At 63.2% G+C, this 57,671-nt stretch carries 47 protein-coding genes and 4 pseudogenes (1 of these 51 cut by a window edge); 24 read left to right on the top strand and 27 right to left on the bottom strand.

Annotated elements, in window-relative coordinates:
* From MLGJGCBP_RS47775 to MLGJGCBP_RS47750, 6 genes are all read left to right on the top strand, one after another.
* Positions 1 to 572, top strand: the 3' portion of a protein-coding gene (locus MLGJGCBP_RS47775) for an enoyl-CoA hydratase/isomerase family protein (RefSeq protein ID WP_160099172.1). 223 nt of this gene lie to the left of the window's left edge; 572 of the gene's 795 nt are visible here — the last part of the coding sequence; the start codon falls outside the window, past its left edge; the stop codon is at positions 570 to 572.
* Positions 572 to 1,744: an acyl-CoA dehydrogenase family protein gene (locus tag MLGJGCBP_RS47770; RefSeq protein ID WP_160099174.1), complete on the top strand. Its 1,173-nt coding sequence runs from the start codon at positions 572 to 574 to the stop codon at positions 1,742 to 1,744. The genes MLGJGCBP_RS47775 and MLGJGCBP_RS47770 overlap by 1 nt, the downstream gene beginning before the upstream one ends.
* Before the next feature lie 74 nt (positions 1,745 to 1,818).
* A complete protein-coding gene (locus MLGJGCBP_RS47765; protein ID WP_160099176.1) occupies positions 1,819 to 3,234 on the top strand; it encodes an MFS transporter in 1,416 nt (471 codons plus the stop codon).
* Positions 3,235 to 3,273: 39 nt separating this feature from the next.
* Positions 3,274 to 4,443 carry a thiolase family protein gene (locus tag MLGJGCBP_RS47760; RefSeq protein ID WP_160099178.1) on the top strand — a complete coding sequence of 390 codons (1,170 nt, stop codon included), beginning with the start codon at positions 3,274 to 3,276 and terminating at the stop codon, positions 4,441 to 4,443.
* A complete protein-coding gene (locus MLGJGCBP_RS47755) occupies positions 4,443 to 4,871 on the top strand; it encodes a Zn-ribbon domain-containing OB-fold protein (protein ID WP_160099180.1) in 429 nt (142 codons plus the stop codon). Before MLGJGCBP_RS47760 ends, MLGJGCBP_RS47755 begins: the two co-directional genes overlap by 1 nt.
* An 11-nt stretch (positions 4,872 to 4,882) precedes the next feature.
* Entirely contained in the window at positions 4,883 to 5,512 is a 630-nt protein-coding gene (locus MLGJGCBP_RS47750; RefSeq protein WP_160099182.1) for a PaaI family thioesterase, read from the top strand.
* 242 nt (positions 5,513 to 5,754) lie between these two features.
* Here the strand turns inward: MLGJGCBP_RS47750 and MLGJGCBP_RS54575 are convergent.
* The 12 genes and pseudogenes from MLGJGCBP_RS54575 to MLGJGCBP_RS47690 form a co-directional block, all read right to left on the bottom strand.
* Positions 5,755 to 6,183: pseudogene (locus MLGJGCBP_RS54575) on the bottom strand (hypothetical protein); the annotation flags it as partial.
* A gap of 321 nt (positions 6,184 to 6,504) precedes the next feature.
* Positions 6,505 to 7,374, bottom strand: coding sequence for a PDR/VanB family oxidoreductase (locus tag MLGJGCBP_RS47740; RefSeq protein ID WP_236581388.1), 870 nt, complete (start codon positions 7,372 to 7,374; stop codon positions 6,505 to 6,507).
* A gap of 201 nt (positions 7,375 to 7,575) precedes the next feature.
* On the bottom strand, positions 7,576 to 8,469 hold the full coding sequence (locus tag MLGJGCBP_RS47735) for an NADP-dependent oxidoreductase (RefSeq protein WP_160099186.1): 894 nt from the start codon (positions 8,467 to 8,469) through the stop codon (positions 7,576 to 7,578).
* 212 nt (positions 8,470 to 8,681) lie between these two features.
* Entirely contained in the window at positions 8,682 to 8,948 is a 267-nt protein-coding gene (locus tag MLGJGCBP_RS47730; RefSeq protein ID WP_160099188.1) for a hypothetical protein, read from the bottom strand.
* 138 nt (positions 8,949 to 9,086) lie between these two features.
* Entirely contained in the window at positions 9,087 to 10,436 is a 1,350-nt protein-coding gene (locus MLGJGCBP_RS47725) for an FAD-dependent oxidoreductase (protein WP_160099190.1), read from the bottom strand.
* A gap of 20 nt (positions 10,437 to 10,456) precedes the next feature.
* Positions 10,457 to 10,810, bottom strand: coding sequence for a ferredoxin (gene fdxA, locus MLGJGCBP_RS47720; RefSeq protein WP_160099192.1), 354 nt, complete (start codon positions 10,808 to 10,810; stop codon positions 10,457 to 10,459).
* Positions 10,811 to 10,969: 159 nt separating this feature from the next.
* The gene (locus MLGJGCBP_RS47715; RefSeq protein ID WP_160099194.1) at positions 10,970 to 12,082 is read right to left on the bottom strand and encodes a Zn-dependent alcohol dehydrogenase; all 1,113 of its coding nucleotides are present in this window, start codon (positions 12,080 to 12,082) and stop codon (positions 10,970 to 10,972) included.
* 53 nt (positions 12,083 to 12,135) lie between these two features.
* Positions 12,136 to 13,689, bottom strand: coding sequence for an aldehyde dehydrogenase family protein (locus tag MLGJGCBP_RS47710; protein WP_201453203.1), 1,554 nt, complete (start codon positions 13,687 to 13,689; stop codon positions 12,136 to 12,138).
* 46 nt (positions 13,690 to 13,735) lie between these two features.
* A complete protein-coding gene (locus MLGJGCBP_RS47705; protein WP_236581390.1) occupies positions 13,736 to 14,956 on the bottom strand; it encodes a cytochrome P450 in 1,221 nt (406 codons plus the stop codon).
* A 446-nt stretch (positions 14,957 to 15,402) separates the two neighbouring features.
* Complete coding sequence (locus MLGJGCBP_RS47700; protein WP_236581391.1) at positions 15,403 to 17,742, bottom strand: ATP-binding protein; 2,340 nt, start codon at positions 17,740 to 17,742, stop codon at positions 15,403 to 15,405.
* Between the two features lie 302 nt (positions 17,743 to 18,044).
* Positions 18,045 to 18,994, bottom strand: a pseudogene (locus MLGJGCBP_RS47695) (enoyl-CoA hydratase-related protein).
* 352 nt (positions 18,995 to 19,346) lie between these two features.
* A complete protein-coding gene (locus MLGJGCBP_RS47690) occupies positions 19,347 to 20,633 on the bottom strand; it encodes an MFS transporter (RefSeq protein ID WP_160099196.1) in 1,287 nt (428 codons plus the stop codon).
* A gap of 611 nt (positions 20,634 to 21,244) precedes the next feature.
* Here MLGJGCBP_RS47690 and MLGJGCBP_RS47685 point away from each other — a divergent pair.
* Positions 21,245 to 22,330: an IS110 family transposase gene (locus tag MLGJGCBP_RS47685; protein ID WP_442972124.1), complete on the top strand. Its 1,086-nt coding sequence runs from the start codon at positions 21,245 to 21,247 to the stop codon at positions 22,328 to 22,330.
* A 379-nt stretch (positions 22,331 to 22,709) separates the two neighbouring features.
* Here the strand turns inward: MLGJGCBP_RS47685 and MLGJGCBP_RS52820 are convergent, their stop codons facing one another.
* The 10 genes from MLGJGCBP_RS52820 to MLGJGCBP_RS47630 all read right to left on the bottom strand — a co-directional run bounded on the left by MLGJGCBP_RS52820 (position 22,710) and on the right by MLGJGCBP_RS47630 (position 32,907).
* Positions 22,710 to 23,024, bottom strand: coding sequence for a Mu transposase domain-containing protein (locus tag MLGJGCBP_RS52820; protein WP_442972127.1), 315 nt, complete (start codon positions 23,022 to 23,024; stop codon positions 22,710 to 22,712).
* A gap of 319 nt (positions 23,025 to 23,343) precedes the next feature.
* Complete coding sequence (locus MLGJGCBP_RS47675) at positions 23,344 to 23,664, bottom strand: hypothetical protein (RefSeq protein WP_160099202.1); 321 nt, start codon at positions 23,662 to 23,664, stop codon at positions 23,344 to 23,346.
* A 156-nt stretch (positions 23,665 to 23,820) separates the two neighbouring features.
* On the bottom strand, positions 23,821 to 23,979 hold the full coding sequence (locus MLGJGCBP_RS47670) for a hypothetical protein (protein WP_160099204.1): 159 nt from the start codon (positions 23,977 to 23,979) through the stop codon (positions 23,821 to 23,823).
* A 638-nt stretch (positions 23,980 to 24,617) separates the two neighbouring features.
* Positions 24,618 to 24,935 (bottom strand): ferredoxin, encoded by a 318-nt coding sequence (gene fdxA / locus MLGJGCBP_RS47665; protein WP_160099206.1) that lies wholly within the window; start codon positions 24,933 to 24,935, stop codon positions 24,618 to 24,620.
* 258 nt (positions 24,936 to 25,193) lie between these two features.
* The gene (locus tag MLGJGCBP_RS47660; RefSeq protein WP_201453212.1) at positions 25,194 to 26,576 is read right to left on the bottom strand and encodes an FAD-dependent oxidoreductase; all 1,383 of its coding nucleotides are present in this window, start codon (positions 26,574 to 26,576) and stop codon (positions 25,194 to 25,196) included.
* Positions 26,577 to 27,250: 674 nt separating this feature from the next.
* Positions 27,251 to 27,457, bottom strand: coding sequence for a ferredoxin (locus MLGJGCBP_RS47655; RefSeq protein ID WP_160099208.1), 207 nt, complete (start codon positions 27,455 to 27,457; stop codon positions 27,251 to 27,253).
* Positions 27,454 to 28,686, bottom strand: a complete 1,233-nt coding sequence (locus MLGJGCBP_RS47650) for a cytochrome P450 (protein ID WP_160099210.1) — start codon at positions 28,684 to 28,686, stop codon at positions 27,454 to 27,456. The genes MLGJGCBP_RS47655 and MLGJGCBP_RS47650 overlap by 4 nt, the downstream gene beginning before the upstream one ends.
* A 118-nt stretch (positions 28,687 to 28,804) precedes the next feature.
* Positions 28,805 to 29,302 carry an ester cyclase gene (locus MLGJGCBP_RS47645; RefSeq protein ID WP_160099212.1) on the bottom strand — a complete coding sequence of 166 codons (498 nt, stop codon included), beginning with the start codon at positions 29,300 to 29,302 and terminating at the stop codon, positions 28,805 to 28,807.
* Between the two features lie 1,156 nt (positions 29,303 to 30,458).
* On the bottom strand, positions 30,459 to 31,445 hold the full coding sequence (locus tag MLGJGCBP_RS47635; RefSeq protein WP_160099214.1) for an AraC family transcriptional regulator: 987 nt from the start codon (positions 31,443 to 31,445) through the stop codon (positions 30,459 to 30,461).
* A gap of 217 nt (positions 31,446 to 31,662) precedes the next feature.
* Positions 31,663 to 32,907, bottom strand: coding sequence for an acyl-CoA dehydrogenase family protein (locus tag MLGJGCBP_RS47630; RefSeq protein WP_442972125.1), 1,245 nt, complete (start codon positions 32,905 to 32,907; stop codon positions 31,663 to 31,665).
* Positions 32,908 to 33,523: 616 nt separating this feature from the next.
* Here MLGJGCBP_RS47630 and MLGJGCBP_RS47625 point away from each other — a divergent pair.
* The gene (locus tag MLGJGCBP_RS47625) at positions 33,524 to 34,354 is read left to right on the top strand and encodes an IclR family transcriptional regulator (RefSeq protein ID WP_160099218.1); all 831 of its coding nucleotides are present in this window, start codon (positions 33,524 to 33,526) and stop codon (positions 34,352 to 34,354) included.
* Positions 34,351 to 35,523 (top strand): CaiB/BaiF CoA transferase family protein, encoded by a 1,173-nt coding sequence (locus tag MLGJGCBP_RS47620; protein WP_160099220.1) that lies wholly within the window; start codon positions 34,351 to 34,353, stop codon positions 35,521 to 35,523. The genes MLGJGCBP_RS47625 and MLGJGCBP_RS47620 overlap by 4 nt, the downstream gene beginning before the upstream one ends.
* Positions 35,524 to 35,650: 127 nt before the next feature.
* Here MLGJGCBP_RS47620 and MLGJGCBP_RS54570 read toward each other — a convergent pair.
* The 3 genes and pseudogenes from MLGJGCBP_RS54570 to MLGJGCBP_RS47605 form a co-directional block, all read right to left on the bottom strand.
* Positions 35,651 to 37,365 (bottom strand): annotated as a pseudogene (locus MLGJGCBP_RS54570) (IS1634 family transposase); the annotation flags it as partial.
* A 139-nt stretch (positions 37,366 to 37,504) separates the two neighbouring features.
* Positions 37,505 to 38,674 carry a CaiB/BaiF CoA transferase family protein gene (locus MLGJGCBP_RS47610; RefSeq protein WP_160099222.1) on the bottom strand — a complete coding sequence of 390 codons (1,170 nt, stop codon included), beginning with the start codon at positions 38,672 to 38,674 and terminating at the stop codon, positions 37,505 to 37,507.
* Between the two features lie 124 nt (positions 38,675 to 38,798).
* Complete coding sequence (locus MLGJGCBP_RS47605; protein ID WP_160099224.1) at positions 38,799 to 39,008, bottom strand: hypothetical protein; 210 nt, start codon at positions 39,006 to 39,008, stop codon at positions 38,799 to 38,801.
* Between the two features lie 117 nt (positions 39,009 to 39,125).
* On the opposite strand from MLGJGCBP_RS47605, the gene MLGJGCBP_RS47600 reads away from it, so the two are divergent.
* From MLGJGCBP_RS47600 to MLGJGCBP_RS47555, 10 genes are all read left to right on the top strand, one after another.
* Positions 39,126 to 40,457, top strand: coding sequence for a flavin-containing monooxygenase (locus MLGJGCBP_RS47600; protein WP_236581394.1), 1,332 nt, complete (start codon positions 39,126 to 39,128; stop codon positions 40,455 to 40,457).
* 11 nt (positions 40,458 to 40,468) lie between these two features.
* Entirely contained in the window at positions 40,469 to 41,620 is a 1,152-nt protein-coding gene (locus MLGJGCBP_RS47595) for a thiolase family protein (RefSeq protein WP_160099228.1), read from the top strand.
* A 1-nt stretch (position 41,621) separates the two neighbouring features.
* Positions 41,622 to 41,996 (top strand): Zn-ribbon domain-containing OB-fold protein, encoded by a 375-nt coding sequence (locus tag MLGJGCBP_RS47590; RefSeq protein ID WP_160099230.1) that lies wholly within the window; start codon positions 41,622 to 41,624, stop codon positions 41,994 to 41,996.
* Between the two features lie 22 nt (positions 41,997 to 42,018).
* On the top strand, positions 42,019 to 42,783 hold the full coding sequence (locus tag MLGJGCBP_RS47585; protein ID WP_160099232.1) for a crotonase/enoyl-CoA hydratase family protein: 765 nt from the start codon (positions 42,019 to 42,021) through the stop codon (positions 42,781 to 42,783).
* Positions 42,784 to 42,948: 165 nt separating this feature from the next.
* Positions 42,949 to 44,628 carry a class I adenylate-forming enzyme family protein gene (locus tag MLGJGCBP_RS47580; RefSeq protein WP_201453210.1) on the top strand — a complete coding sequence of 560 codons (1,680 nt, stop codon included), beginning with the start codon at positions 42,949 to 42,951 and terminating at the stop codon, positions 44,626 to 44,628.
* Positions 44,625 to 45,500 carry a cyclase family protein gene (locus MLGJGCBP_RS47575; RefSeq protein WP_160099236.1) on the top strand — a complete coding sequence of 292 codons (876 nt, stop codon included), beginning with the start codon at positions 44,625 to 44,627 and terminating at the stop codon, positions 45,498 to 45,500. The genes MLGJGCBP_RS47580 and MLGJGCBP_RS47575 overlap by 4 nt, the downstream gene beginning before the upstream one ends.
* On the top strand, positions 45,500 to 46,702 hold the full coding sequence (locus MLGJGCBP_RS47570) for an acetyl-CoA hydrolase/transferase family protein (RefSeq protein WP_160099238.1): 1,203 nt from the start codon (positions 45,500 to 45,502) through the stop codon (positions 46,700 to 46,702). Before MLGJGCBP_RS47575 ends, MLGJGCBP_RS47570 begins: the two co-directional genes overlap by 1 nt.
* Entirely contained in the window at positions 46,699 to 47,706 is a 1,008-nt protein-coding gene (locus MLGJGCBP_RS47565; RefSeq protein WP_160099240.1) for a phosphotransferase family protein, read from the top strand. The genes MLGJGCBP_RS47570 and MLGJGCBP_RS47565 overlap by 4 nt, the downstream gene beginning before the upstream one ends.
* The gene (locus MLGJGCBP_RS47560) at positions 47,703 to 48,059 is read left to right on the top strand and encodes a hypothetical protein (RefSeq protein ID WP_160099242.1); all 357 of its coding nucleotides are present in this window, start codon (positions 47,703 to 47,705) and stop codon (positions 48,057 to 48,059) included. Before MLGJGCBP_RS47565 ends, MLGJGCBP_RS47560 begins: the two co-directional genes overlap by 4 nt.
* 16 nt (positions 48,060 to 48,075) lie before the next feature.
* Positions 48,076 to 49,215, top strand: a complete 1,140-nt coding sequence (locus tag MLGJGCBP_RS47555) for a hypothetical protein (RefSeq protein WP_160099244.1) — start codon at positions 48,076 to 48,078, stop codon at positions 49,213 to 49,215.
* Between the two features lie 65 nt (positions 49,216 to 49,280).
* Here the strand turns inward: MLGJGCBP_RS47555 and MLGJGCBP_RS47550 are convergent, their stop codons facing one another.
* Complete coding sequence (locus MLGJGCBP_RS47550; protein WP_160099246.1) at positions 49,281 to 49,973, bottom strand: alpha/beta fold hydrolase; 693 nt, start codon at positions 49,971 to 49,973, stop codon at positions 49,281 to 49,283.
* Positions 49,974 to 51,193: 1,220 nt separating this feature from the next.
* Here MLGJGCBP_RS47550 and MLGJGCBP_RS47545 point away from each other — a divergent pair.
* From MLGJGCBP_RS47545 to MLGJGCBP_RS47525, 5 genes and pseudogenes are all read left to right on the top strand, one after another.
* A pseudogene (locus tag MLGJGCBP_RS47545) lies at positions 51,194 to 51,510 on the top strand (IS1634 family transposase); the annotation flags it as partial.
* Between the two features lie 530 nt (positions 51,511 to 52,040).
* Positions 52,041 to 53,186, top strand: coding sequence for an amino acid ABC transporter substrate-binding protein (locus MLGJGCBP_RS47540; protein WP_160099248.1), 1,146 nt, complete (start codon positions 52,041 to 52,043; stop codon positions 53,184 to 53,186).
* 40 nt (positions 53,187 to 53,226) lie between these two features.
* Positions 53,227 to 54,096, top strand: a complete 870-nt coding sequence (locus MLGJGCBP_RS47535; RefSeq protein ID WP_160099250.1) for a branched-chain amino acid ABC transporter permease — start codon at positions 53,227 to 53,229, stop codon at positions 54,094 to 54,096.
* Entirely contained in the window at positions 54,093 to 55,961 is a 1,869-nt protein-coding gene (locus MLGJGCBP_RS47530; RefSeq protein ID WP_160099252.1) for a branched-chain amino acid ABC transporter ATP-binding protein/permease, read from the top strand. Before MLGJGCBP_RS47535 ends, MLGJGCBP_RS47530 begins: the two co-directional genes overlap by 4 nt.
* Positions 55,958 to 56,713, top strand: coding sequence for an ABC transporter ATP-binding protein (locus MLGJGCBP_RS47525; protein WP_160099254.1), 756 nt, complete (start codon positions 55,958 to 55,960; stop codon positions 56,711 to 56,713). Before MLGJGCBP_RS47530 ends, MLGJGCBP_RS47525 begins: the two co-directional genes overlap by 4 nt.
* Before the next feature lie 284 nt (positions 56,714 to 56,997).
* Here MLGJGCBP_RS47525 and MLGJGCBP_RS47520 read toward each other — a convergent pair.
* Positions 56,998 to 57,671: IS630 family transposase (locus tag MLGJGCBP_RS47520; RefSeq protein WP_442972126.1), on the bottom strand; the 674-nt coding region annotated here is incomplete at its 5' end.

The following is a 57,671-nucleotide window of genomic DNA, read 5'->3' as shown; positions in this document are numbered from 1 at the left end:
AAGCCGTCGATGATCCGGAGTCGTTCGAGCAGACAGTCAGCGAGGCGAAGCGCATCATCTTCTCCCTGCTCGATCTGGAGAAGCCGATCATCGCGAAGGTGAACGGTCACGCTGTCGGCCTCGGTGCGACCCTCGCTCTGTTCTGCGACGTCATCTTCGCCGCCGAGTCCGCGAAAATCGGCGATCCGCACGTCTCGGTCGGCTTCGTCGCCGGCGACGGCGGCGCAGTGATCTGGCCGCAGCTGATCGGATACGCCCGTGCCAAAGAGTACCTGCTGACCGGAGACTTGATCCCTGCCCGCGTTGCCGCGGACATCGGACTGATCAACCACGCCGTGCCCAGTGAAGCCTTGGATGAACGAGTCACTGAATTCGCCGGTCGGCTGCGCAACGGCGCCACCAAAGCCATTCGCTGGAGCAAGGTTTCGGCCAACATCGGTCTGAAGCAGCTGGCCCATTCGATCATGGACACGTCCATGGCCTACGAAAGTCTGTCCAACCGCACGGCCGACCACGCCGAAGCCGTGGCAGCCTTCCGTGAAGGACGGACACCGAAGTTCCAGGGCAAGTGATGGCCGGCGATACGCAACGCGCCCTGTCGGACGACGCCGTCGAACTCCGGAGCGTCGTGCGTCGATTCGTCGCCGAACAGATGCCCCGGTCTGTCGTCGCCGAATGGGACAAGAACAACACCTTTCCCCGTGAGGTGTTCGATCGCCTGGCCACGTTGGGCGTGATGGGCCTGGCGATCCCCGAAGAGTACGGCGGATCGGGTGCAGACATACCGGCGACCCTGATGACGATCGAAGAACTCTCCAAGCGAAGCCTGGCAGTCGCAGTCCCCTACATCATGGCGAGCTGCTACGCGGGGATGACCGTCGTCGAGTGCGGCACCGAGGAACAGAAGAAGCGCTGGCTCCCCGAAATCGCCGAAGGGCGGATGATCTTTGCGTACGGATGGACCGAACCCGATGTCGGTGCCGACCTCGCGAGCGTGAAGACCACCGTCCGTCGCGAAGGTGATGAACTCGTGGTCAACGGTTCCAAGCGGTTCTGTACGGGTGCTGGGCTGAGCGACTACATCTATACACTCGCAAAGTCCGATCCAGAAGGCGCCAAATACCACAATCTCTCGACGCTCGTCATCCCGTCGAACGCCGAGGGCGTGGCAATCACCCAGATCGACACGATGGGGCTGAAGGGAACGCACACAACCGACGTCTCCTTCACGGACGTGCGGATCCCTGTCGACAACCTCATGGGTGGTGAGGAGGCGTGGAACCGCGGCTGGGAACTCATCACGGGCAGCGGCCTCGATATCGAGAAACTCGAGGTGGCCGCCATGTCGCTGGGAATCGCCACCGCCGCCTACGAGGATGCGCTCGCCTACAGTGAGGAGCGTGAGCAGTTCGGAGTTCCGATCAGCAAGCACCAGTCGATCGCCCACACGCTTGCCGACATGCAAGTTCAGCTCCACGCGTCCCGACTCGTTCTGGACGATGCGGCTGTGCTTGCCGGTCGCGGCGTCCAATGTGGCGTCGAAACCTCGATGGCCAAATTATTCGTCACCGAGGCGTCGAAAACGGTGGTCCTGAACGCCCAGACAATCATGGGCGCATACGGATACGTCAAGGACTTCGACTGCGAACGCTATGTCCGCGATGTCCTCGTCATGCCGATCATCGGCGGCTCGTCCGCCATCCAACGCAACAACATCCACAAGTGGTCCCGGACCCGCAAGTGAGCCCAGCGGTACCAGGCCGGTCAAACCGCGCGGACAACCACTGGTATCGACCACGGTCGAAACCGAGCGCGCGAGTGTCGGTCGCGGTCGCGTGTGCCGCCCAGCTGATGAACGCGATCAATATCGGTGCCTGCCCCCTGCTGGTTCCGGATGTCGCGGGCACCCTGGGTGGCGGCGCATCGAGCCTGTCATGGGTGGTGTCGGCCTACGCCATCGTCTTCGGCGCACTGGTCCTGTGGGGAGGACGCCTGACGGATGCGGTGGGAAGCCGCCGGATCCTCGTCGCAGGCTTCGCCATTTCCACCGCCGGGGCCGCGCTGGCGGCCGTGGCTCCAACCGCGTGGATGCTGATCGTCGGCCGGATCGTCCAAGGCATCGGTGCGGCATTGGCAGTCCCAGGCGGGCTGGCGTGGCTGGCGGTCTCGACTAGCGATCCACGCCGTCGATCGCGCCAGTTGGCTGCCTTCGCAGCCTCGGGCGCGATTGGCTTCGGAGCCGGCGCGCTCGCCGGTGGCATCCTGTCCGACGCGTTGGGTTGGCGGTCGGTGTTCGTCTTCGAGTTTGTTGTCGTTCTGACCCTTACCTTCCTTGCCTGGCGGCTACCGTCAGTAGCAGCGCCGAACAAACCCGCCCCGAGCTATTGGGGGGCCGTACTCATCTCGGCGGCGCTCTTGCTTTTAGCATCGTGGTTGACGCTGGGGTCGAAAACCGGGTGGGGAGAGGTAACCGTCTTGACGACGATGGCCCTCGCAGGGGTTTTGTGGGTAGGTGCTGCAGTCCACGAACGTCGCAGTACGCGCCCTATGATCCCGCACCGCTTGTGGCGCGTCCCGGGACTTGTCGGCGTGCTGATCGCGACGGGCCTGCTCTACGCGGCATGGGCAGGCAGTTACTACTTCGGTGCGCTCGCACTCCAAAACCTTGTCGGATTGAGCATGACCTCCGCAGCGCTGTGGCTGGCACCACTGGCCGTCGGAGCGCTTCTGGGATCCCGAGTCGCCGCCAGAGCCCTTTCGCGCGGACAGTCGCGAGACAGCATCATCATCACCGGGGGAGCAGTATGCGCTCTCGGACCCATCGCGGCCTCCTACCTCTCCGAGCGATCACACGCGGTCCTGTATCTCGCTGCCCTATTCTTGGCGATCGTCGGCCAGGTCATCGCCTTCATCGCGCAAAGCGACCTGGTCGTCACTCTCGTCGGTCTCGACTCCGCTGGGATCGGGGGTGCGATGTTCAACTCGGCCGGACAGATCGGTGGCGGTCTGGGGCTTGCGGGGCTTGCGGTGGTCTTCGATGCCTCTACCGACGGCGCGTTCGGCCGGTTCGGGCTCGGGAGCTATCAGGGTGCCTTCCGAGTCTCGGCCTTGCTCGCGCTCCTCTCGACGACCGCGATCGTCGTGGTTCGCTTCCAGCTCCGACGCCACGAGGCTTTGTCACACGCATCAAAATCCAAACGGCATCCGAACCCGATGACGGACTCGGACGCCTGACGCCGGAAGCGTTGTCTTCCAGCAAGGGAGGTGGGAAACATGAAAACCAACGAAACAGACGCAACCCCGACCTACATCTCGGGTGTGTCACAGCAGATCGTCGGCCGCGGCCGACCAGCACCGTCGTACATGAAACTTCTCGTCGATGCGGCCCTGGGTGCACTGGCTGACGCCCAAGTCGATCTGAAGGAAGTCGACGGTGTGGTGCTGTCCTCGTCGATTCCGCAACCCTTCGAGTGCAATCCGGCAGAACTCGCGGAATACCTCGGAATCACACCGACATACACCACGATGGCACCATACGGCGGCAGACCCGCAATCGACGTCATCCACATTGCCGAGGCAGCCATCGAATTGGGGCTCGCGTCCAACGTCCTGGTACTGTCCGCCGACAACTTCGCGACCACCCTGGGAATCGACGGTGCGATCGACCTCTATATGAAGAGCTTCGACAAAACCTTCGAACGCCCCTTCGGTCCTATCATCCCGACCGCCTTCGCCTTGATGGCCACTCGCCACATGCACGACTACGGGACGACCCTCGAACAGATGGCGGCCTTGGCCGTGACCATCCGCGAGCACGGACTGCGGAACCCGCACACGGAAGTCAAGGGCGAGCTCACCGTCGAGTCCGTACTGAGCGATACCGTCACCAGCAGCCCCCTGACCCGCTCCATGCTGGCATTGATCTCCACCGGCGGAGGACAGGGGTTCCTGGTCACGAAACGACCACGCAACGACCGCGCGGTCCAGATACGTGGGTACGGCGAAGCGGCCGCGTTCATGAGCTTGAGCCAGGCACCGAACGTCGCCAAGTTCGACCACATCGGTGTAGCTACGCGGCAAGCTCTCGCCCGGGCGGATGTGACCTTGGCGGACATCGATTTCCTCGAGGTCTACGATCCCGCCGCGATCGTACCGTTGATCCTTCTCGAAGACATGGGCTTCTGCGACAAGGGTGACGCCGGAGCCTTCGTAGAAGACGGCGGAATCAAACTGGGCGGTCCGCTCCCGATGAACACCCACGGCGGGACCCTGGCCTTCCGGCACCCCGGCATGGGTGCTGCTCTCGACTCCGTCGTCGAAGCGGTGACACAGCTTCGAGGCGAGGCCGGCGAGCGCCAAGTCGCCGACGCCGAACTCGGAATGGTACACGGCCAGGGAAGCTGGCTGGCCAACAACGGATTCCTGATCCTGGGGAGGGCCTGATGGCACCGAAAGAAACATACGAGGCAGTCGATTCTCACGAGGATCCGGCGGCGACGTTCTGGAATGCCTGTGAACGCGACGAACTACTCATCCAGTACTGCCGCACCTGCGAGCAATGGCAGTTCTATCCACGATTTCTCTGCAGCCACTGCGCATCCTTGGATGTGGTCTGGCGCACGGCGAGCGGTGCGGGAACATTGGAGACCTTCAGTGTGGTCCGCCGCGCCGCCGGTGAATTCGAAGCATTGACCCCCTACACGGTCGCGTTGGTGCGCCTCGCGGAAGGCCCCACCATGATGTCGAACGTGGTCGGCTGCGCCCAGACCGACCTCGCGATCGGCATGGCCCTGCAGGTGCGCTTCGAGAACCGAAACCACACCCGCATACCGGTGTTCGAGCCCTCTCTCACCGATCCCCAGCAGCCATGAAGCACGACGCGATGCAGCAGCTCGATGAGGACCTCACCCGGGACCGGGCCCACATTTCCGATCTCCCGGCCCAGTGGCTGCAGAAGCACCGTGACCTGGTGGCATCCGTGCGCCGGCTGATGTATGCGGCGGCCACGACAGGCGTTGGCAACGAAGACCTGCGGCGGTCAGCGGATCTGGTCGCCCAGGCCTCGGAACTTGTGGAACAAGAGCTCAGACCCGGCGTGCTCCTCGGAGAGTTCGCCAGCCCCGAGACAACCGCGGCCACTCGAACACGGTGGATCGGCCGTCACAATCCATCCTGTATCCCGTTGGAGATCTCCTCCGATGGGACCACGGCGTCGGCGACTGTGACAGCGGATGCCCTCGCCGAAGGTCCTCGAGATTGCCTACACGGTGGTTTAGGGGCATGGCTGATGGACTGCATGCTCGGGCTGTTGATCGAGTCGGCAGGCCGAACGTGTGTCACCGCCCAGCTCGAACTCAAGTATCTGGCACCCACCCCCCTGAATCGTCCGCTCAACCTGTACGCGACCGCCGATTCGGCCTCGGGCCGCAAAGTATGGGTGAACTCGTGGATCGAGTGTGAGGGCACTCGCACAGTGGAGGCCAGAGGTCTGTTCATCGAACCACGACGCTGAGTCGGGCTCCGCCGCGACAGACCGATCCGCCGGGTGTGGTGAAACCCCACCGCTGCAGTGCGTCTGCGTGGGGTCGGCGGCACCCCGATATCGAGTTGGAAACGGCGCCCTGGCTTTTCGCGACCACGCCTCGCCGAGCCAGCCGCTGGCTCAGGTCTCGGCGAGCCGCAGGGACCGTTGTCTGTGACCGCCAGTGGCGCGGGTGGTCGAGTCGCCGGACATCGAGGCCGGCGCCGAGGTTTTCACAGCTGAAGTCGGCCCTCGACGGTCCGCGTGAGCGTGGCAAAGTATGACGCTCGACGAGAACTCAGCTGCGAAGTGGTCGCAGCGGCCGGACATGAGAGCAACTGCGCGGCCGTGTTGGGCGGAAAACCCTTGTGTGACGCCGACTGTCGGCGGAGGCTACTGTCGGTTTCGACTTTCCCGCAACCCGCTGCGTCAAGGCGGTCGATCCGGAGCAGGCGTTCCGGGCGGTCAGACGGGTGGCCGCCGGCCGTGCGTGCGGCGGATGGGGAAGCAAGTGGTAGGCACTTGATTCGTTGCCGACAGCGGGTGCTTTGCGGTCGGCTTCGGCCATGCCGCCCCCATCCGGACTGTTCCCCTGTTGTCAAGGCATGGTTGCCGCACGGCACAAGGAGCGGGCAGCCCTGACAAACTCTGCGTGCCTGGTCCTTCCGGCGGGCACGGTCGCGGCTGCGTTCCCCTCAGGGCCGAAGGACACCGACGGGTCACTCCGTCGGCACACAGGGCGCATCCTCCAATCGCCGGGTGCGGCGATGACTGCTGTGCTTTGCCGGAACGATTGCGAGAATCTCATTTCGGCAACCTCCTCGGATGCGCCGGGTCGTAGGGTCTGTGTATTCGACGTCAGAGTGGGACGCGTGTCTCGACACGCCAGAAGATGCGTGGCATTTGTCGGGGCACACGTCGGAAGTCAGTCCGGGTCGTTGTCAGGTGCAACGCCGGTGCGAGACTAGTGGACGCATCAGTCCTCACAGGTCGAGTTTGAGCCGGGTGCCGGCTTTCGACCGGGACACACAGATGAACATCGACGAGGCGGACGCCTTCTCGCCATCGGTCATGACCGCGTCGCGGTGGTCCGCGTCACCCTCCAACACGGCGGTCTGGCATGTACCGCAGACCCCTTCCTCGCACGACGACAGCGTCGGCAACCCGAGATCATTCGCCACATCCAGGATCGACCTATCCGGTGGAATCATCGCCGTGACAGCGCTCGCCGCGAACTCGACTTCGAATTCGACGTCACCGGCAGCATCGATATCCTGGGCGACGAATCGCTCCACGTGCAGGCTCCCGGTCGGCCAGTGGTCGGATGCTCGAGCGAGGACATCGAGTAACGGGGTCGGACCGCAGGCGTAGATCAAAGTGTCATCGTGCACGTGCCGAAGATGTTTCGCGAAGTCGACCCGACCCTTGGTGTCCTCCGGGACGATCGTGACGCGGTCACCATAGCGTGTGAGGTCATCGACGAAAGCCATCGTGTCCAGGGATCGACCGCCGTAGACCAAGGACCACTCGGCGCCTCGCCTCGCTGCTGCGCCGATCATGGGCAGGATCGGCGTGATGCCGATTCCGCCGGCAACGAAGATGTACTTCTGCGCGGGTAACAACGGAAAGCGGTTCCTGGGGGCGCTGACAACCAGCTCCGTCCCTGCGTGCACCGCGTCATGGATCGCTCGGGAACCCCCGCGGCTCGCGGGTTCCCGCAGCACCGCGATGCGCCAGGAGTTCGGGTCGGGTTCGGCGTCGCTCAGCGAGTACTGGCGGGTCACCCCGGCGACCTCGATGTCGATGTGCGCACCCGGCTCCCACGTTGGTAACTGTTCGCCGGCTGGGTGCACTAACCGCAGCGAGACGACGCCTGAAGCTTCGATATTGCGTTCCGAAACCCGCAGCGGTACATGGTCTGCGGAGACAGGCGCGGGGCTGTGGTCTTGTACGAGTGACGGGTTCATTGCTTGGCCTTCTGCGAGATTGGTTTGGGAGGCTCGGCGAGGTGTACGCGCTGGGCAGGGTTCCCGGGCGAGCGAGTGCGGTGCCGGTCAGACGACGAGCGTGATGCGGCGTCCGAGCTGGCGCTCGTACTCGCGGTGAGCAGCCTCGATTTCCGAGAACTTGAACGTTGTCGAGTCGGGAAGAGTGAGATCACCGGCAGTGAGGAGTTCGGCGAGTGTGTGCAACATCGCGCCCGACTCGTGAGCGATTACCAGCGTCGCGCTGTCCTTTGACACGCTGTGGGGCGGGCTTCCCGGGACGACGGTGACGTAGTGTCCCCCAGGCCGTAACGCGGCGGACAGGTCGATTCCGGCAGCATCGATCACTGCGTCGACGCGGGAGGTCGGGGGGGAGCCGATATACACTTCCTCGGCTACACCGGTCGGCAACAGTTCTGCCTGCTCGGCCCGTCGGACCAACGCGTGCGTGCGGTGTCCGCGGAGGTGGAGTAGCTGCAGTGCGATACGTCCGACCGCACCGGCGGCTCCGGAGACAAGCACCTCAGACCTCTGAGGCAACTGTAGAGCGTCGACGGCCTGCATTGCGGTCAAGCCGGGGAGGGGCAATTGGGCCAAGATGGCCGGGTCGACGTCTTCGGGGGCACCGGCAAGGGATGTTTCCCGCAGGCAGACGAACTCCGACCATGTGCCGGTTCCGGTGACGGCCAATGTCGAGACGCCAATTACCCGAGCACCGGGCAGAAACCGGCCGGCCGTCGGGCCCGTCTGCCTGACGGTGCCCACCAGGTCGTATCCGAGCGTGAACGGCGCATTTCCCTGACGAGGTGTGATCATCCCGCTACGGATTTTTACGTCCGCGGGATTGATCGCCGATGCCTCGAGGGCGATGAGTATTTCGCCCTCGCCCGGACTGGGGACTGGAATATCTCGCAACTGGAGCACATCGATGTCCCCAGGAGAGTCGAACTGAACAGCGAACATGGTTCGTACCTTTTCGTGTGTGAGATCGACGACGATCTCGGGAGGTGACGGAGCAATCCGCATGCGATCGAACTTGACGCCCGGCCGCAATCGAGGCGGTATCCCATACCAGAACCGGCTGACCGTCGTGTCTGTCTACGCGGAAGTTGCGACTTCGGGCTCGCCACGCAGCAATTCGAGACAGGTCGCGATGTCCCTCCCGCCACCGGGGGTCATTCGCACAGGAGTTCTTTCACCAGGCCGGGATCGCCGCGCCACTTCGCGACCGGGACCAGGACCACGAGCTGGCAGACCCGCTGCACGGCTTCTTCGACGACGTCGCGTTCCTCATTGGTCAAGGCCAACCGGCGATACAACCGGGAGAGTTCGCAGCGTACGACTTGGTCAACCTGTGATTCGAGTACTGGCAGGCCGTGCGCATGCGCTCGGTGCGGCAGCTCGATTTCGGGAGCCAGCTCTTCTTCGACAGTGACAGACACGGTCGGCCTCCTTCACATGCGCGAACACAGTTGCTTCACGTCAGATAGGGCAGTGACTTTCATATCCCGTGATGATCTACGCACGTACATCGACCGAGGGTTCTGTCCGCTGAGCGGTCGAGTAGGCGACGATCGCGCTCACCCTGAGGTGAGCACCTCGTGCCCGAGCCGTCGCAGAGTGTCCCAATCGGGGATCTTCGTTCGATCCTTACCCGCAACCCGACCCCGCTCGATCTCGTCACCGTTGATTCGTAGCCAGCCGTCGTAACCGATGACCTTGACTCCGCGCGTCCGCAGTGCCGCGTCTACGGCATCAGCAGACACACTGGTACCGGGTTCGGGACTGGACACGAGGTCCTCCATCACACTGGCGACGGTTTCGACCGAGTCGACGCGGTTGGTTCCGATCACCCCCGAGGGTCCACGCTTGAGCCATCCGGTGACGTACTGCGCCGGGACGACATGCCCGTCACCATCGACAACCCTGCCGAGCTGGTTGGGAATGGTGCCTCGGACAGAGTCGAACGGCAGGCCGTCGAGGGGAACACTGCGGTAGCCGACCGATCGGAGGATGAGCTGGGCGGGAAGGGTGTCGAACTCGCCGGTGCCATGCACGGTGCCGTCCGGTGAGAGTTCGGTGCGCTCGATGCGAAGGCCGTCGACGTGCTCGTAGCCGAGGATCTCGACCGGATTTCGCCAGAAGTGAAAGTGAATTCGGTGAGTTCGGTCGGTGCGCGGCCGGGACGCGAACTCCTCGAGGACTGCGAGGTTGGCGAGGGTGGCTTTGTCGAGGCCTTCGCGTGGTGCGCCGATGAGCTCGGCGGGATCGATGATGATGTCTGCGTCGGTGAGGTTGCGGAGTTCGCGGAGCTCTTTCGTGGTGAACTTGGCGAATTCCGGCCCGCGGCGGCAGATCACGTGGATGTCGCGGACGCGGCTGTCGCGCAGCGTGTCCAGGACATGCGGCGGCATGTCGGTACTGTCGAGCTCTGCGGCAGTTTTCGCGAGGATTCTCGCTACGTCGAGGGCGACATTTCCGGCGCCGATCACAGCCACGGTGTCCTCGCGCAGGTGAAAATCATTCGGGCTGTCGGGGTGACCGCCGTACCAGGACACGAAGGCGGTCGCGGAGCGGCTGCCGAGTAGGTCTTCTCCTGTGATTCCCATCGCTCGGTCGCGCGAGGCACCGGTTGCGTAGATCGTCGCGTTGTAATGCGCGTCGAGGAACGGGCGATCGACATCGGTGCCGAATTCGACATTTCCGAGGAATCGGACCTTGGGATTTTCCAGGATGCGTTGCAGGCTTCCGATGACGGCCTTGATCCGGGGGTGATCTGGTGCAACACCGTAGCGGACGAGCCCGTATGGGGCGGGAACACGGTCGATGATGTCGACCTCGACGTCGACGTCGTGTTGCCGGACCAGCTCGTCGGCGGCGAACAGGCCGGCGGGGCCGGAGCCGATTACTGCTATGCGGGCATTTCTCATGGGAAGGTCCTCGGAGCGAGTCACAGCTGGTTCGACGGGCAAGGCGGCTGGCTGGCCACCAGCGGCGTGTCGACACCGACCGGACCGTAATCTCGGGCGCTGCCGATCAGTCCGAGTTCGGTATCACGCCCTGGCAGGACGGAGTAGAAGAAGTCCCGATTGTCGGCGACGTGCTGCTCCTGATCCGGGGGTACTTCGGTTTCGTATGTGATTGCCTCGACCGGGCAATTCGGTTCACATGCCCCGCAGTCGATGCATTCGTCGGGATGGATGTACAGCTTGCGGGCACCTTCGTAGATGCAATGAACCGGGCACACTTCCATGCAACTCTTGTCCATGATGTCGGTGCACGGGCCCGAGATGACGTAGGCCATTTTCTTTCTCCTTGATGTCGCGCGGTCCTCCACGCGGATAGGTGCCCGGCTGAGGGGATCGGCGCCCAGGGTCGATCTTGGTGACTTCGAGCCCTGGGCGTCGTCGGCCTCATGCAGGTCGGTCCGTCGATGACACGTCCGGCCTAGCGGGGAGTCGGTTCAGTGTTCATGAACGATGACGCCGCGGATGTTCTGGTGTTGTTCGAGATCTTCGTAGCCCTGGTTGACCTGTTCGAGCGAGTAGGTCTGAGTGATGAGCTCATCGAGCTTCACATGGCCGCTCTGGTACAAGCTCAACAACTTCGGGATGTCGTAGACGGGGTTGCAACCACCGTAAAGTGAGCCCTGAATACGCTTGCCCCACAGAGCGAGCTGCACCCCCGACAGTTGAATCGTGTCCTCCTCGTACTGGCCCATCGAGGTGATGACGATGGTGCCGCCCTTCGAGGTCGCCTCGGCGGCGTCCGAGACCGACTGGGCGGTCAGCTGATCGATGGTGATGATGGTGCTGTCAGCACCCACACCCCACGTCAGTTCCTGTACCAGGGCGAGCGCCTCCTCGGCGGACTCCGCGGTGTGGGTGGCCCCGAAACGCTTGGCGCTCTCCCGCTTGAACGGAACCGGATCAACCGCGATCAGGTGCTGGGCGCCCGCATACGCGGCTCCCTGCACGGCGTTGATGCCGATGCCGCCGATGCCGTAGACCACGACAGTATCTCCCGCCCGCACATTCGCCGAGTTGACCGCAGATCCCCAACCGGTGGGGACGCCGCAACCGACCAGGGCGGCCTTGTCCAGAGGAATCCAATCGTGGATCGGGATCACCGAATTCTCGTGCACGGTCGCATACTGGCTGAACGTGCCGACGGTCATCATGGACCCGTAATCACCGTTCTTGCCCTTGAACGGGAATCGGCCACCGGGCAGGAAGCCTTCGAGTCCGTTGGCACCCATGTCGCACAGCCGGGAGTTGCCGGTCGCGCACCACCTGCACCGTCCGCAGACCGGAAAAAATGATGCGACGAAATGATCGCCGGGCTTGACATTCGTGACCTTGGATCCGACTTCGAGAACTTCTCCGGCGGCTTCGTGACCGAACACCATAGGTGCCCGGAAGGGCAGGTGCCCCTTGACCATATGCAGGTCGGAGTGACAGAGCCCCGAGTAGTCGTACCGGACGAGAACTTCGTTCTCATCCGGGGCGACGACGTCGAGTTCTTCGATCTCGAAGGGCTTGCCCGCTTCGTAGAGCACTGCGGCTTTGGTTTTCATGCTTTCTCCGTTTCATTGAACAGCGTCAGGCGCACGGCGCCGAGGAACTCACATCAGTCGGACGGCGGAACCGACAGGACCAGGCCGTATGCCCGGTTCTCGAGCTTCGGCTCCAGGCAGATCTGGATCGATTTCTGCTCGGTGTACTCGTCGAGGGCGTGCGCGCTGAGTTCCCGGCCGACCCCGCTCTGCTTGTATCCGCCGAACGGGTATTCCTGATTGCCCATGTGCCAGTCGTTGATCCACACCGAGCCGGCCTCGAGCTGGCGGGCCACGGCGAGTGCCTGGTTGAGATCCTGGCTCCACACACCGGCCGACAACCCGTACTCGGTGTCGTTGGCGATCTTGACTGCTTCCTCGATGGAGTCGTAGCGGATCACCGCCAGGACGGGACCGAACACTTCCTCGCGGGCCACCGTCATGTCGTTGGTGACGTCGGTGAGGATGGTGGGCTCGACCCAGAAGCCTTGCCGGTACTGTTCGCCCGCGGGGACGCCGCCGCCATACGCGACCGTGGCGCCTTCGTTCTTCGCCGATTCGATGTAGCCGAGCACCCTGTCGCGCTGTGCTGCATTGATGAGCGGTCCGATGTCGGTGTCCGGCTCGAGCGGGTTGCCGATCTTCTGGGTCCGCAGGCGGGTGATCATCCGGTCCACGAACTCGTCGTGAAGGGAGGACGGGACCAGCAGTCGAGTTCCCGATTCACAGGCCTGGCCGGCGTGCATCAAGAAAGCCCAGATCGATCCGTCGACAGCGGTCCGCAAGTCGGCATCGCCGAGGATGATGTTGGCGCCCTTGCCACCGAGTTCGAGGGTCACCTTCTTGAGGTTTCCGGCACCGGCGCGGACGATCTCCTTGCCAATCGCGGTGGATCCGGTGAACGACACCTTGCGAACGTCCGGATGGGCGGCGAGGTGAGCGCCCACTACCTCACCGTCACCGGTGACCACGTTGAATACCCCGTCGGGGACACCAGCAGCTTTCAACTCTTTCGCGAGCTCGAGTGCTCCGATGGGCGTCTTCTCGTCCGCCTTGAGCACGACCGAGTTGCCCGCGGCCAGGGCCGGCATCACCTTCCACACGGCCAGAGCCGTGGGGAAGTTCCAGGGCACGATTGCCACACAGACTCCGATCGGCTCGCGCCGAATCAGTCCACCGGACAGGACAGGCCCGACCAGAGGACCCGGTCGCTCGAAATCCTGCCTGCGGAGGACGTCGGCGAAGTACCGGGTGTTGCTCACCGGCATGCCCACACTGAATGCGTTCGACAGGTTGAAGGGGGCGCCACCCTCGCGGGTGCCGAGGATGGTCAGCTCCTCGGCTCGGGCCTCCAACGCGTCGGCAGCGCGGTCGAGGATCTCGGCCCGCCCACCGGGAGCGATGTTTCGCCAGATCCCCGACTCGAATGTGCGTTTCGCGGCCTGCACCGCGGCGTCAGCGTGCTGTGTTGCCCCCTTGGCCGCGGTGGCGAATACCTCTTCAGTGGCCGGCTCGGTCAGGTTGTACTTTTCATCGCTGTCGACCCATTCGCCGTCGATGAACATCTGATAGTGAGTCGCGGCGATGGTGGAGTTGTCGAGGGTGCTTGGTTGCGCCGTGGTTGTCATCGGTTTGTCCGCCTCCGTGTGTTGTTCGCCTGATCCATCGACTCGCTCAGCGCTCCGGACCGAGTTCGAGAAGAAGCTTTTCCGGGCCACGAGTGAACAAACCGACGTCCACGGGTTCGAAGCCGTCTGCGAACCGCAGGTTGGGGTACTTCGCGAACAGCTGGGTGAGGGCGGTTTCCGCTTCGCGCTTCGCGAGCAGGGAACCGACACAGAAATGCCGGCCGAGTGCGAATGCGATGTGATCGGCCGCGCCGGCGAAGGCGCGATCCATCGCGATGTCTTCGCGGAAGATGTCGAACTTGTCCGGATCCTCGTACCTGCGCTCGTCCCGGTTCGCGGCACCATTGACACAGGCGACGACGCTATTGGCCGGAATGATTCCACCTGCAACCTCGACGTCCGCAGTTGCTGTGCGAAGAATGATCTGGACGGGAGGGTGGTAGCGCAGGTTCTCCACGAGCGCATTGGTAGCCAGCGCCGGGTTCGCACGCACCGCTTCCAGCTGGTCGGGATGCTGCAGCAGGTGCTTGATCGTGCTGGCGATCGCCTTGTCGGTCGTTTCACCGCCAGCGATGAGAAGGAGACCGATCAAGGCCTTGATCTGTTCATCGGAGAGCTGTTCACCTTCCAGCTCAGCCTGGCAGAGCCGGGAGATCAGATCATTTCCGGGATTGCGGCGCCGCTCGGCGATGAGCGGCAAGATGTACGCCGGATACTCCTGCTGGGTCCGCATGCCCCACGCGTGAATCTCGGGATCCTGGGTGAGGTTGGCCAGGAACGCCATCAGCGAGGAGTACCACTCGTGAAACTTGGACAGATCCTCCTTGGGCAGGTCCAGCATCTTGACGATGACATTGATCGGGAACCACTTCGTGAAGTTCTCGATGACATCGACCGCCCCCGACTCGGGCAGGGCCGCGATCATGTCGGTCGCGAGCTGATCGACCTGCGGAAGCAGGTCATCGAGATAGCTGCCACGCAGAGCCGGAGTGATCAACTGCCGGTTGATGGTGTGCTCGCGGCCGGACATCTGGATGACGGTCCGCCCGATGACGGGCTCCATCTGGAAGGCGTAGTTCTCGTTGCTGAAGGCATCCGAGTCGCGGTACACCCGCGCCACGTCGTCGAACCGGCTGACGAAGTAGTAACCGCTGGCTTCGTGGTGGAGCAGGGGGTAGTGGTCGCGCATGATCTTGTAGTACTTGTGCGGGTCCCGGGCGAATTCATCCGACAGGATGTCCGGCATCACGGGGATACTTGTGGTCACCACATTCTCGCTTCTCTTCGTAGGGGGTAAGAGGCGGTCGAAGACCGAGCGGTGCGTACTTCGCTATCGACGAGTCGTCATGCTCTACAGCTGACGTAAGTCCGAGCCACCGCCCCATCCAGTGATGAGGATCTCAATTATGGGTCGGGTGTGATGGGCGAGATATACCTGCTTCGCTACCTGTATTCCCTACGCAGGTATGCCCGCGGAGCGCCGGAGTCACCCCCTGCGCGCGCCAGCCGGCCGAACCTGGGCCAGGGGGCACCCAGGAGTGATGATCGGCAACCGTGGACCCACCGCAGGACCAAACCGATCTGTGCAGGCAGGCGCAGTGCAGCGCTATGGTCACCGGGATAAGGCACCGCAGCACCGGGACTCTCGTCACCAGCAGGTGTTACGGCAGGAGGGTCGACCGAATCGGGAACGCGGACGGCAGATTCCCGGGTCTACTCGACGCTCTCGTCGCGGGCGATCCAGGCGGCCAGCTGCGAGCGGGACCTATGGCCGGTCTTGGCGAGGATGCGGTCCACGTGTCCCTCGACGGTACGGCGCGAGATGACTAATCTCTCCGCGATCTCCTTGTTCGTCAGCCCCTCCGCTACCAGCTTCGCGACGTCCTTCTCGCGCGGTGTGAGTTTCACCGCCGCCGAAGGAGGTGCGGGCGTACCCGGCTCCGATGTGCGCTTCTGTAATGCGAATTCGATCGCCTCGTGGTGTTCGAGCCCTTCACCAGCCCGGGATTCTCTCTCGAACGCAGGACCCCCAAGCAACTGACGGGTGCGCTTCTCGTACCGGTTCCGTGTCCGGACCAACGCGTCGCTTCCGAAGAGTGGCGAGCTCCCCATTTCGCCGCACAGCGTCCGCCCGATCCCCAACAGGCGTGCGCTTCGAACAGGGTTTCCTTCCTCGATCGCGATCCACGCGAGAATCTCAGTGCATACGGATACGCCCAACCAGTCGCTCAATGACTGCTTCAGTTCGATCGCTTCTTTCAACGAGTCCGATGCGTCCGGGAACTCGCGCCGGGTCCACAGGGCAAGTCCGCGCGACCACATCGCCCACGACGTGGCGAAACACTCCCGTAGCGACTTTCCCAGAGCGATGGTGTCCTCCGCCGAAGCGATGGATTGGTCCAGGTTTCCGGACAAGCAGTGCACGAAAGCTAGTTGAGCACCGCCCAGCAGTGTCAGTGAATTGACGTCCCCGGACGCGGCGTGATGTTTCATGGCGGAATTGAGGAGCTCCAGTGCTCCGTCGAGATTTCCGTCGATCTGCTCCACGGTGCCCCGGAACTGGAGCGCAAACGCCTGAGCGGTTCGATCACCGATCGATTCCGCAACGGCGCTGCTCTCCAGCAAGTATCGCTTGGCCGTGGCGTTGTCGCCTTGAATCATTGCGTACCAACCGATTACCCAGAGCGCTTTCGCTCTCTCCTGGCTCGGTTGCCGGTCGGTCTCCAGGGCGCGGGTCAGCCAGTACCGTCCGTCCTGCAGCAGGCCACTCGCATTCCAGAAGAACCACAGCGAACTCGCCATCCGGAGACCGGTGCGGGCCTCGCCGGGGGTGGACAGGCTGTACTCCAGCGCTGACCGCAGATTCGCCCGCTCGGGCTGGAGTCGACGATTCCACTCCAGCTGTCCTGATCCCAGTGACCGGCTCTCGCTGAGTTCGGACAAACGCAGGAAATAATCCCGGTGATTCCGATGCCAGGTTTCCCCGTCGCCCTGCTCGGCAAGTTTCTCGGCCGCGTAATCCTTGATGCTTTCCAGTAATTTATATCGAACTGTAGGTCCGGAGTGAGCGGTGACAATGATCGATTTTTCGGCAAGGCTGGAGATGACTTCGAAGGCGTCCGGAACAATTTCCGGATCAGTGCACACGCTTTCGACTGCATCGAAATCAAAACCACCCGCAAATACCGACAGCCGCGCCCACAGGGTCTGTTCGTCCGGCGAGCACAGATTGAAGCTCCAATCGATGGCGCCCCGCAGCGTTTGATGCCGCACCGGGCCGCCACGGTTCCCTTGAGTCAGAAGATCGAAAAGTGGACCTTCCCGTGACAGGACGCGATCGAGGGGAAGGGACCTGATCCGGACGGCGGCGAGTTCGATAGCCAGAGGGATGCCGTCCAGCCGCTGGCAGAGACGGGCAACCGCCACGCGGCTCTCGTCATCGATGGTGTATCCCGGGATGACGGATGCAGCGCGTTGCTCGAAAAGATCGACCGCCTCGCTATGGAAGCTCTTACCTTCTCGTCCCTCGGCCAACTGCGCGTCGTCCAGAACCGACATGGGCGGGACCTCGAACACGGTTTCACCCAGCACACCGAGAGGCTCCCGACTGGTTGCCAAAATCTGCACCCCGGGTGACCGTCGAACAATCTCGGCGGCGACCGTTCCGCAGGCCTCGATCAAGTGCTCGCAGTTGTCCAAAACGATGAGCGCATGTCTTCCACTGAGGAATTCGGAGAGAGTGTGAATATGGCCTGGACTCGGCCCTTCCCGAATGTCGAGTGCTTCGGCGATTGTGGTAGTGACAAGTTCAGGATTGGAGATCGAGGCGAGGTCCACAAACCAGATGCCGTCGGTGTAGCTCCGGCGTACTTCCGAAGCGACGCGGCAAGCCAGCCGGGTTTTTCCTACCCCACCGAATCCGGTGAGCGTCAGTATCCGAGAGCCCGACAGGCGCGTCTTGACCGCGGCGACCTCATTTCGGCGTCCGACGAAACTCGTGACTTCGCACGAAAACCCGCGGACGGTTGGAACGAGTTGGTTATCCGCCGCCATTACATTCTCCTTGGAGTATGGTCGTCGGTATCTTCGGAGCAGCGCTCCGCAATATCGAACAATTCATGCGTGATGATCGCTCTGGTCAAGTTGCTGTGGGGCGCGCAAAATGAAGAAGTAGAAGACATGATGTGGCGCTCTGTTGTTCCGGTGTCACGACAGTCAGGGAAGCCTGGCCGGTGGCGGTAACGAATTTCGAGTCCAGGAGTTCCAGGGTGGCCGTCATGCTCGGACCGAATATGCTCCGCACATTTTCCTCTCGACCCTCGGAGATACAACAATCGCTCCATATGTAACAAGTATCACATCATCTGTAACCTGCAGTTGCCGGGCATGGAGGCTTCCATCGCACGCCATGGAGGTTGCGGTGCGGTTCGCACATCGTCGCTACTCGCCTCGATCCACTCTTGGTAGAACGGGGGGCATCTCCGACGCCCGCCCCCGCAAGAGTGGGTCGCGCTTCTCGAGAAAGGCGTGTACGCCCGTCGGTGCCATCGCCATGCTCGTGTAGAGCATGGCGAGCGACCCGACCCGGTGGGCCTCGTCGGGGTGCGGCGCAGCAGAGTTCCGGTAGAGCAGCTGACGCATGAGGTGCGACGGACACGGGGGGATCGGTCCCGGGTCCAAGAGTTCGCCAGCGCCCGCGCCTCGGTGAGGAATGAGTCCGGCTCGTGTACGGCCTGTGCGAGACCGGTCTCCCAGGTGGTGTTCGGATCGAGGATGCCGGCCCGATACACCGGTCCAACGCGCTGGGCAGACCGACGAACCGGGGAAGGAATCAGGTCGAACACGCCTCCGGGACGCCGAGCCTTCCGAACTCCAAACCCGAAATCGAGCCCGGATCGACATGAGGCGCGCGTCCATGGCCAGCGTCATCGTCACGCCTATTCCGACGGCTGTGCCATTGATCGCGGCGATCACGGGCTTGCGGCAGGCGTAAATTGCGAGTGTCACCCGGCCGCCCGTGTCACGGATGCGACGCAGCTCGGGCTCGCCGAGGTCGGCCATGTCGTCCAGTGATGGGCGCCTTCGACCCGTCGAGCCCGAACGCATTGCCCGCACTCGACAGGTCCATGCCGGCGCAGAATGCGCGATCCGCACCGGTAACGATTACCGCCCGCACGGAGTCGTCGTCATTGACGGCCACAAAGGTGCGTTCGAGAGCATCGGCCATTTCGACGGTGAAGGCATTGAGTTTCTCCGACCGATCAAGGACGACAGTGAAGATTCCGCCCTCGATTTCATGTTGCATGTCCGCTCCCAGTGCTCTTGGACGGCCGCCGGGGTTCTCGCTCAGCCTGCGGATGGCCGACCCGACGCCACAAAAGGCGTCCGAAGTAATTGTCGTGCACGGAAACCCTTCTTAGCTTAGGTGTTTTTCCCGGCCGCCGACGATAGGTCACCTGTCCGACGCCGTTCTGCGGTGTCGATAACCGATGTCGCCCGGTCCTCGCTGGAATGCGAGGGCCGGGCGGATCGGTCATCCTCTGGCTCGGCCGATCAGTCCGGATAGTGGTGGCATTGGCGATGCCCCCGTGCCACACATCGTGTGCGATACGTACCTTCATCCCGCACGGGTACGTCGAATCGCTTTGTGGAGCAGTTCATCGACTGGTCTGCAGACTATGCACTTCGCTGGATTGTTTGGTCTTCCGGGAAAGACTGAGCAGAGAAGCGGCAGCGAGAAGGGCGAGGACCAGAAGCGCGACGACCGAGAAGTACAGGCTACGGATCGATACGAACGACAAAGCATAGCCGGCGAGGATCGGTGCGAGGATCGCACCGACTCGTGCCACGCCGATCATCGTGCCCATGCCGCGTGTTCGCGCAAGCACCGGATAAACCAGAGTGCTCGTCACAGTTGCCGCCATCGCTCCATACACGGTGATCCCCATTACTGCGGCCATCATGAGCGCGAATCCCCCATTGAGCGTGGACGCGAATCCGATCAACGCCACCACTGCGGCGACCGACCCGGCCACGACGTACCGAGGTGGTGAGACTTTATGTCCGACGGTCGCGTACAACGCGGCTCCGGCCAAAGTGCCGAACGAGATCATGAGACCGGCAAGTGCTCCTTCTGCCTTGTCGGACGTTGCATCCGTAATCAGCTTGGGCGTCCATGAACTGATGAAGTAGAAGGACGCGGACAACGCGGTGTAGGTGGTCCAGAACAGCAATGTCAAAGTGCGGAGTTCGCGTCCGAGCAACCGGACGGTCGCGGGACTCTTGCGGATCTCGTCTTCGTCGGCTTGACGCGCAGGCGCGTCGTCTTCCAATCCGAGACGACTCTGTGTGGCGGCCGCCTTCCGCAACGATTCTGGATCGCCCTTACCAATGAGGAAAGCGGTCGATTCCGGCATGAACGCGACCGTGGCGATCAGCGCGAAGACGCACAGGACCAGCCCCACCCAGAACATGCCCTGCCAGGACCCTCCGACCGCAGCAAGGAGCGCGGCACCGGCGAAGCCGGCGATGGTGCTCCCGAGCGGATATCCGCACATCACGGTGCCTACCGCAAAGCTTCGCCAGGCCCGGGGGACCACCTCGGGCGCGAGGACCACGACGACGGTCGCGATCGTTCCGACCGCAATTCCCGTAATGGCGCGTGAGCCGAGGAGAACCCAATAGCTCGGCGCCAGAGCAGAGACGGTCAGACCCACGGCATTGAGGGTGAGCCCCGCCACCAGGACGAGGCGACGACCGTATCGGTCGGCCAGCGGCGCGAAAGCAATGGACCCGATGCCCATTCCCGCCAACGCGGCACTGATCAGGTAACCCTGCATGGAGCTGGAGGCGAAATCATCCGGAAAGTACGGGATCGCGAAGCCCATGATGAAGATGTCGTAACCGTCCAGCGCGTTGAGCAGCGCGCACAGCAGGACGATCATCACCTGGAACCTGTGCAGTGGCGGTCGTTTAATTTGTGGTTCGGCAGCCATAGCGACCCTTTCGTAGGTGCTGACGGACAGTGATCGAGGCATCGGCGGGCACGTGACGCAATGAGTCCGCGGCCGAGTCGGCGCTAGCACTGGCCCATGTGAGCCTCGACAGTGCTGAGACTCGCGTGAGCCGACGCAATAGGGCGCAGTTCGCTTCCCTCCTCGGCGAGGGTCGTCGAGGAGGGAAGGCATCGTGGACCTGTATTGAATCGATCATCCGATTCAATAATCGGAAGTGTAAGTTCGTGGGGAACGTGAGTCAAGACACATTCTGCGATTATGTGGACGGCGGCAGCGGTGAGGCGACGAGTACCAAATCACCGCTCTCACCTGCGAAGTTGCCCTAACAGTCGTCGTAATTTGTTCGCCGCGGCGACCGCCTCAAGTCCGGGTGAGATCCGTTCCTTTTGGCGGTGCGGGCGACCACCGGCTCCGGCGGTCGTCATGGCGAGTTGTTCTAGACGGTATGGGGGTGGCTGGGGCCTCGCTCACATGTGAACGTGGGTTACCGACAGGAATGTGGTCCCGGCCGGTAGAGCCACAAGATGTGGGAGGCCCCAGTGATGAGTCAGCGTACGAGTGTCGGGTTGGACGTGCACGCGCGGTCGGTGGTCGCGTGTGGTCTCGATGGTGAGACCGGTGAGATGTTCGAGCGTCGGTTGACGCCGGATCATCATGAGATCCTCGTGTGGATCCGTTCGTTACCGGGGCGGGCGGCGGTGACTTACGAGGCGGGTCCGACAGGGTTTGGTCTGGCCAGGTTCCTGCTCGCGGCCGGGATCGTGTGTCTCGTGGCGGCGCCGTCGAAGTTGCAACGCCCGTCGGGCGATCGGGTCAAGACCGATACCCGCGATGCCCGGCACCTGGCCCGACTTTTGCATCTGAGTGAAATTGTGCCGGTGACGATCCCGAGCGTGGAGCAGGAAGCTGCCCGCGATCTGGTCCGGGCACGAGAGGATGTGCGCGGGGACTTGATGGCAGCCCGGCACCGCATCTCGAAGCTGCTTCTCCGGCAGGGAATCGTCTACTCCGGCGGAAAGGCGTGGACGGGTAAACATCAGGTGTGGCTACGGACGCACACGTTCACCGTCCCGGGACTGCAATTGGCATACGACACCGCGTTCGACACCATGCTTGCCACCGTCGATCGCCGAGACCGCCTGGATGCGGCGATCGCGGAGATGGCCGCGGACAGCGTATACACACTGGTGGTGAGCAGGCTCGGGTGTCTGCGCGGAATCTCGACGTTGACCGCGTTCGGGTTGGCCGTTGAGATCGGAGACTGGCAGCGACTCACCGGACGGTCGATCGGCGCCTACCTTGGCCTGGTGCCCACCGAGTCGTCCTCGGGCGCGTCACGCTCGCAGGGGTCGATTACTAAGACCGGCAACGCTCACGCCCGCCGACTGCTGATAGAGGCCGCCTGGCATCACCGCCAGCCCTACCACCATCCCGGTGTGGATCTGCGGCGGCGGTGGGACCGGGCCACCCCGTCGGCGCGGGCACGCGGACAGCAAGGCAACCGCCGCCTGTACGGTCGGTGGCAGAGCTTCGATCAGCGACGCAAGCGACCAGTGGTCGCCAACACCGCCATCGCCCGTGAGCTCGCCGGCTGGTGCTGGTCGCTGGCGATACTCGACGGCTGACCGCCGCTCCACAAGTGTCCGGATGACCCACCAGGGTGGTGACGGCCAGCGCCTGGGAGTGACCCGCGAACGCCCTATGAGCAATCCCTAACTCCGCGTTGGGATCACGCTCGATCTCTAGACCCGCGAACCACTCCAGCCGAACAGTCCGTCCTGCGGTAACCAACCCGCGCATATCAGACTGACAAACGCGTCGATGCCGACACGCTCGCCACCACCTAGGGGGCCTTTTCGGTCAAAAGGAACGGCGTCCACGACGACGGTCGTGGACGCCGCTTCACTCTGCCCTCTTGACAAACCTGATTCCATATCAGGGCGTGCACGTGATCGTGATCGCGGACATGGACCCCGGCACCGTCCGGGGCGAGTCGGTGCCGGGCTATCGTGATCTGCGACGCGGTGACGATGTCGATACCTCCGACCCCAGCACGCGGGTGACGGTGACCTGGGCGGACACCAGTTCCGGCGGTACCGAGTACCGGTTGCCGCGGAAGACACCAGTAGCGTCTGCCGGGACAGGGTCGGCTTCGGTGCGGATCGCCGGATACGGCGCCGCCGGAAGCACTGTCAAAGGTTCGGCGGCCGCCACCGACGCCACCGATGACTTGCCGTTGGGAGGCACGCCGCCGGGTATCGTCGCGAACCCGGCAGAACTCGTCCAACATCTGTTGTGCTTGTTCGACCGTGACGTCATCTGGCAAGGTGCGCCACCACCGCCCAAGGCAGTGTGGTTGGCTTTCTCCACCACGACTCCTTTGCGGTTCCCGGCTTTGGGTCCGGAACTCGCTGGCGGTTGACCTTGAACAGCTCGAACTTCGCAGTCATCGCCCCTCACGAGTCCACGGCGGTCGCGGATAAAGCCCCGACCGTGCAACCCCTCGATGGCAAATACGCACGATCCCCCTGCGTCTGCTCGACGGAGCCTTCCCGGTTTGTACTCAGGCCGTCGTACAAGGCGAGCCGACGGCCGCCGTTCACATGCGACGTCGGAGACTCCCGGGAACGCGTAGGTGTCAGACCACCGCGTCGTAGTCGTACCTAAAGGTCCAGTCCCGGTAGGACCTGTGGGGAACGAGCCGCTTACCGGACTGAGTCTTCCGCAGGAACTCGCCGACCTTCACAACATCGTCCGCGGGAAGACCAGCTGCCTGGCACTGAGCTTCGAACAACTCGGGCGATACACGAGCGCGGGACCATCGGGCCCGCTCGTTCGTGAGGCTCGCCTTGAGCTTGGCTTCCTCATTCCACTTCATCGATCCGCCGGACATCTTCGCGCTGCGGGCAAGGTACCCCGCGATCTTCGCGATGTCCTCAGGAACCTCCGTCGTGTCCATGTAATCGATTCTCCCAGCTTCGATCACCGCATTGACAAGAGGTGTCGCCTGTTACCGCTACCCTGTCCGGCCCGGGTTCGCCGCTCGGTTTCGAACCGGTCGCGACACCAGCACCTTTGTCCGGCTGTGGAACTGCCCGTTTCATCCGCTCGCCGATCAGGCCCCGATCTGGTCTGCGGCATCAACCACGCCTTCGTGACCGGGGTCCTCACCGGGCTCGGTTCCCACGGCGTCGAAGATGAGAACGATTCCGTGCCGGGATGTGGCCTCGCGGAGCGCTTCGAGGAATCCGGGCCTCGCGACGAGCTCATACATCGCGGTCCTCGTCCCCTGGACAGGGCGCTGCTGCGCCGAACTCCGCACACCCGAAGCAGGTACGGCGACCACCGAAATGTAGTCGCTTATCCCCGCGCCGAGTCCGGTTCTGTCGCTATCGGGCCGCGGTGTCCCTTTGTGCATCGCCGCGTCGGCGACCGCTTTCGCGAGTTCTTCGTCGATAACGCCACCGGTACGGGCGATAACGTGGTGCGGGTGGTGGCAACCCGGTTGCTCGTGCGGATGTGATCAGGTTGGTCGTCACGATGATGTCCGTGCCAGCCATCTGCCGGAACGATTCGAGGGAGACATCGCAGTTGAGGCGGTCTTCTGTCCAATCGTGTCTATGGTTTGTCCAATCCTCGCAGGCTGAACGCCTCATGGCAGCGTGCCGACCAGTTCGAGCGCTGTCATCGGTGTAGGTCCGCCCCTTCATTCTTAGAACGACGATGGGTTTCGGGCGGGCCTCCGCGGTGGACAACATCAACGGCACGACACGCGAAAGGCTAGGACCCGAGCAAACCCCTTTGGGTCGGTGGGCGAGCTGATAGTTCGACAAAATGCTTGGCCCGCCGACCCGCCGCTCCGCGTCCACGGCAACTGACAGGCTTATTCAGCGAAATGTTCGAAGTAGGGGCTCATGGAGCGGGTACTCGAGTCTTCACGAACTCAGGATCAAACGCGGTTGGTCCGACCTTCGTGGCACCGCCTGGGCTACCTAGATCGCTGAAGTACTCAACGTTAGCCGTGATGTACTGAGTCCACTCCTGAGGTACATCGTCTTCGAAGAAGATCGCCGTAACCGGACATATCGGTTCACAAGCGCCGCAATCGACACACTCGTCGGGGTGGATGTACATCATGCGTGCCCCCTCGTAGATGCAGTCGACTGGGCATTCTGCAGTGCAAGCTTTGTCGAGTACATCCACACAGGGCTCGGCAACTACGTACGGCAAAACTGACTCCCTCTCGGTAAATCGTACGGTCGATACGCAACAGGGATATCGCGAGTGAAGATCGACGCGCGGAAGTTCTTGAGTCCGACTTTGGTTATGTACTTGTCAGTGATCAGATCTCGAACTGACGATGGATGGTCCGACCGCGTTGGATGACTGTCGGGTTCGGCTACCAGAGCATGGCTTCCTACACCAGAAATGCAGGGCATGATCGCGCGGTCCACTGTGACGTCGAACGCCGAAGACAGATCGGCAGCGTCACCGCCGTGCGGTGTCACGATCAACACCGCTGATGGCGATCATCGCTGCGCGATCCACCACCTTCACGCGCTCGCGGTCGCATTGCGCTCCGAGTTCACGCTCGTGTGCGTCGAGACGAAGCCATCCCCTCAATGTGGTGTGCTGCACGCGACGCGACAGTAGGAGCGCGTCAATCGAATTTTGATCGCGATCGACTGCCCTCGGTAGTACCGAGAGGTCCTCGAGTAGGCTCTTGACGGTTTCGGCGGCGTCGCTGCGTGTCCGCCCGATCAAACCGACGGGACCTCGCTTGATCCAACCGTTCACATAGATCCCGGGAAGCGCGCCACCGTGACGGTCGATCACCCGACCTGCGATATGTGGCACGACGGCTCGGTTGTCATCCCATGGCAATCCGGGCAGCGTGGTGCTGCGATATCCTATGCACCGGTACACTGCCTGGACCGGCCACTGGGTGTGAATTCCGCTTCCCGCCGTCTCACCGTTGCCGACATATTGCGTCCGCTCGGTGCGGAGCGCCACGACACTGTCGCTTCCGACTACCTCGACTGGGTTTTCGAAGAAGTGTAGGTGAAGTTTGCGAGGGCGCCGGTCACGGGCCCTGGTCGCATACTTCTCCAATTCTCTTGTTACCATGCGTATTTGACTGTCCTGCGCTTTCGCGGCCAGGCTTGCCTCGTCAAATGTGATGTCCGCCGGGTCGACGATCACCTCGACGTTCGGTGACTCGTCGAGTTCACGTAGTTCGAGCGGGGTGAACTTTGCTTGTGCGGGTCCGCGCCGAGCGAAGAGGTGGACGTCACGAACCGGCGACGATTTCAAACCGCGATAGACGTTGTCGGCGATCTCCGTGCTGAGCAGTTCATCTGCTGTCTTACTGAGCATCCGGGCGACGTCGAGAGCGACATTGCCGGCGCCGATGACCGCGATACTCTCGGCGGTGAACGGCCAATCCGCGGGGGCGTCGGGACTACCGTCATACCACGAAGCGAACTCCGCTCCGCCGAAGCTTCCGGGCAAGCCGATGCCGGGGATATCGAGATCACGGTCTTTGCTTGCGCCGGTAGCGAAGACCACCGCGTCGTATCGGCATTGAAGGTCCGCGAGATCGATGTCGACTCCGAATTGCACATTCCCTAGGAATCGGACCTGCGGGAGTTCAAGTACCTCATGCAGAGCTTTCACGATGTTCTTGATGCGAGGATGATCGGGTGCGACACCGTATCGGATCAGGCCGTAAGGTGCGGGATGCCGGTCGAAGATGTCGATCGAAACCGGGACATGGCTCCTGGCAAGCGCAGCCGCGACGTAGATTCCGGCGGGACCCGCTCCGATGACTGAAATGCGGGCAACCGTGCTGGTGTGTGCTGAGCAATCGATATCGCCCGGTCGATCGGTCAGTGGGTCGGACAATTGGCCGGCCTTTCGTTGGTGTTGTGGGCGGTGAGGCTGTCTTCTCACCCGCAGTCGGCGGGTTATCGCAGAACGGAGCTCTGTGCCTTCTCGTTTTGTCACGAAGCGGAGCTCCGTCTAAGCGCGCGCTGCCGTCACTGCATAGCCTGTACGGCTCGTGTTGGCCGCGCTTGGGATCCTCGTCGAGTTCGACGACGACCTGACCGGCGCGGCCGCCCGGACGAACGACCGCATTCGTGGTTCCACCGGGATTCACCCGCCATTTGAACGATTCTCTGTCCATACGAGACCCATGAGGCCGTACTGGGAATCCTGTCCAGACGGCGGACCGCGGTCGGCATCCGGAAGAAGCGTACGTCCCCTGACCGCTCTCGCGGCCCAAGCAGGCACCCGGGTCGGTGCCGCTTGGCCGCGGACCTCCTCCGACTTCTCGACGCACAGACCGCGACGCTGCCGAGTGGTCAGGGCGCCGAGATTGTCCTACCGAAAGCGTGCCGATTCCCTGAAAGTGACTTTCGGCACGGATCTTCAGCAACGGCAGAGCAGCACAGTGGATGCGAGATCTGCTTGGACACACGCGGCCTCTCCGATTCGGATCGGGGTGACACCGTGATTAGGCGACCGATACAACAGCGGAAAGGCTAGGGAAGGTTGGCGAACACTCTGATCGCTTGTTCCGGGCAAACGCCGACCCCGTCTTCGACTGCTTGCTCGTTTTCGGGCGGTACCTCGACTGTCCGACCGATATCCTTGTTGTAGCCGTCGTCGTCCTTACCGAATACCTCGGGAGCGACCGCATAGCAACGGCCCTGACCGGAGCACAAAGCCTCATCAACAATATATTTCATTGCTGAACCTCCTTTGGTCCGGGAGTGAACACCAATGGGAGCTTGTCCATATTCCGAGTGATCGTGCTGTTGCTGTAAACCGGCTGTTCCCCGCTGGCCATGGTGATATCGGGGAGGCGACGGAGAATTTCCTCCAACGCGACAGCGGCTTCCAGTCTGGCGATGTGAGACCCAATGCAGCGGTGCGGTCCCGACGACCCGAACGCCGGGTTGACTGCAATGTGGCGATCGATGTCCACCTCGTGCGGATTGTCGAACACCTGCGGATCGCGGCAAGCCGCCGCGAACGAGAGCATCAGAAAGTCGCCCTTGTCGATCTTCTGACCCGCCACCTCGGTATCGCGCGTCGCAGTCCGCCCCAGGGCAACGATGGCCGCGTAGTATCGGATGAATTCCTCGATGGCACCGCGATGTAGCGAGGGATCTGCCGCAAGACGAGCCCGATCCTCGGGATGGGTCGCCAGATGGTGTGCCATACCAGCGAGCAGATAAGTGGTCGTGCCGATGCCTCCGGCAAGCAGGTCGATCAGAATGAACAGCTTGTGCTCCCATGAGCACGGTTCGCCGTCCTTGTCGAGTACTCCAGTTAGGATGACGTCGACAAAATCGTTGCGCGGCGGCTCCTTCTCGCGCATCCTGAGGTACTTGTCGAGGAATTCCGCAATCTGTCCCCACGCCTGAGGACGTTGGTCCATGGGTCCACGCATCGCTATGTCCGTGGCCTGCTGGATGTAGGGGAGCTCACTGAGAGGGACGCCGAGGAACGTTGCGAAGAACACGCGTCCGGGCAGCTGTGCCGCGAACTCGTCGACGAAATCACAGCTTCCCTTCTCGATGAATCCGTCGATGAGTTCGGTGATCTGCTCGCGAATGCTCTCGGTGCGCGTTTTGATCGCTCGGGGATTGAAATAGGGGCCGAGCGCGGTGCGCCAACGTGTCTGATACGGGGGATCGAGCTCGACGGGATAGAGTTTCGCGCCACCATCCTCGCCACCACGCCCGGGCTCGAATCCACCCTCACTGGAGAATGTTTCCCAGTCCTGCGAGCACTCGCGAACGTCCTCATATCGGCTCACTACCCAGTATCCGCCGGCGACGTTGCTTCGCGCCATCGGGCACTTAGCCACGAGCTCACCTAGGACCTCTTCGTAGTTCTCCGCGAAATCGGGTGCGTCGAGGTCGAAATCGTTGAAATAGTCGCGACGATCGATCTGGTCGTCTATGGTCATTCGTTACTCCTTTGCTCCGTGATCTTCACTGTCGCCGCAGCTGCGCCGGTCGAGACCTCATCGCCCAGTGGTTCTAGCGCCAGGAATCGGAGCTCGTGTTGTGAGTAGGGGCGGTTGTTTATTGCGTTGTGTCCCAAGGTGTTCCCTGGGAAGCGTCCTCCTCGCCACGCATTTGACGGAACAGTCCGTCGTTGTCCCAATAGGCACGCTCGGCAATCAACTTGGTCGGGTCGTCACCGAAAATGTAGAGCCCGCAGAAGGGGAAGGAGATGAATTTTCCCGAGGCGGGAACACCCGCAAACTCGGCCGAATGGGTTCCGGTGACAACGCCTTCGCGCACACAACAACCCGGAACGTCGTAAGTGTGGGTGACCTTGATGTGCATGTCCGGCAGGACACTGAAGAGCATGTCGTAGAAGTCGGCGACGCCCTGAAGCCCCTCGAAATGGGTGACACCGGGGACCACGTCGTAGAAGACGCCCTCGGTGGCGAAAGTCTCCTTCAGAACTCGGCTCTGTTCGCCGGCATTCTCCAGAGCGACATGGTGTTCGACGCACTGACGCTGAGCCTCGATCCTCTCGGCATCGGTCCACTTCTTCGTAACGCTGGCAGTCATCTGTATTCGACCTTTCGAATCCGAAGTCTGGATCGTGAAAATCCCTTGCCGCCGACGGTACGTCGATGTGGTCTGCATCACTATCCCCGCGGCGAAGCTGGACTATCCTCATTCCGAACCTTGGGGGGTCCCGTAGGTTGTTGACTATCGGTCGTTCGGCAAGTTTTCCGGATCCCGGTGTTTCCGGGAAGTTGGGACGGGCATAGGCGCGTGACTGCACGGTGGGGCGTTGCCGTCCCTCGGTGTTGGCGAACGCGCTGTCTGCGATTGGCCGGCGGTCCACGTTCGTTCCAATTCAATCGCCGACTGGTGTCGATATCCGTGACCATGAGAAAGTGGATCTAGCGCAACTTTCGTGATTTCTATGGGGCGCTTGACTATCCGGCGTATATGACGCGTTTGCGGAGTAAGTCGAAGTTGGCTCGCCGGTACATCTGCCGTTTGAGCATCTTGCTCCTGTTCGCGTGCCCGTCGGCGGCGCCGGAACTGTGCGGCAGTGTCAGCCCCGCTGTGACGGCGTCGAGATCACAGACCAGGCCCGCAGCGAACGATCGAAGTACCAAATGCAGGAGTAGGACCCACACACCGTCTTCTGCGCACCCGGAGAATCCTCACCCGACCTCGTCGATGCAGGTCAGTGACACGCCAAGCGGCTTCACGAAAAATGCGCCAGATCCACTTCTACTTGGCCATTGACAGTCGACGGACAACTGGCCGGACAGTGAGGTGCTGGACGTGCGGGCGGCCGGGTATCACCTCATGTGGCATTTCCACGCGCGCCAACAACCGGACTGGTTCGTATCGAGCGGTGCTCTCCATATTCGGGCAGTGCCCAACCGCCGCCTCGACCAGATCGACCGGGGACGTAACGCAAGACGAGACCGCCTCCATACCCGCACCAGCAGCCAGCAGGTGGCGACACTGAGGACGAAAATCGGCTTGCCGCCGAGCCGTGCGATCCAGCTTCGTTCCGCGCTTGTCAGTGACTGGCCGCCCACCCCCGCGCACGGGACCGACCTAGCCGGGTGCTTGCAGATCTCAGCTCACAAACTCTCGAATTGGACGAACGCTGCTTGGGTTCCGAACCACCCGCCGACGTCACCAGTCGGTGGATAGGCGGGCGAAGTTGTTCGACAACGATTCAAAGGAATCGATCTCAACGGCCTCGGGCCATAGTCTCCGACGGCAGGACACCGAAGCGGCGCTTGTACTGACCGGCGAAGCGGCTCAAATGATAGAAGCCCCAACGAGAGGCGATCTCGGTGACGGTACCGCATTCAGGACCCATCAAGAGTTCGGCATGGACGCGCTCAAGACGCACATCCCGGACGTAGGTACTCGGGGAAACCCCCACCAACTTCCGAAAGCCTGCCTGCAACGCCCGCTCGGTCACTCCCGCGACCTCCGCAAGATATGGCGTGCTCAGATCCCGCTCGGGATAAGCATCGATGTAGTCGAGCACCTTCCGGATCCTGCTAGGGCGGGGTTGGCGCACGTCCGCGCGCACGAGCTCCGAATACTGGTGTTCGACTGCGAAGAGCAGCTGAGTCAAGATGCTCTGTTCGAGGTGCTCACGAGCCAAGGAAATGGTGGAGAGGCCATCAACACGCGAAAGCTCTCTCCACAAAAATGCGACCGACGCCTGAAGAGCTTGAGCCGCGCCGGTTCCCAAATTGACATCGAGCGCAAACGTAGGCGAACTGTCGATTGGCTGGTTGATCAACCGTGCCAACTGCATCTCGAGTGCCTCCTGCGGCACTTTGAGAACGTGCTGTATAGAGGTGGGAGTCCACCGGACGGTCAGTGAACGCATTGGGGGAAGTATTGCGGCATGACCGTCACCGATCTGCGCGCGTTCGGTTCCGTCCTCGACGACGCATCGCCCTTGTAACGGTAGACAAACATGGTACGACTTTTCGGTGGGCGCGATGTCGAGGGAGACATCGGCACCATAGGTGAGATGCCCGATTGTCAATCGCCCCGATTTCGAATACTGATGCCGAAAATCGAGTTGTCTGTGCGTGTGCGCCTCAAGACGATGTGAGGCGTATACCTGGTCGATGTAGGTGCGAGCTTCGTCGAGATCGTGAGTTATCAGAGGATCGGAGATCCCGGTGAATGGATCAGTATCGCTAGAAGTCATCTCTGTTCGACTCCTTTCCCACCGCACGCCGTCGCTGTGGGGAACGTGCACCGCTGCCGAACCTACTCGCTGAAGCACTGCATCTCCACGATGCGTCACCGTGCTCAAACCTTCATCATCCTCGGTCAAGCTCAGTCAATCAGGTCACCTCAGCCAGGTCGGTTGGAGGATGATCCTACTGCTGTCGGGTCTGTCGAAGATTCCGCTCTATTGGTTCTCAGGACCTCGCTTCTCGGAACAGCGAGCGGCCGATGATGTGTTTCATTACCTCGATCGAGCCGCCGCCGATGCGAGTCATCCGGGCGTCGACGTAGGCGCGCGCGATGGGGTATTCGGACATGTATCCCCAGCCGCCGAACAGCTGGAGGCATTCGTCCATAACTCGGCCCTGTAGCTGTGTGGTAGTCATCTTGACACTGGCAGCGTCGACGGCGTCGAGGCCTCCCTCGACGTGCAGCTCGATGCAGCGATCGACGAGCACCCGTTGGGCGAGCACATCGGAGTGCAGTTGGGCTAGCGTGAACTGGGTGTTCTGGAAGTCCGCGAGTGTCCGATCGAACATCGACCGGTCGCGGCAGTATTCGATCGTCCATTCGAGCGCGGCCTCGGCTGACGAGACCGCGCGGACGGCCTGAACGAGGCGTTCCTGGGCAAGCTCGGTCATGAGGTGATAGAAGCCGCGGCCCTCCTCGCCGAGTATGTTCACGGCAGGGACGCGCATGTCGGAGAAGAACAGCTCGGCGGTGTCCTGGGCCTTGCATCCGATCTTGCCGAGCTTGCGTCCGCGGTGGAACCCCACGGTATCTGTCTCCACCAGTAGGAGGCTGACGCCCTTGGCGCCGGGTGCGTCATTGGTGCGGCAGGCCAAGACAAGCAGATCCGCGGAGTGGCCGTTGGTGATGAATACCTTTTGCCCATTGACCACGAAGTCGTCGCCCTCCCGCCGGGCGGAGGTTCGCAGATTCTGTAAGTCGCTGCCGCCAGAGGGTTCGGTCATCCCCACCGCTGTGACGATGTCGCCGCTGAGCATCGGCGGCAGCCAGCGCTGCTTTTGCTCCTCGGTACCGAAGTGCACGAGGTAGGGCGCGATGATGTCCGATTGGAGGTAGAAGGTTGGGGCAGTGGCCCCGACCCGGGCCATCTCCTCGATGATCACTGTGTTGTGCAGAAAGTTTCCGCCGGCGCCGTCATATTCCTCAGGAACGGAGGGGCAAAGGAGCCCGATCTTGCCTGCAGCGTGCCAGACATGCCGTGGGACTATCCCATCCTCCTCCCACTGCTCGTAGTAAGGGAGGATTTCCTCGGCGATGAAGCGTCGGGCGGTCTGACGGTAGAGATCGTGCTCGGTCGAGAAAATGGTGCGAGGGATCACGGCTTTTCCTGGTTCCTTAGGTCGGTCAGTTGGCGGGTGCTCGGAGTGGGCCGAGATCCTTACATGGGGTGCGTCTGCATTCGTGGCCATGTAGGCCGCTGTGCTGACGGCACCGCACTGCAATTACCTACTGGCGCGCATGGCCTCCTCTACGAGGATCGCGGGCCTTACCGGCTCAGCCCCACAGCGTGTCGATTACAGCGGGCCCTTTCGTGCCGTGCAGCCGTTCGATCGTGTATTCGTCGTCCGCGCATGCGTTCGGCGACCAGGCGTCGGGTCGTTCCAGCGTAGGTGAAAACCGCGACGGACTAGATGGATTGCCCGAAGCGAGGGGCGCTGGCGAAGTATGGCGAGAGCGTGCCGGTCATTTCGTGGTTCGAGCAACCCAGCACCTCGCACACTCACGAAAACCTTGATGTGAGAGTCCATCTGCTGGGGGAGTGAGCGAGATGCGCGCCCCGCTTGGTTGTGGCGGGCGGTCGGTCAGTGTCTGGGGTCATCAAGAGGCGGACCGCCTTTCTCGAAAATGGATTCCGCATCTCGAATCTAAGAAGATTGTGCCTCGTGTGTCAAGGGTCATTGACGGTCACCTTGTCGGCTGACCTGAAGTCTCCGGCCCTCCGGGTCGAGGCCGCTCGTATCCCGAAATCATTTCCCAATTTCGGAATAGGCGAGCTACCATCGGCCTGTGCGGCAAAAGGAATCTGTGCGGCAAAACGAAACAGCCGATTCGGTGGTGCTGATGGGCAGCAATGACAGATATTCGCGGACGTTCGACGTCCTCGAACTCTTGGTAAGTCGTCCCGACGGGATGACTGTCACCGAGATCAGCAAACGACTCGACCTACCGATGAGCAGCAGCCACAACCTGCTGAAGCGGATGGTGGCGACCGACGTCGCCGCGGTCCGAGAGGATCTGCGGTACTCGCTGGGCCCGCGCGCTATCCGGCTCGGTATCCGGATCGTCGACGGACTGGAGGTGCGGGCAATCAGTCGCCGGCACCTGGGCGAGCTGGCCCGACAAACCGGATACGACGTCTATCTGGCTGTTCCCTTCGGCCGCAGGGTCGCCTACGTCGACCGGTTCCAGGGCTCGCGACCGGTCACGGTAGACATCCGGCTCGGTCAGTCCCTATACCTGCACGCGACGGCCGTGGGCAAGCTGTTCGCCGCGAATGACCGGCAGTTGCGCCGCCGGCTTTTCGCCGGCGACCGGCAGCAGTTGACCAAGCACACCCTGGTCGAGGACGCGGAACTCGAGCGAGAACTGGACCGCATCGCCGAGCAAGACTTCGCTGTCAGTCGTGAAGAGGCGATCATTGGCGTCGTGGGGATTGCTGTACCCATCCGAGCTGATCACAGCACGGTGGTCGCGGCGATCCACCTTTCCACGCTCAGCAATAGTATTGACGCGGAGGCAGAGCGGGCGCTCATCGAGTCGGCGGCCGCCACCGCGGTGCTGGTGGAGCGGGACCTCGGCCGAGTCCACCATGCCGACCCGTTGAGCGGACCCGAGACCGGAGACACTGGACAGTGACATCGCGTGCGGCCGCCGCAGGACCCCTCCATGGGGTCAAGGTGCTGGAGTTCGCAGGCGTCGGGCCTGCCCCGTTCAGTGCCATGATGCTGAGCGACCTCGGTGCGGACGTCGTGCGTATCGACCGGCCAGCGCCACACGGACCAAGCCAAGACGGTGGGATGTCCTCGATGACCGACGGCATCCTCGGCCGCGGCCGCCGATCGATCGCGCTGAACCTCAAACACACCGACGGACTCGCCACCGCGCTCGAGCTCGTCGAGGGCGCTGACGCTCTGATCGAGGGCTTCCGGCCCGGCACCATGGAGCGGCTCGGGCTCGGCCCTGAGGAGTGCCTCGGACGAAACCCGCGACTGGTCTATGGTCGCGTGACCGGATGGGGTCAGGAAGGGCCTTACGCGACCGTCGCAGGGCACGACCTCAACTACATCGCGCTGGCAGGCGCTTTGGCTCCGCTGGGACGCCGGGCCCTGCCACCGTCACCCCCACTGAACCTCGTGGGAGACTTCGGTGGCGGCGGCATGCTCATGGTCTCCGGGCTCCTGGCCGGACTTATGGAAGCAATGCGCTCCGGGCGCGGCCAGGTGGTCGACGCCGCAATGATCGACGGCGCTGCCTATCAAATGACGATGATGTATGAGCTGTTTGGCCGCGGTGCGTGGGTCGAGGAACGCGAGTCCAATCCCAACGACGGCGGCTCGCACTTCTATGACGTCTACGAGACCGCCGACGGTGAACACGTCGCGATCGCGGCGATGGAACCCCAGTTCTACGTCGAGCTGTTGAACCGGGTCGGCCTGACGGACTCCGGCCTACCCCAGCAGTGGGACCCGGAGGGATGGCCGGAGGCATCCCGTCGTTTTACCGAGATCTTCCGTACCCGAACGCGTGACGAATGGTGCCGTTTGCTGGAAGGTACGGATGCTTGCTTCGCGCCGGTTCTACGGATGAGTGAGGCGCCGAGCCATCCACACAACGTCCACAGGAAGGCATTTGTGACCGTGGACGGCGTGGTGCAACCCGCACCGGCGCCGCGGTTTTCCCGGACACCCGGCTCCGTCGCCCGGCCCGCAGCCGGCGTCGGCGAGCACTCCGACGAGATTCTCACCGAACTCGGTCTTCCCGCAGAGCGGATAGAGGAACTTCGGATGGCGGGCGCCGTAGGCTGAGCCCATCAAGTGCTCGGCCGACGCAGTCCGGTCAGATGTCGAGGCCGAAGTTACGGCCATGAGGACGAACGAACCCCCAGTTGAGCTGGGGGTTCGCTGCTTTCGGTTGTGATTGTTCTAGCCAATTGACGGTCAGGGGGATGGTGGTGTCGACGAGTTCGAAGGCGCGTCGTTGGGTGGCGGTGGTGACGGCGAGGGTCGCCACGATCGGTCCGGCGGCGCCGTAGCGCGGGTCGTTGTGTGTCAAGGTGACCAGGTGGGCCAGCAGCCCTTGGCGGGATCGGACCGGCAGGTCACAGTCGGTGGTGATCTTGCGGGTCGCCTTGGTCTCGGCGGCGGCCGGGCGGGCCGCCGGTGCAACGGGATCCTTACTGGTGCGGCGGGTGTTCGTAGGTCAACGGCGCCCAGGCCTTGCGCAGGTGCGAGGTGAGGTAGGTAGGTGGCGAGCATGCAGATCAGTACGTGCGCCGTGACCTGGCCGGTGAGGCGGTGGTAGATGGGGCGCAGGTCCAGGTCCAGGTCCAGGTCCAGGTCGATGGCCTTGGGGGACCGGAAGTAGCCTTCGATGCGGGAGACGTGCTTGTAGGCGACGATCACGGTGGCGGTGTCGAGCTCGTCGGCGCTGGCGGTGGTGCGCAGGGTGCAGATCCCGTCGAGGGCGTCCTCGGCGTCGATCCGGTCCCGGTCACGGGTCACCGTCAGTGACGTGTCGGTGATTCGGACGTGGAAGTGTTTGCCCACCCTGTATTTCCCGGCACCCGGCCGACCCGTAGGTCGATCTTCCCGGCCTCGGCCCCGGATACCGCGGCGAACGATCTTGCCCAGTTCCGCCTCGGTGGCGTCGAGCAGCTCGCCGCGTTTGCGGGCGTTCATCGGCTAGAGCCGGGTTGCGGCCGACAGTTAACCGTTCCCGGGGGTAGTCGGGGTGCTTGATCTCGACGTAGTTCCGGATGTCGAACAGGCTCATCTGCAGCGACCCGTCGTCGGCGGCGAGCGAGGCGACCTGCGGGGCCGCAGTGCGGTCAGCCCCGCCGAGTTCGTTGAGGGCTGTAACGCGGGCGGAGGTGACCATCCCGCGGTCGCCGGCCATCAGCAGTTCTCGAGTCCGAAAGTGCCTTCTAATTGCGGTCACGGCGTGCGTGAAGACGGCCGGGTCGGCGGTGTTTTCCGGGAAATCCCGCACCGCGACCGGACGACCCTCAGTCGGTGAGCAGCCCGTATTCGATCTGCTCGCAGCCCTTCTTCCCGTCGCGGGAGTAGCCACGGGCGGCCAGGTCGCAGTGCCGGCCGATCGCCCAGGAGGAGGACAGGTCGAACATCACGATCCGCGATGGATTCACCAATGGTCGAGATGCATTCCTGCGAGCCGTTTTTCGATCGTGTCCTGCCGACCGACAAGCCAGTCCATCGTCGCGTAGATCTCGTCGGTGGATGCGTGGGCGACGCCCAGGTCCACCCCGAGGGTGGTGTCGGCCCACCAGAAGGCGGTGGCCAGCTTCGAGGCTGGCCACCGCCCGGGCGAGGGGCAGTGCAATCGTCAGACCCGCAACCGGCCGGCCGGGCTGAGCAGTGCGGGCAACCCCACCGGTGCGCCATCGCCCACACCGCGGCGACGTGTCCGTGCGGCACCCTGGCCGTCGTGGCGGCCGGCACCAGCGTCTGTCACTTCAACCCGGCCTCGAACCAGTCGATCACGTGGGCGGGCGGCGTGGACAGGTTCGCCACCGTCTCGTTGCGGACCCGGGCAACTTCGCGGAAGGTCCGCCGCAGATCGGCGGACTCGTAGTCCACGTGCGACTTCCGCGCTCTGACCACATAGACCGCGTCGTGACGCTTTGTCATGACCTGCATGCAGTCGCATTCGTCGTGTATCACGACACACCCAATACTCTGACTACACCCGACAGCTCGCAAACCGAGAAGAGGGCAGATCAAAGGCGCACCCGGCACCCAGGTTCGTCCAAACTTCGGTCTAGGTGCCCTACGCGCCGGAGCTCGCTAGTTCGGCGATCTCATCGGGGCTCAACCCGACCTCGCTGAGTACCTCGCGGGTGTGAGCTCCGAGGTGTGGCGGTGGTGCCGGCGCTGGGCTCACGCTACGGGAGAAGGCAGTTCCGTCACCGGGGACACGCAGCTGCCCCCCGTCCGGATCGCTGATCATCCGCCAGAACCCGATGGCCTCCAAGTGGGGATCGTCGAGCAGATCCTCGAGCGAATTGACCTGCGCGTACGGGATGTCCTCTTTCTCGAGGATTTCGCTCCACTCGGCGGTGGTCCGCTTCGCTACCTCAATGCCGAGCTCGTTCCATACCAGCGCGACGTTCTCCTGACGGCCGGCGAGAGTGGTATAGCGCGCGTCGGCAAGGACGTCGTAGCGTTCGACGATCTCGAAAAAGCGGATCCACTGTGCGTCCGAATAAGGCATGAGAGCGAGATAGCCGTCCACGGTCTGGAATGGGCGGCGGGCAGCCGTAACGACCGGCTCATAGCCCATCGGTCCGAGCGGCGGGTTGAATGCGTGACCCCACAGGTGCTCGGCACTGACGAACGCGGTCATCGTCTCGAGCATCGTGACGTCTACGGCCTGCCCGAGCCCGGTGCGTGAGCGTTCGAGAAGGGCGCTGCTGATGGCGAAGGCCGCATGGACAGCGGTGATCTTGTCCGCCAGGATCGAGGGGACGTATCGCGGTTCGCCGGTGACCACCCGCTGGAGCATCGCCAATCCGCTGAGGGCCTGGACGATGTCGTCGTAAGCAGGATTGGGTCCGTAGGGACCGCCATCGGAAAATCCAGCAACATGGCAGAACACCAGGCCCGGATTTCGTGCCGAAAGCTCCTCGTAGACAAGGCCGATCCGGCGGGCGGCGGCCGTCCGGACCGAGTGCACGAAGACATCGGCTGTGTCCACGATCCGGCGCAGGGCCTCTTGCCCGTCGGGGCTCTTCAGATCGAGAACAACGCTGCGCTTATTCCTGTTGTTGGTCATGAACAGCGCCCCCATGCCCTCGGCACGGCGCGGGCCGATGCGGCGGGTCATATCACCGGAGGGGGGCTCGATCTTGATCACATCCGCACCCATCGCCGCCAAATACTGACAGGTGAGCGGTCCGAGGACGATCGAAGCGTTCTCAACGACACGGATACCGCTCAACGGCCCCAACCGTGCGTCGGGGCGGTGCGAGTGCGGATCTGGCGACATCATTCGGCTACCTCGTCATCTCTTCGGTAAACAGAATTGCTATTCGAGAATGTGTAACCCCAGGCTGGGTGTCAGGTCAAGTACGACCCCATCGGGGGTGCCACTGCAGACGCAGCACCCTCCTGCGGCAGCGCCGGCGATAGGAGCGGTCCCAGCTGCTTTCCGTGAAGCGGATCGACAGCAGCGCAACGGGTCTGGTGTAGGTCCAGAATCCGGACAGTTCGGCGCCTCGTTCCTGCTGACGGATATCGGCCGCGTCGTACATCTTGACCGTAGGGCGCTTCATCCGCTTAACTTATCGAAGTTAGGAAAGTAGATTCGAGATTCTGAATTCTAGCTGTCCGTGGAGGAGATCGGTTGATGACTATCATTCCCTTGCCGCTTGGCAGTGCCGACCATTCGGATGTGCACAGTGTCTGAGAAGAGGCGTTGCGCGGTGATCGGGGCCGGGGCGGCAGGCCTGAGTGCGGCCCGTCATCTGTTGGCAGACGGACACGAGGTCATAGTGTTCGAGGCCGGATCGTACGTGGGTGGGCTCTGGGTTTACGACAACGACAATGGGCTCAGCGTCGCCTACTCCTCGTTGCACATCAATTCGGAGCCACGGAGCACGTCCTTCGAGGGCTTTCCGTTCCCGGACGACACGCCTCTGTTCCCCGCTCATCAGCACGTACGGTCATATTTGGAGTCGGTTGCCGATCATTTCGGTATCGGTGCGCGCATCCGCTTTCGCAGCCGAGTGAGCGCGGTCGAACCGGTCAACGGAGAGCCAGGTGCCGGCTGGATCGTGCGAACCGAGGAAGGCAGCGAGGAGACATTCGATGTCGTCGTGGTTGCCAGTGGGCATCAGGGCCTGCCTGCCCACCCCCCATGGGCCACCGATTTCACCGGCCGATACCTGCATTCCAACTCCTATCGAGAACCTGCGCCCTTCGCCGGGCACCGGGTGCTGGTAGTCGGGGCGGGAAATAGCGGGCTCGACATCGCCTCGGACCTGGTGCCGTTCGCGGCGCACACACTCAGCTCGGCGCGCTCTCCGCTTCTGATCATGCCGCGGATGATCCTGGGGCTTCCCGCGGCGCGGGTGCTGGCAAAGATCAACAGACGCTGGCTTCCGTGGGTGGTGCAACGGCAAGCAATGCGTTGGATCAGCCGGGTGTATCACGGACGCCCGGAACAATGGGGGTTTCGGACCCCGGCAACCCGCACGCACCCTGCCAGCAGTGCCACGTATATGGCGCATGTGTCCTACGGGCGCATCGACGTTCGTCCGGGAGTGGAGCGAATCGACGGGCACACCGTCACGTTCGTCGACGGCACCAGCGCCGAGGTCGACACGATTATTGCGGCCACCGGATACGAGGTCGACCTGCCCTTTCTATCGAAGAAGGTCTCCCCGATCGTCGAACACCAGATCAAGGCTTACAAGCGGGTCGTGCATCCAGACTGGCCGGGAATGTACTTCATTGGGTTCTTCAATGTCTCCGGCGGCGCCAACATCTCGATGATGGACGTCCAGTCTCGGCTTATGACCGCCGCACTGCGTGGTGACGCCGCCCTTCCGGACAGCGCCGGGATGCACCGCGACATCGCCCGCGAAGAGCGCTTCCTGGCCGAACACTTTCCGGGCAGCGCCCGCTACGGCTTGGAACTCGATCCTGTGCGCTACCGACGTCAAATCGGGAAGGTCCTCGGCGGCGCAGCGACGGGGACCGCTGACAGCAACCCCAAATAGGAGAGACCACAATGACACTCAACGGCGCCGCGGCCATCGCTGGCATCGGCGAGACCCCGTACTCTCGTTCGGCCACGGAGAGCGCACTGGAGCTGCAGCTGAGGGCCTCACTGCTCGCGATCGAAGACGCCGGGCTGCGGCCTCGGGACGTCGACGGGGTGATCCCGATCGGAATCACTGGTGCCCCGGCAGAGGAGTACATTCACAACCTCGGCCTTACCGACCTTCGATTCTCCGGGCTGGTTCCGCACGGCGGAGCCAGTGCGGTCGGGGCGATCCAGATGGCTGCGGCCGCCATCGCAGCAGGAATCTGCACCACTGTTCTCGTCCCGTCCGGGCGCAACGTCAGCAGTGGGGCCCGGGCCGGGGTGCGTATCCACCAGATGCCCCAGTTTCACTACATCACCGAGTTCGAGCGGCCCGTCGGCGCGATCGCCCCCGCCCAGCTCTACGCCCCGATGGCCCGTCGACATATGGAGCTCTACGGCACCACCAGCCGCCAGCTTGCCGAGATCGCCGTCGCGGTACGTTCACACGCGGTACTCAACGAACACGCCGTGATGCGCACACCCATCACCGTCGAGGACCACCAGAACTCGCGGATGATCACCGATCCGTTCAGACTGCTGGATTGCAGCCTGGAAAGCGATGGCGGCGCCGCGTACGTCGTCACCACTCCCGAACGTGCGCGGGACCTACGGCACCGCCCCGTCGTCCTGCGCGGGGTGGCGATGGGTCACCCCGATTCGCCCAGCGCCATCACCCAACGTTCCGACCTGACCACCGTCGGTGTCGCCAAGGCCGCGCCAATCGCCTTCTCGATGGCGGGCATCTCCCACGCGAGCATCGATGTTGCCGAGATCTACGACTGCTTCACCTGGGTCGTGCTCTGCCAGCTCGAGGACCTCGGCTTCTGCGCCAAGGGCGACGGCGGAAAATTCGTCGAGGACGGCCGGCTCCGTCTCGGCGGGGCACTGCCCACCAACACCCACGGCGGGCTCCTGTCTCAGGGGCACATGCTGGGAATGAATCACATCGTCGAGCTCGTCCGGCAATTACGCGGTGACGGCGGCGCCGCTCAGGTCGACGGTGCCCGGGTCGGTCTGGTCACCGGCTACGGCGACATGGGCGACGGCGCCGTAGCGATCATGGAAGGGGCTTGACATGGCCGAACTGTCCGACGCCTACTGGGCCGGGGCCGCCAAGGGCCGGCTGGTCCTCCAGAAGTGTATGGACTGCGGGCGCATTCGCCACTACCCGCAGATGCTCTGCCCCACCTGCCACTCCTTCGCCGTGGAACACGTAACGGCGACCGGGCACGGCACGGTTCATTCGTGGACGATCAGCCACCACGCCTTCACTTCCAATGTTCGCGACCAGGTCCCCTACACCCTGGTCACCGTGGACATGGAGGAGGGTGTTCGGGTGCTCGGCCGTCTCACCGACAACATCCCGCTCCGCATCGGTCTCCCCGTTCACCTCGGCTTCAAGACGTCCGCAGATGAGCTGCCTGTGCCCGTCTTTACTGCCGCCACTTGAGTACGACAGAGGGAGCCCCACAATGACCGACCCCGTACTCGTCCAGGTCGACGATCGATTGATGATTATCACCATCAATCGACCGGAGGTCCGTAACGCCATCGACAGCGCCGTGTCCTACGGAGTGTGCGCGGCTGTCGATGAGCTCGACGCCCGGGCGGATCTCAGAGTCGGCATCCTCACCGGCGCCGGCGGCACCTTTTGTTCCGGAATGGATCTCAAGGCGTTCCTGCGCGGCGAGAGTACCCGGGTCAAACACCGCGGACTGATGGGTATCGCCCGCACGCCAACGGACAAACCGCTGATCGCCGCCGTCGAAGGGTACGCCCTCGCCGGCGGTTTCGAGGCCGCCCTCGCCTGTGACCTCGTCGTCGCCGCGCGGGACGCGGTCTTCGGTCTGCCCGAGGCCAGGCGCGGCCTTGCGGCCGCGGCCGGCGGCTTGATTCGCCTGCCGCGCTTGATTCCGCAGCGCGTCGCGATGGAGATGGCCCTGACCGGGGATCCCGTCGATGCACGATGCCTGCACGCTCATGGTCTGGTCAACCGGGTCACCGAGCCCGGCGGCGCGCTCGCCGAAGCCACCCGGCTCGCGCGCAGGATCATCGATAACGCGCCACTGTCCGTCGCCGCGAGCAAGCAAGTCATCCTCCAGCAGCGCGACTGGTCCACCGAGGAGAGCTTCGCCCGGCAAGACGAGATCACCTCCACCGTTCTCGCCTCCGACGATGCGAAGGAGGGCGCGCGCGCCTTCGCCGAGAAGCGCGAGCCGAAGTGGACCGGCCGCTGACGCCCGGCGCCTGGCCTCGTTCCACCGGATGCAATGGGACCACTTCCACTTGCCGGTGTACAAGCACTTGACTAGATTCGATATGTAGAATCGAAATTCGCAATATTGAAAACATCTCGGATGTAGTTGACGCCTAGAGGCATGTACATGAGGAGACGCAATACCGTGTCAGAAACCACCGTGTGGGAGCAGGGCTCCCCGGCCGAGGAACTCCTCGTGCCACCGCCGACTGCCCGGACTCTGCCCGAACTGCTCGACGCCTGCGCTGCTGCCACGCCCGCCGGCGACGCACTCGTCTCCGAGACGACACGGCTGACGTACGCGGAGCTCGCCGCGCAGAGCCAGGTCGCCGCCCGGGTTCTGCACAGTCTCGGAATACGGGAGGACGACACCGTCGCTCTGATGGCACCCAATATTCCCGAATGGATTCCGGTGGCCTTCGGTGCGATGCGTTGCGGCGCCCGGGTGGACGCATTCAACACCTGGGCCAAGGCCTATGACCTCGACTTTCTGCTGCGGTCCTCCGGAGCGTCGGTCCTCGTGATGGTGGACCGAGTGCGGGGCACGGACCTGGTGGCCCAGCTTCGCGCGTTGGTTCCCGAGCTCGATGACCGAGGGCCGTTGCGCAGCAACCGATTCCCGAACCTACGGCACGTACTGGTGATCGGCGAGGACTACCCGGCTGCCACGAGTTCGTGGGCCGATCTCACCGATCAGCACGCCACCGGGAATCCGATCAAGGAACCGTCCGGTCGGGGCGAGCGGGTGGCGTACGTCCTATACACCTCTGGCTCTACGAGTACGCCCAAGGCTGTGCCACTCAGTCACCGCGACCTCGTGGTGAATGCATTTCACATCGGTGAGCGGATGGGACTGGGCGAGCAGGATCGCGTATGGCTTGGATCACCGCTGTTCTGGAGCTACGGCTGCGCCAACGCGGCCCTGGCCACGATGACTCACCGGGCCTGTCTCGTGCTGCAGGAACAGTTCACTCCGGGTCAGGCCGTGGATGTGATGCAACGCGAGAATGTCACCGCAGCATATCTTCTCCCCGCGATGATCGACGTCCTTGCCACGCAGTGTGCAGAGCAGATGCGGGGAATTGGTTCTCTGCGTACCGGGCTCACCATCGGGCGTCCCGATACCGTGCAGCGCGCAGTGGTCGAGTTGGGGGTGGGGGAGATTTGCAACATCTACGGCTCCACCGAGACCTATGGCAACTGTTGCGTCACCGATCACCGGATGCCTCTGGCCGATCGAATGGCCACTCAGGGGCATCCGCTGCCCGGCGTCGCGATCCGCTTGGTGGACGAAGAGACGGGAGCCGTTCTTCCCGTCGGCCAGGCAGGCGAGGCGCAGGTACGTGGCCGCATCACCCCCGGTTACCTCAACGACGACGCAGCTAATTCCGCCGCCTTCACAAGCGACGGATGGTTCCGGACCGGTGACCGGCTAGTGCTCCATCCGGACGGCACCGTGTCCTTTGTCGACAGGGCAACCGACATGATCAAGGTCTCGGGGATCAATGTCTCGCCCGCGGAGGTGGAGAGCTTCCTTGCCGAGCATCCCGATGTGCGTGAGGTATTGGTTGTGGGAGCCCCGCATCCGTCGAAGGACGAGGTGGCGATCGCCTTTGTGATCCCATGCTCGGACCGGATCACACCAGAGGAGCTGACCCGCTACTGCAAGGAGCGGATCGCTGGCTACAAGGTTCCCTGGCTGATCTCCTTCGTGACCGAGTTGCCGCGAACGGACACCGGCAAGATTGCCCGTCGGCTGCTGAAGCCGGATGCCGTCGTGTTGGTCGACGCCGCGCTGGCGGCGGAGAGGGCTGGCAGCTCATGATCGGGAACTGGGGCCGTTGGGGTGAGCAGGATCAGGCTGGGGCGTTGAACCTCGTCACCCCCGAAGTCACGCGGCGAGCGGCGGGACTGGTTCGGTCCGGGCGTACGTTGTCTTTGGCTCAACCGTTGGGGCCACACACCCCGTCCCCGGGGCACCGGCCCGGACCCGTCCGGTTCATGAATCGGGACGCCGGGGACTACGCTCTCGGCGCCCGCGCCCCCGGCGGGTTCAAATTCGCCGAGGACACCGTGCAATTACCTACGCACAGTGGCACGCACGTTGATGCGCTGTCTCACGCCTGGTCCGGCGAGCATCTGTTCAATGGTCATCCCGAGAGCTCGACCCGGACCACCCGCGGTGCCCAGCGCTGCGGGGCGGAGCATCTGGTCCCCGTCGTCACACGTGGAGTGCTCGTCGACATGGTCGCCACTACCGGTGGCCCGCTGCCGTCGCGAAGCCCGGTGGAGGCTGCGGACCTGGAGCGCGGGATCGCGGAGGCGGGAGTCACCCCCGAGCCCGGAGATGCCGTGTTAATCCGGACGGGCTGGTGGGAGTCGCACGGGACGGCTGCCGACTACTTCGCTGACGAGCCCGGAATCACCGCGGAGGCGGCAACCTGGCTCGCCGCACGAGACGTCGCGCTGGTCGGAGCGGACAACTACGCGGTAGAGCGGCAGACCGCCGAGCCCGGATTCCCCGCCCACCTTGTCCTACTCCATCGGCATGGGGTGCCGCTGATCGAGAACCTCAGCCTGGCCGCGCTGGCGGATACGCTGGCCGAAGCCAAGCGCTCCACCTTCCTGCTGTTGTTCGCTCCGCTGCCTCTGGTGGGTTCCACTGGGAGCCCAGTGACTCCGGTGGCTGTGCTGTGATGCCGGCGGGAGGGGACTGGACATCACTGCTGCGGCCGGGGGACCTCGTCGTCGTAGCGCAGGGAGTCGGTGAACCCACCCCCCTTCTGGAGCAGCTGCTGACCGCGGCTCCGACCGGGGTGCAGGTGTTCGTCGGGCTGTCGCACAGCCAGGCACTGACCCGGTCATCGTCGCTGCCGTTGCTATCGTTCGGGGCCCTGGGCCCGCTGGCCCACCCACCGAATAATGCCCGGCTCAATGTCATTCCCACTCACTTCGACGACTTATCCCGGGTTCTGCCGCACCGTGGGCAGGAGATGGTGCTCCTGATGCAAGTCACGACACCCGACGCGCAGGGATATCACAGCCTCGGGATGGCCGTTGACCACACCTACGAGCTCATTGGCCGCTCCCGGGTTGTCATTGCGGAGGTGAACGAGCAACTCCCGGTCACCTCCGCTCCGGCGCTGCATCATTCGACATTCGCCGCCACCATTCGGACTTCCCGGCCACTGCCGACCCTCCCACCGCCCACTATCGGTGAGGTGCACCGCCGAATCGCCACACACGTCCTCGATCTGATATCCGACGGCGCCACACTCCAGCTCGGGATCGGGGCGGTGCCGTCGGCAATCGGGAGCGGATTGACCGAACATCGAGGTCTCGCGATCCGCTCCACCCTGGCCGGAGACTGGTTGCTCGATCTCGCCAACGCCGGGGCATTGCGTTCCGCGTCAGGGTCTGTGGTGATCAGCGAGGCGGCGGGGTCGCCAGAGCTGTACAAGTACGTGTCCGTCTCGCCCGTGCAGGTCCGACCGGTCCGCGAAGTCGTGGGCCCGGGCGCGGCAGGCACCATCGATCGGTTCGTCGCGGTGAACTCGGCGCTGCAGGTCGACCTATCCGGCCAGGTCAACGCCGAAGAGATCCCCACCGGATACATCGGCGGGATCGGTGGTCAGGCCGAATACTTGCGCGCTGCGCAGCGCTGCCCGGACGGTCGGTCGATCGTGGCATTGCCGGCCACCGCAGGCCGGCACTCCCGCATCGTGACCCGATTGGAGCCACCGACAGTGACCACGGCTCGATCGAACGTCGATTTCGTGGTTACCGAACACGGCGTGGCCGACCTGCGCGGCCGAGGCCTACAGGAACGAGCCGAACTGATGATCACGATCGCTGCACCGGAGCATCGCGGCCCACTTCGGGAAGGACTGAACCAATGACAGAAGAGACCGAGGTCGCCACGCGGCTGGGGCGGTTCCTTGCCGCGCATCCGGACGCGCACAATGGGCGAATCACGCACCTGACTCGGGCAGGCAGTGGTCGCTCCCGTGACAACTGGCTCTTCGACCTGGTATTCGACGGTTCCGACGGGGCCGAGCACCGTGAGTCGTTGATCCTGCGCACGGACCCCGAGGGGGGACTGATCGACACCAACCGCGCGACGGAGTTCGCGGTTCTGCAGGCACTGGAGAAGAGCGGCCTGCCCACGCCCGTCGTCCGCTGGCTCGACGCCGACGGCCGCGCCCTAGGCCGCCCCTCGCTGATCATGCGGCGACTACCAGGCACCTGCGACTACCGTGTGCTTCGCAACTCTGCCCTGCCGCTCGCCGAACGGATCTCCCTGGCTCGACGATTCTGTGCGCTCCTCGCTGAGGTGCACGCCGTTGACTGGCACACACTAGGTCTCGGTGACGTGCTCGTCGACCCTGGGCGGCATGCCGCCCGCGCCGAACTCGACCAGTGGACTGCAATCCTCCGGCAGGACCAGCTCGAGCCCTGGCCAGAGTTGGAGTACGCGGTGGCGATCCTCGGCGAACGCGCCCCGACGTCGAGCCGGACCGTGCTGGTCCACGCCGACTTCAAGCCGGGCAACCTCCTGCTCGCAGACAAACACGTCACCGCGCTGCTGGACTGGGAACTGGCCCACCTCGGGGATCCGCTCGAGGACCTCGGCTGGGTCACCCAGCCGCTGCGCGCCTCCGAGCACACCATCGACAGGTCTTGGGAAGCAGAGGATCTCGTGAATTATTACGAGCGCGAAAGCGGGGTCACCGTCGACCGGGCCGCCTTGGCCTGGTGGATCGCGTTCTCGGCCTTCAAAACAGCTGTCATGCAAGTCAGCGGATTGCGCGCGTTTCTCGACGGACGCGCGGAGGAGCCCTACCGGCCCACCCGCCGTGTCCTCACCACCCTGCTCGACGCCGTACTGGAGGAACCCGCATGAGACCAACGATCGACGAACAACTCACCGGCGCCGCCCGGCTGCTCCGCCTCGTCGAGCACGACCCGGAGACCCCGCTAAGCGTCGGGGAACTGGTTCGTAACGCCCGGCGCCTGGTCGATCGGGTAGGCGAGTCATGGTCCCGCACCATGCCTTTCCTCCGAGACGACAATGCCCGGCTTGCAGTGCTCCTCGGCGCCGACGAGCCCGAGCCGGGTGACTTGGCGGAGACCATCGCCCGAAACGAAAAGCTCCGCGGTGAACTGACCAGCCGCATCCACGAGCTTCCCGCTGGTCCCGCCCGCGCCCAGATCGGCGCACACCTGCGCAACCGCGTCGCAACCAACCCGACCTGACAGAAATGACGAGCAGATGAGTGATCACCCTGGCCTGACAGTGGGCGACAAGTACTTCGCCGAGCAGTTCCCACTCTCCCCGCTCGATGACTTCCTCATCCACCAAACCCCCGACCCGGTCCGCGTCATGTGGACCGGCGACCCCCGAGCGTACGAGCGCTACTGGATGGTCGCCCACGACACCACCGGCGATGTCCTGGTCGCCACCGGCGGCAGCTTCTATCCCAATCTCGACCGTGCCGAGGCCTACGCCATCGTCAATGTCCGTGGACGACACACCACAGTCCGCAGCTTCCGTACCATCGGCGCCGACCGGGCGGAACTTCGGATTGGGCCAATCGCACCGGTGATCGTGCGCGGCCTGCGCGAGTGGCGTTACGTCCTCGAGCCCAACGAGTGGGGCATCAGTTACGACCTCACCTTCCAAGACACCACCCGGCAGATATTTCGTGAACCACTGTCCAACTCCGCGGCGGGCATACCGCCCGGCCGTCGCAACGACGTGACAACTGGTTTCGAAAGTTTTGGCGAGGTCTCCGGCTGGGTGGAGGTCGACGGTGAACGGTTCGACCTCGGACCCGGTTCTGCCGGGACGAGGGACCGGCACTGGGGGACTGGCCGCGGCGTTGGCGGTCCCGCCATGTCACTTGGCGCGGGCCTGCACGTCGGTACCAACGGCAACGCCTTCGTCCCCTTCCCCGATTGGACGATCTGGGGCGACCGCCTCTATTACCCCTTAGGCGACGCCCGCAAAGGCTGCGCCAAGGTCCTCAAGCCCACCCGCCGGCTGCGCTTCGAGCCGGACACCCAGATCTTCACCGAGGGCGTCGTGGACTACCAGTTCGATACCGGCGAGAAGACCCAGCTGCACTACGAAAAGATCGGCCAGCAAACCGCCTTTCTGAGGTGTGGCATGTACGGCGGGACTCCCGGCGGCGATATCCATCAAGGCGGTTATGACGGCCCGGATATGACTGAGGGGGAGACCTTCGACGTCACCCGGCCCGAAACCCGCATTGGCATTCGAGGGCTCGATGAGCACCTCTGCCGGGTCACCCGCGACGACGGTACCAGTGTCCTGGGCGTATACCAGACCATCGATCCGGTCGCATACGAGGCGTGCGTGTCCGAGCGGAAAGGCTGGGACTTCCTTTGAGGCAGCTGATCCCGCGTCAAAAGGGCCGAGCCGGAGAAATTCCGGCCCGGCCCTTCGCTGTGGGATCAGCTCGCCGCTGCAGCGATCGCCTCGGCGATCTCCGCCGGTTTCGTGAACATCGGTCCGTGCCCCGCGTCCACCTTGACGACAGTGCCGACATTACTCGCGAACTCCTGCTGCAAGGCGACAGAGAACTGCTTGTCCTGCAGCGTGATCACGTAGGTGGCAGGGTGTTGCTGCCAACCGAGCCCAGTGGCAGCCTCACCGAGCGTGCCGAGCGCGTGTGGGCCCATCTTGTCCAATATGGGCCCGACTTGCTCATCGGTGGCGTCGTTGAACATGGACTCCCGTGCAGCCTCGCGCTTGAGCGTGGCGGTTCCGTCCTCCCGCGGCTCGAGCGCGGCACCGAGATCGCCCTGCGGCTCCGGGTCGCGGCCCAGGAGGTCGCTCACGGCTTCGCCCGCCCGGGGCAGAGCCGCACACACATAGACGAGATGCGCCACGCCGTCGTTGTCTGCCGAAGCACGGGTAATCACGGCACCACCGTACGAATGGCCGACCAAGACGGCCGGTTCATCAAAACCCTTCAACGCATCGCGGACTGCCTGGGCATCCCGCTCGAGCGTTCCGCCCGGACCGCGGCTCGGAAGATCCACGGATTTTGTCCTTATGCCGCGCTGTTCCAGTTCGGCAACCACTTTGTCCCACACCCATGATCCGGTGAAGGCACCGTGCACGAGAAGCACAGGCTTGGCCATACATTTCACCTCAGTCCGCTTAAGCCGGGCAGTCGCACCAACGCCCGGCAGATGGCTACTTCGTGATCGAGGCGTTCGGTTCGCCCCGACCCGTCAACCCCGCGACGACCTCCTGCGCCCTGTGTTGGACACCCGAGGTATACCGATGCGGTCGATCGACTTCGAGAATTCGAATTGAAACTCGGCTTCTCGAATACGATCTAAGCTGCGCGGGACGTACCCGTCAACCCCCCGCGTTGACTCTGCCGAACCATCCTGTAGCCGGTTATTTGGGCCGTCCGAAATCTGGATAGCCGGACGATTGCGGCCGCCGAGGTGGATTGGAGCCTTCGTCAAGGTATCGATCCAGGGCGAGGGCGGCAAAGGCGCAGTCGCTCACCGCGTGAGCCCAGCGGCGGCGTGGATCAGGCACGGCCCACGGTCCCGGAGTCCACGGTCCCGGAGTCCTCGCTGGTGCAACTCCCTCGCACCGCGGTCATCCCTGGTCTGCTACACGCGCCGCATTCGACGAATGAACCACTCATCGCGGCAGGGTCGCCGATGTCGCATCCACGGATCGGGCAGTCCGCCCGTGGGCGGGGGTGTGGGTCTGCGCGAGATCAAACGGAATCGTGGAATTTGGGGGAGTTCAGGCCGGAAGATGGTGACACTTGACGCGCTCGGTGACACCAGCTAAATTCCTAATTCGGAAGAAGGATTCGCAATTTGGCATCTTGCGCTGCTCGATCCGTAGAAGAATGAGACACGTGAACCCATCGCAACGCGATTTGCGACAGTCGATCTGAAACTGCTGCGACGAAGCGCATCGACAGTCGTTCGTCACGGAGCGCTTGCCGGGCGCCACGAGCGATGCATTGAAAAACAGCTACCGAGGAAGTGTCAATGAAGATTGGTTCCGGCGGTAGCGCTGTCACGGTTGACGAGGCTCATCGAAAGTTTCAATGAGCGCCATCACGTGCGTCACGTCGGGTGAACGTGAGGCCGCCTCTACAGCCCTTCACCTTGATCGACGACGAGGCGTTCTTCCAGTTGGTCGTCGGCCGGCTCGTCGAGCCGACCTCGATGAGTGACACGAGCTGAGTCGTTGGCGAGATCGGCATGACGCCCGCCACCGCAACACCTACGCCAACGCACTGAAACGTTGCGCCACAATCGATACCGGGATCGAGTGGTGACGAAGTGTTTCGAGTCCGCCGCAGAAACCGGCGGACTGAGCCTTGAAGTATCACGACCTCCGGCACGTCGAGCAGTCGTTCCGGATGTCGAAGACCGACCTGCGGGCGAGGCCGATGTTCAACCACACCCGTGACCCAATCGAAGCACACCTGACCGTCGTGTTCACCGCACTCGCGATCGCACGCTACCTGCAAACCGAGACCCGGGCCTCGATCGGGCGCATCGGGAAGATCATGCGCCCGCTGCGGGAGATCACCCTGACCACCGTCGGCAAACCCCACACCGCCGCCATCCACTCACCGCCGATGCCGAATCCATCCTCACCGCACTGGATCTATCGCCCGGCCGATTGGGGTACTGAATCTGTACAAGTCAGGAGTCCCTGGTCGCGTCGCTACGGCTACGTGGCAGTGATCGCCAGTCCGTAGCCCGAGACTTCGCGTCGAGTCCCGTTGGGAAATATGAATTTGGTCGGCGATGAAGCACGCCGGAAGGTGTGGTGGTCTATGTCGTGCTCGGTCGCAAAGTGTGCGAGGAGGGGTTGGCAAATTCCTTCAGGTGGTCAGCTGGACCGGGCCGAGTGCGCCGTGGAAGAGCGCCCCGCGGCGATTGCATTCCGCGCGAGGTATGCGTAAGTGGCCGACTGCGCTCGGCATGGAGAGAACCATGATAATGCCAGTGCGAGAACAGAATTAAGTTCTGATGGCTTGCATGCAAAACCCTCAAGGTATTCGAAATATCGAATCCAAATATCAAAAAATCGAAGAGATGTACTTGACGTGAGGACCGTCACTCATCAAGACTGGTCGCGCGGACGCCGACTGGTACGTGTAGGGCGTCATAGAAGGAGAGGCGATCGCCGTGAGAAAGTTGACAACAGTAGTCATTGGGATGGCTGTAGCGATGTTGTCCGCCTGCAGCAACGGGGCTTCATCAAGCGGTGGGGCTAGCTCGGACGGCCCCATCATCATCGGCACTTCGGTGTCCTCGACCGGGAAGTATGCCTCTAGCGGCACCAACGTCGCCAACGGCTACGCGCTCGCCGTCGAGCAGATCAACAAGAACGGCGGGGTGCTCGGTCGTCAACTCGAGTTGAAACAGGACGATGATCAGAGCGACGCCGGGACCGTCGGCCGACTCTACACGCAATTCCTTACCCAGGACCGGGCAGATGTGTTACTGAGCCCATACGGCAGCGCGCTCGCGGGCCCCGCCGCTCAGCTGGCGGAGCGGTACACGACCCCGATGGCGCACAGCCTGACATCGTCTCCCGCCGTCTTTGCGGATACCAAGTACAGTGTGATGGCCGGGGTTACGCCGGGTAGCGTCGTGCTCGCCGGGGTGCCGCAGTTCGCCAAGGTTACCGGATACACCCGGGTCACGCTGGTCAACAACGACCTCGACGCATATAGCGAGATCTGCGACGGGGCCCAACAGGCCGTCACGGCCGCCGGATCCACGCTGGTGTCGCGGGTGACATATGCGGCCAGTACCAGCGACTTCTCGTCTGTCGCTCAGAAGGTGAAGGCGAACAACCCCGAGGTGGTGATCTCGTGTTCGGCGATCCAGGACAACATCGGAATCACCCGGTCCCTCGACCAGCAAGGTTTCCGGCCCAAGATACTCGCCTCGGCCACGGCGGAGGATCCGGCTTTCACCAATTCTCTTGGTTCGCTGGCCAATAAAGCAATCGGCTACTCAATCTGGGCGCCCGATCTGAAAGTGCCGGGCAGTGATGACTTCGCTACTGCTTTCCAGGCCAAGTTCGGACATCCCGCGACCGAACAGAGCGCATCGGCCTACGCCACCGTGCAGGCGGTGGCAGCGGCCATCACGCAGGCCGGTTCGACCGACCACGAGAAGCTTAACGACGCGCTCCGCTCGGGCAGTTATCAAACCATCCTCGGGACGTACAAGGTCAACGACGACGGGGTTCAGACCGGCTACAAGGCGGTCTTGAATCAATATCAAAACGGTACCTATGCGCTCGTCTACCCGGAGTCAGACGCCAGCGTGCCCGCCGAGTTTCCCTACTGAGGATGGCGACCTACGGCGAGACCTTTAAGGAGTTTGTGCGATGACCTACCTCCAGGTGATTCTGAACGGAATCTTTCTCGGCGGCTTCTATCTGTTGATGGCCCAAGGCCTTAACCTCATCTTCGGGATAATGGGTATCGTCAACCTCGCCCACGGTGCCTTTATGGTGCTGGGCGGCTTGGGCGTGTACAGCCTCTACAACGTCGGCGTGAACCCGTTCCTGGGTCTGGTAGTCGTCATGATCGCCGCGGCGGTCGTAGGGGCCGCGGTGCAGTGGCTGATCATCGAGCGCATCTCGGTTACCGGCCGGCAGGGCGAACTGCTCACCCTCATGGCGACGTTCGGGCTGTCGTACATCTTGATCAACCTCGGCCAGCGGGGGTGGGGCTCGGACTTCAAGACGATCCCCTACCTGCAGTCATCGTTAAAGGTTGGTGCCCTGCGGTTTCCCGCCTCCCTTCTGATCGGGGTCGTCCTTGCCGCCCTACTCACGCTGGCGATCTCGGTGTGGCTGCACCGTACGCGGACCGGGATGAGTCTGCTCGCCACAGCGCAGAGCCCGTTGGGTGCAGGCGCCTGCGGGATCAACCCCCGACGCCTACGCCTGATCGGGTTCGGCATGGGTGCGGCACTCGCGGCCGCCGCAGGGATGCTGCTCGTTCTCACCCAGCCCATCGCACCGCAGATGGCCACACATTTCACCATCGTGGCGTTCGTCGTCGTTGCGCTCGGTGGACTTGGAAACTACTCGGGCGCAGCGGTCGGAGCGGTCCTGGTTGGTATCTTGCAAACCCTCTCGGGCTACCAGTTCGGCGCCGTGATCCAGGAGGCCGCGCCCTACCTAATCCTGATTCTCGTGATGTTATTCCTACCCAACGGTCTGCTGACCAGGAAGGCGGCGCCGGCATGAGTACCCTCACCGCCCCAAACCCCACGTCTGCCGGGCAGGAGCCGACCGGTGGTCGACGCTCTCTGCTGTCACGCATCATCACCGCGCGCGATCACCGAGGCGTCAGGCTGCCGTCGCGACGCAACGACGCGACGCAGATCCTCGTGCTGGCAATCGTCGTTGCCGCATTCCTCGCTTTCAGCGTCGGGGCGCGCGGCGGCTCACAGGTTCAACTCGGCATCGATATCGCGATGTTCGTGGCGCTCGCCTACTCCTGGAACATCATCAGCGGCTTCACTGGGTACATCTCCTTCGGCCAGGTCGTGTTCTTTGGCTTCGGCGCATTGTTTACCGCCGAGCTCATCATCCATGCCGACACGCCCTGGTACCTCGCCGCGGTCCTTGGGGGCGTCGCGTCGGCGATCATCGCGATCCCGGTCGGGATGATCATGCTGCGCCTGCGCGGAATCTACTTCGCACTGGGCATGTTCGGCCTGGCTTACATCGTGTCGCTGTTGTGCTCCCAGTGGTCCTACACCGGCGGCTCGACGGGACTGGTCGTCCCCGGAGCGCTGGCGCAGACAGAGGTGCTTCTCGCGGTCACCGGTGTGGCTGTCCTGGCTTTCGCCGCCAACGCATTCATGGCTCGCTCGCACTTCGGCCTGCGAGCTATGGCCATCCGGGACGACGAGGAGGTCGCCGCGGCCGTCGGGGTCCGGACCACACAGGTGAAGGTCATCGCTTTCGCGCTCAGCGCCGTGATGCCGGCCATCGTCGGTGGGTTCATCGCCTACAATCGCGCGTTCATCGACTCCTCCACCGTCTTCGATCCCACGCTCGACCTGATGGTCATTGTCTTCGTGCTCGCAGGTGGCATCGGCACGGTCTGGGGGCCACTAATCGGCGCCTCGGTGCTGACGATCGCCAACGAGCAGCTCTCCACCCGCTTGCCGGACTACCAGCTGGCCCTGTTCGGTGTGCTGGTCATCCTCATCACCATTTTTCTGCCCGGGGGCATCGTGTCGCTGTTCAACAAGATCGGGTGGTTGCGCCGGGAGATCGTCAAGGGGCCGCATTCGCTGCGCGACCGGTCCGATCTCGAGGCCTCGCTCGAGCATGTCCGTGATGTACCCATGAACGGCGCACAGACCGGCGAGCTATTGTCGTGCCGCGACGTCGGCGTCAAGTTCGGCGGTGTGCATGCCCTACGTGGTGTGGACTTCGACGTGCCGCGCGGACGTGCGGTCTTCATCATCGGTGCAAACGGCGCCGGTAAGACCACGCTGTTCAATGCCATCGCCGGAGTGGTTCGGCCGTCGTCGGGCACGATCACCTTCGACGGCATACCCATCCGCAAACTGAGCGCGCAGAGTCTGGCGAGGCGAGGGATGGCCCGCACCTACCAGATCCCGCGGCCGTTCGAGTCGCTGACAGTGTGGGAAAACATCCTCATCGCGGCGCTGGGCGGCCGGCGCCGTCACCAGGCCGTGGGGCAGACCCAGTGGGTCGTGCGGGTCTTGGGGCTCGAAGACATCTGCTTCTCAGCTTCGGACACCCTCCCTATCGGACACCGTCGAATGGTCGAGCTGGGGCGTGCCCTCGCCTTGCAACCCAAGCTGATCTTGCTCGACGAGGTCATGGCTGGCATGTCTGAGGATGAGCTTGAACGGGTCCGGGAGGCCATCCGGTCGATGCCTTCGTTCGGTGTCGAAGCCATAGCGGGCATCGAGCACGTAATCAAGGCCATCGTCGACCTCACCGATGAGATCGTCGTCCTAGACCAGGGTGCGCGCATCATCTCCGGCGCCCCTGCGGAGATCCTTCGCCATCCCGAGGTTATCCGCGCCTACCTCGGGATCTCGATCGAGACGGAGACACAGGCATGAGCGCACCCGCCGACAACGCGATACCCGCCACCTCCCGACCCGAGGACCAGATTCTCGTCGTCGACGGCCTCACGACGGGTTACGGAAGGTTACGAGTTCTGCACGAAGTGTCGCTGACGGTCGCGAAAAATGAAGTGGTCGGAATCCTCGGTGCGAACGGCGCGGGCAAGACCACGTTACTGCGCAGCATCGCCGGCGCGATTCGCCCCACGGACGGAACCGTCATGCTGCTCGGCAAGGATGTCACCGGTCAACCGGACCACGTGCTGACACGGGCCGGAGTAGGCCACGTACCCAGCGGGCGTGAGCTGTTCAGTGACCTGTCTGTGGAAGCAAACCTCGCCATGGGCGGGTACGCGTTACCCCGCGCCCGTGCAGCCGAGCTTCGCTCGCAGGTGCTCGATCTGTTCCCTACCCTCGCCCGCATGCTCGATCGCCGTGCCGGTGCGCTATCCGGGGGTGAACAGCAGATGGTGGCGTTCGGGCGGGCACTGATGACGGACCCGTCGCTGCTGCTCCTAGATGAACCGTCAACCGGTCTCGCTCCGGCCATCGTGGCGTCGTTGTTCGAGGCCCTGCGGCAGCTGATCACCAACAGCACGATGAGCGTTGTGCTGGTCGAGCAAAACGCCGCCCTGGCACTGGAGGTCGTGCAGCGCGCCTACGTGCTGCGGCAGGGACGAATCGTGCTGGACGGCTCAGCGAATGAGCTCAAGGGCGAAACGATCGTGGCCGCATACCTCGGTGCGTGAGCGCGGTCCCGACCACGACCAGTAGATCACCGCGCTCCGCCCTGTCGGGGTCGTCCGCCGAGAACAGCACCTAGCGCACTTCGCGGCACGGTGACCCGATCTCTGGCGCCTCACACGGCGGCCCGGCGGTGGCAACGGGTAGCAGGCCTTCGGCGGCGTGGAGAATCACAGATACCCGCGCCGATCTCGACATGGTCGCCGATCGGCTTGCCTCTGCCTACTTCGGTGCGGTATGTCAACCGGATAGCCGAGGTTCGTCTCGGTGGCCGATCGATCGTGGCGGGCTAGTGTCCTGAGACATCAATATGCGAGCAGTAATGGGCGATCGATTCGAGGATCTGGTCGGCGGTCTTGGTCCAGACGTATGGGCGGGGGTTGTCGTTCCAGGTCTCGATCCACGCACGAATATCGGTGTTGAGCTGTCGGACCGAGCGGTGCGGGGAGCGTTGAAGCTTCTTGGTGGTCAGTTCAGCGAACCACCGTTCGACGAGGTTCATCCACGAAGAACTGGTCGGCGTGAAATGGACCACGAACCGAGGGTGGGCGAGAAACCACTTCTTGACCGCAGGCGTCTTGTGCGTCGACGCGTTGTCCATGATCAAGTGAACATCGAGATCGCTCGGCACCTCGGTATTGATCTTCCGCAAGAACGCGATGAATTCGATTGCTCTGTGACCGGAATGGAGTGATCCGACCACTTTGCCCGAGGCAATGTCGAGAGCTGCGTACAAGCTCGAGGTGTCGTTGCGGATGTAGTCGTGAGTGGCTCGTTGCGGGGTTCCTGGCAGCATTGGGAAGATTGGTTGAGTGCGATCGAGCGCAACTGCCCCGGCCTGATGAGCGGGTACGTCGACCCCGACCTGGACTGCTTCGTCGACCCGGACGGGTGGCTGCACACCGGCGACCTCGGACGCCTCGACGCCGACAACTACCTCTACCTGAGCGGCCGCTCGAAGGA

This window comes from Rhodococcus sp. T7, assembly GCF_009872365.1.
Taxonomy (GTDB): Bacteria; Actinomycetota; Actinomycetes; order Mycobacteriales; family Mycobacteriaceae; genus Rhodococcus_F.
This window is presented reverse-complemented; position numbering and strand designations above follow the sequence as displayed.

Coding starts and splice junctions, on each gene's coding strand:
- MLGJGCBP_RS47550 (WP_160099246.1), bottom strand. CDS start 49,973: ATGGCCAAGCCTGTGCTTCTCGTGCACGGTGCCTTCACCGGATCATGG.
- MLGJGCBP_RS47530 (WP_160099252.1), top strand. CDS start 54,093: ATGAGTACCCTCACCGCCCCAAACCCCACGTCTGCCGGGCAGGAGCCG.
- MLGJGCBP_RS47605 (WP_160099224.1), bottom strand. CDS start 39,008: ATGAAGCGCCCTACGGTCAAGATGTACGACGCGGCCGATATCCGTCAG.
- MLGJGCBP_RS47725 (WP_160099190.1), bottom strand. CDS start 10,436: ATGAGAAATGCCCGCATAGCAGTAATCGGCTCCGGCCCCGCCGGCCTG.
- MLGJGCBP_RS47590 (WP_160099230.1), top strand. CDS start 41,622: ATGGCCGAACTGTCCGACGCCTACTGGGCCGGGGCCGCCAAGGGCCGG.
- MLGJGCBP_RS47575 (WP_160099236.1), top strand. CDS start 44,625: ATGATCGGGAACTGGGGCCGTTGGGGTGAGCAGGATCAGGCTGGGGCG.
- MLGJGCBP_RS47655 (WP_160099208.1), bottom strand. CDS start 27,457: ATGAAATATATTGTTGATGAGGCTTTGTGCTCCGGTCAGGGCCGTTGC.
- fdxA (WP_160099192.1), bottom strand. CDS start 10,810: ATGGCCTACGTCATCTCGGGCCCGTGCACCGACATCATGGACAAGAGT.
- MLGJGCBP_RS47735 (WP_160099186.1), bottom strand. CDS start 8,469: ATGTTCGCTGTTCAGTTCGACTCTCCTGGGGACATCGATGTGCTCCAG.
- MLGJGCBP_RS47600 (WP_236581394.1), top strand. CDS start 39,126: ATGTGCACAGTGTCTGAGAAGAGGCGTTGCGCGGTGATCGGGGCCGGG.
- MLGJGCBP_RS47525 (WP_160099254.1), top strand. CDS start 55,958: ATGAGCGCACCCGCCGACAACGCGATACCCGCCACCTCCCGACCCGAG.
- MLGJGCBP_RS47585 (WP_160099232.1), top strand. CDS start 42,019: ATGACCGACCCCGTACTCGTCCAGGTCGACGATCGATTGATGATTATC.
- MLGJGCBP_RS47565 (WP_160099240.1), top strand. CDS start 46,699: ATGACAGAAGAGACCGAGGTCGCCACGCGGCTGGGGCGGTTCCTTGCC.
- MLGJGCBP_RS47630 (WP_442972125.1), bottom strand. CDS start 32,907: ATGGCCACGAATGCAGACGCACCCCATGTAAGGATCTCGGCCCACTCC.
- MLGJGCBP_RS47595 (WP_160099228.1), top strand. CDS start 40,469: ATGACACTCAACGGCGCCGCGGCCATCGCTGGCATCGGCGAGACCCCG.
- MLGJGCBP_RS47555 (WP_160099244.1), top strand. CDS start 48,076: ATGAGTGATCACCCTGGCCTGACAGTGGGCGACAAGTACTTCGCCGAG.
- MLGJGCBP_RS47560 (WP_160099242.1), top strand. CDS start 47,703: ATGAGACCAACGATCGACGAACAACTCACCGGCGCCGCCCGGCTGCTC.
- MLGJGCBP_RS47670 (WP_160099204.1), bottom strand. CDS start 23,979: ATGTATGAGCTCGTCGCGAGGCCCGGATTCCTCGAAGCGCTCCGCGAG.
- MLGJGCBP_RS47645 (WP_160099212.1), bottom strand. CDS start 29,302: ATGACTGCCAGCGTTACGAAGAAGTGGACCGATGCCGAGAGGATCGAG.
- MLGJGCBP_RS47755 (WP_160099180.1), top strand. CDS start 4,443: ATGGCACCGAAAGAAACATACGAGGCAGTCGATTCTCACGAGGATCCG.
- MLGJGCBP_RS52820 (WP_442972127.1), bottom strand. CDS start 23,024: ATGACGTCACGGTCGAACAAGCACAACAGATGTTGGACGAGTTCTGCC.
- MLGJGCBP_RS47715 (WP_160099194.1), bottom strand. CDS start 12,082: ATGAAAACCAAAGCCGCAGTGCTCTACGAAGCGGGCAAGCCCTTCGAG.
- MLGJGCBP_RS47650 (WP_160099210.1), bottom strand. CDS start 28,686: ATGACCATAGACGACCAGATCGATCGTCGCGACTATTTCAACGATTTC.
- MLGJGCBP_RS47760 (WP_160099178.1), top strand. CDS start 3,274: ATGAAAACCAACGAAACAGACGCAACCCCGACCTACATCTCGGGTGTG.
- MLGJGCBP_RS47690 (WP_160099196.1), bottom strand. CDS start 20,633: ATGATCGTCCTGCTGTGCGCGCTGCTCAACGCGCTGGACGGTTACGAC.
- MLGJGCBP_RS47675 (WP_160099202.1), bottom strand. CDS start 23,664: ATGGACACGACGGAGGTTCCTGAGGACATCGCGAAGATCGCGGGGTAC.
- MLGJGCBP_RS47535 (WP_160099250.1), top strand. CDS start 53,227: ATGACCTACCTCCAGGTGATTCTGAACGGAATCTTTCTCGGCGGCTTC.
- MLGJGCBP_RS47570 (WP_160099238.1), top strand. CDS start 45,500: ATGCCGGCGGGAGGGGACTGGACATCACTGCTGCGGCCGGGGGACCTC.
- MLGJGCBP_RS47700 (WP_236581391.1), bottom strand. CDS start 17,742: ATGGCGGCGGATAACCAACTCGTTCCAACCGTCCGCGGGTTTTCGTGC.
- MLGJGCBP_RS47750 (WP_160099182.1), top strand. CDS start 4,883: ATGCAGCAGCTCGATGAGGACCTCACCCGGGACCGGGCCCACATTTCC.
- MLGJGCBP_RS47770 (WP_160099174.1), top strand. CDS start 572: ATGGCCGGCGATACGCAACGCGCCCTGTCGGACGACGCCGTCGAACTC.
- MLGJGCBP_RS47710 (WP_201453203.1), bottom strand. CDS start 13,689: ATGACAACCACGGCGCAACCAAGCACCCTCGACAACTCCACCATCGCC.
- MLGJGCBP_RS47635 (WP_160099214.1), bottom strand. CDS start 31,445: ATGACTTCTAGCGATACTGATCCATTCACCGGGATCTCCGATCCTCTG.
- MLGJGCBP_RS47540 (WP_160099248.1), top strand. CDS start 52,041: ATGGCTGTAGCGATGTTGTCCGCCTGCAGCAACGGGGCTTCATCAAGC.